Here is a 57,671-nt window from a genome sequence, read left to right on the forward strand (position 1 = left end):
TGCGGTGCTGTGTGCGGAGCATTTTATCGGAGAAGAGCCTTTTGCCGTTCTCTTAGGTGATGATATTATGGTATCTGACACGCCCGCGCTCTCGCAGCTCATAGACGTCTATAACCAACACGGCACAGAAACGATCGGCGTACAGCCCGTCGATCCCGCCGATGTCAGCAAATATGGTATTATACAGACGGGGCGGCACAACGGTCATGTGTACCAGGTTGAGGATCTGATTGAAAAGCCGGCTGTTGAAAAGGCGCCCTCTCACATCGCCGTGATGGGCCGTTACATATTAACCCCTGCCATTTTTAAAGCGCTGAAGACGATCGGAAGAGGCGCAGGCAACGAAATCCAATTGACAGACGCGCTGCGCGAAGTGTGCCGCACCCAAAGTATCTACGCGCGGGAGCTTGAAGGAAGACGGTTTGATATAGGCGACAAGCTCGGCTGTTTTAAGGCTGGCACGGAGATCGGGCTGCTGCGGAAGGAAATGAGACCGAAACTCTTAGCTTATTTAGAAGAGGTGTTAAAAAGAGAATCTGAAGAAAACGTGCGTTAAAAAATAATTTGTAACCATTTTGCTTGTCAATCAGTCATATAATTGGGTAAAAAGATAAAGAGGTTGTGAACAGTGTGGGCAATTTTATTAGTGAAATATTATCCTGGCTGACAAGTATGGGCTATTTCGGGATTGCGCTCGGATTAATGATCGAAATCATTCCGAGTGAAATCGTTTTGGCCTATGGAGGCTATATGGTGTCAGAAGGCACGATCAGTTTTATCGGCGCCGTTATCGCCGGAGTGATCGGGGGAACGATCGCGCAGTGCTTTATTTACTGGATCGCCCGTTATGGGGGGCGGCCGTTTTTGGACAAGTACGGCAAGTACTTACTGCTGAAAAAGCATCATATTGATGTTGCCGAAAACTGGTTTCGCCGTTACGGCGCGGGCGTAGTATTCTCGGCCCGGTTTATCCCGGTCGTCAGACACGCGATTTCCATACCGGCCGGCCTCGCGAAAATGCCGCTTTCCAAGTTTGTCACCTTGACGACGCTTGCGATTATTCCGTGGTCTGTCATTTTCGTTTATCTCGGGTATCAGCTCGGCGGACAGTGGAAAGATGTAGACAGCTATGCCGGAATGTACACGACTCCGATCATTATATTGGCTCTTGTATTTATTGTTGTTTATTTTGTCGTGAAAAAGATGAGATCAAGACTATGAAAAAAAGACTGCATAGAAGAACGGCCGCGGGCCGGATCTATGCGGTCTTTTTTATTTATACCGGGTATACGGGGTGTTTCCGGTGTGTGAATGTCAGTTGTTTAGACATGTAAGCAGTGAGGCGTTTATTGAGTTCGTCCCGCAAGGAATCAGCGGGAACGATGCCGTCAATCACCATTTCAGAGGCAAGACGGTAAAGATTAATGTCTTCCTTGTATTCATCTCGCTTTTCCTGAATAAAAGCCGGCCTTTCTTCTGGAGCAAGTTCGCTGATTTTGTTTGCGTAGACCGCATTCACCGCTGCTTCAGGCCCCATTACGGCAATTTGCGCAGTCGGAAGCGCTAAGCAGCAGTCCGGTTCAAAAGCCGGGCCCGCCATCGCATATAATCCCGCACCGTAGGCTTTTCTGACAATAACGGAAAGCTTCGGAACAGTCGCTTCCGCCATTGCGGAGATCATTTTTGCGCCATGCCTGATAATGCCCGCCTGCTCAACCTTCGTTCCGATCATAAATCCGGGGATGTCTGCCAAAAACAGAAGCGGAATATGAAATGCATCGCACAAAGCGATGAATTTTGCGGCTTTATCCGCCGAATCGAGAAATAAAACCCCGCCTTTGACACGCGGCTGGTTGGCGATAATGCCGACCGGCTGTCCGTGAATCCGCGCAAGTCCCGTTATTAATTCCTGCGCAAATAACGGTTTAATCTCAAAAAAAGAGTCTTCATCGATGACACGTTCAATTAAATCCAGCATGTTGAACGGTGCGTTTTGATGTGCCGGGATGACATCTGAGAGCGGTTTTTCAAAATCTTTCGGGTTCTTGGATTCGCTGACAGGCGCTTTTTCCGTATAATTTGCCGGAAAGTAGCTGAGATATGTCCGCGCCATCGTGATTGCTTCCTGTTCCGTCCGGGCGAGGAGATCACCGCAGCCTGATACGGAACAATGCATACGGGCGCCGCCCATTTCTTCAAGCGAAACTTTCTCACCGATTACCATTTCCGCCATGCGCGGTGAGCCTAAGTACATGGATGCATTGCCTTCAACCATAATGACAATGTCGCAAAAGGCAGGAATGTAAGCGCCGCCCGCAGCGGAAGGGCCGAACAATAAACAGATTTGCGGTATGCGTCCCGACAGCTTTACTTGATTATAAAAAATGCGGCCGGCTCCCCTTCTGCCCGGGAACATGTCGACCTGATCGGTAATTCTTGCACCTGCTGAATCGACTAAGTACAGAAGCGGACACTGCAGCTTTTCAGCCGTTTCCTGAATGCGGATGATTTTTTCCACCGTCTTCGCGCCCCATGAGCCCGCCTTTACGGTTGAGTCGTTTGCCATCACACAAACGGTTCTGCCGCTGATGGTTCCGATCCCGGTGACAACCCCGTCGGCCGGCAGTCCGTCTGACATGCATTCGGCGAAAAAAGCGTCTTCAACGGATATGCCGTCATCGAATAGAAGCTTCAGCCTGTCTCTTACAAAAAGTTTTCCCTTTTTTTCGTTGCTTGCGTGATATTTAGCCGCTCCTCCCTTTTCAATCGTTTTGCTGCGTGTCTGCCGTTCTTTTTCGTAATCCATCCGAGTCCCTCCAAGTTTTATTTTCCTTTGTATTCAGGGGGTCTTTTTTCTTTAAAGGCGCGCAGCCCCTCTTCTCTGTCAAGTGTCGGTATGACTTGTTCATATGCTTTTCGTTCGATTTCGAGCCCTGTATTGAGATCAGTCTCCAGCCCTTTGTTTATCGCGAATTTTGCTTGTCTGACGGCGATCGGCCCATTGGCGGCGATGCGGCCGGCCAGTGCTTTTGCTTTTTCCAAAAGTTCTTCGGTTTCACATACATGCTCGACCAGCTTTATGTCTTTTCCCTCTTGGGCCGTGAGCCTCCGGCCGGTATAGATCAACTCTTTTGCCGCACCGGGTCCGATAAGCCTAGGCAGTCTCTGTGTTCCGCCCGCCCCGGGTATGATCGCAAGGCCTGTTTCAGGGAGGCCGAGGCCCGCCCGGCTGACAGCGATTCTGATATCGCAAGCGAGGGCGAGTTCAAGTCCGCCGCCGACTGCCGTTCCATTCAGCGCTGCAATGGCCGGCTGCGGGAGTGCTTCAATTGAGGCGGCGGTTTCACCGATACGCCTGACGCTTTGTTTGACTTGTTCATGATTCATCCCCGCTCTTTCTTTTAAATCAGCACCAGCGCAGAATGTGTTTCCGAAGCCGGTGAGAATGACACAGCGAATGGATGGCGAATTTTTGATGTCTGTAATCACACGCTGTAAATCATCAATCATTTCTGATGACAGTGAGTTGGCCGCATGCGGGCGGTTCAGCGTGATCAGGCCGATTGTTTCTTGACAGACGGAAAACAATACGCAATCTCCCATGGCTTCTCCTCTCTCTCATTTCGTTCTGAAGACCTGCAGGTTTCTGCTTGGCAGGTCTTTGCCGATTTTATCCCCGATCCAGCCGGCGGCTTCAAGTAGTTTATTCATGTCCGTCCCAGTATCAATTCCCATTTGTTCAAGCATATAAATGACGTCTTCTGTGGCGGCGTTTCCTGCTGATCCCGGAGCATACGGACAGCCGCCAAGCCCGCCTGAGGAGGTATCAAAGGATGTAATCCCCATATCAAGAGCGGGAATGATATTTGCAAGAGCCGTGCCTCTTGTATCATGGAAATGGAGTGCGATTTTTGAGGCGGGAACTCTCGGCAAAAGAGCTTCAAGCACGGCTATGACCTGCAAGGGGTTCGCCGCGCCGATTGTGTCGCCGAGTGATAATTCATCAACGCCCATTTCAAGAAGCGTGTCTGTGAGCCGGATGACTTGTTCGATCGGTACGTTTTGTTCATACGGGCATCCGAATACGGTGGAAAGATAAGCTCTCGTTGCCATTTTTTCAGATTTTGCTTCAGAAATGACCTGCCTGAGCTCTTGAACGGTCCGGTCAATCGGTTTGTTGACGTTTTTTTGGTTATGGGTTTCGCTTGCTGATAAAAACACACAGGCTTGATCAATTCTGCCTTCTGCCGCATGCTCCAGCCCGGTGAGGTTTGGAACGAGAGCCGCGTATACTGTATGTTCTGTTCTGGCAATTCCCTTTGCAACGTCCAGACTGTCACGCAGCGCCGGAATCCACCTCGGATTCACGAATGAAGTCACTTCGATATAGGAAAGTCCTGTTTTTGACAGCATATTGATCCACTCAATCTTATCTTCTGTATCCACCCACGCGGACTCATTCTGCAGGCCGTCACGAGGCCCTACTTCATTGATGCGGACATGCTTCGGACAGTTCATTCTGCACCTCCCGTTTTATTGGAGCTCAATCAGGACCTCTCCTTCATCGGTGAAATCACCTTCTGCTTTTCTCACTTCTTTCACCGTTCCGGATACATCAGCAATAATCGGAATTTCCATTTTCATTGATTCCAAGACAGCTACTTCCTGTCCTTCTTCGATGACATCGCCCGGTTTCACATGAATTTTCCACAGATTTCCCGCCATCTGAATTTTTATCTCACTCATTTGGACGCCTCCCCGTTCATGGTTTGTAAAAATCCGGTTGTCGCTTCACCCTTTTCAAACGCTTCTGAATGGGCAATCTTTGACAGCAGGGGAATATTGGTTTTAATCCCTTCTACATGGTATTCGCGAAGAGCGGTTTTCAGTTGTTCAATGGCTTGTTTTCTCGTATTCGCCGTGACGATCATTTTGGCAATCATCGGATCGTAAAACGGAGAAATGGTGCTTCCCTTTTCAACGGCGCATTCGTGTCTCACTGACGGATGCCGTAATACGGAGAAAGACGAGATGGTGCCGGGTGACGGATAAAAAGTGACCGGATCTTCCGCATAAATCCGCACTTCGATCGCATGCCCGTGATGTGTGATGTCTTTCTGTGAAAAAGTCAGCGGCTGACCCGCGGCAATTTTCAGCTGTTCTTCCACAAGATCCAATCCTGTAATTTCTTCTGTCACCGGATGCTCTACCTGCAGTCTTGTATTCATTTCTAAGAAATAGATTTGTTTCTTTTGGTCGACGAGAAACTCTATGGTGCCCGCATTTTGGTAGCCGATCGATTTAGCGGCTTTAACGGCGGTTTCGCCGAGTCTTTGTCTTAATTCATCATCAACAAACGGGGACGGCGCTTCTTCTATCACTTTTTGATGGCGCCTTTGCACTGAACAGTCACGTTCAAACAGATGAACGGTATTGCCGAAAGAATCTGCGAGAATCTGAATTTCAATATGACGGGCGTTTTCAATGACTTTTTCCATATACATCGCGCCGTCTCCGAAAAAGGATGCGGCCCGCTTTTGATTGCCTTCAAACGCTTTGGCCAGCTCTTCTTCTGAATGTACGATCTGCATGCCGATTCCGCCGCCTCCAGCGGACGCTTTCAGCATGACCGGAAAGCCGATGGCGCGGGCCTCGGCTAAAGCCGAGTGTACATCGGGCAACGGTTCTGAAACACCGGGAACGATCGGGACCTTTGCTTTTTGCATCGTTTTTCGGGCTTCTATCTTGCTGCCCATCTTGGCGATGATGTCACCGGGCGGGCCGATAAACGTGATTTGTGCCTTCCGGCAGCGTTCGGCGAACGAACTGTTTTCTGACAGCAGTCCGTAGCCGGGGTGAATGGCGTCTGCTCCGGCGGCTTTAGCGGCTTCTATGATTCTGTCGATATGTAAATAGCTTTCATTTACTCTCGATTTACCGATCGGATAGGCCTCATCTGCCGCTTTTACATGGAGCGCATTCTGATCGGCTTCTGAATAGACAGCTGCCGAGGGAATGCCGAGACGTTTGCAGGTGCGGATAATTCGTAAGGCGATTTCTCCTCTGTTGGCAATCAGGATTTTTGTAAACAAATGTGAAGCACTCCTTTTTCATTAAGTTAACTTGAGCTCTTCAATCGTTTTTTCCCGCAGCTTGAATTTCTGAATTTTTCCTGAGGCTGTCATGGGATATTCATCTGTGAATAACACATACCGGGGGACTTTGTAGCGGGCGATATGTTCTATGCAAAAGGTTCTGATGTCTTCTGTTGAAGCGGTTTGTCCGTCTTTGAGCCTTATCCACGCCGCGGCTTCTTCTCCGTATTTCGGATCAGGCACGCCGACAACTTGAACGTCTGCTACTGCGGGATGCCGATATAACATTTCTTCAATCTCCCGGGGATAGATATTTTCGCCGCCTCTTATCAGCATGTCTTTCAGACGGCCCGTGATTTTGCAGTACCCGTCTTCATCCATGACCGCCAAATCACCCGTATGCAGCCAGCCGTCTTTGTCTATCGCTTCTTCGGTCGCTTCTTGATTTTTATAATAGCCTTTCATGACATGATATCCGCGGGTGCAGAGCTCTCCCTGTTCGCCCCGGGCGGCCTCCTCGGATGTTCCGGGCCGAACGATTTTGATTTCGATATGAGGAAGCGCCCGCCCGGCTGTTTCCACTCTTCTTTCAAACGGATCATCCGTTCTTGTCTGCGTAATGACAGGTGATGCTTCGGTCTGTCCGTAGGCAATGGTAATGCCGGTCATCCCCATTTTGCCGATCACTTCTTTCATGACTTCCGCCGGACATGGCGAGCCGGCCATAATTCCGGTTCGGACGTGAGAAAGATCATATTCAGAAAAACGGCTGTCATTTAGGAGGGCGATAAACATCGTCGGCACACCGTGCAGAGCCGTACAGGCTTCTTGCTCCACCGTTTTCAGAACGGCCGGCGGAGAAAACTGTTCAATCGGGATCATCGCTGCACCCGCGGAAACACATGCCAGCACGCCGAGCACACACCCGAAGCAGTGGAAAAACGGCACGGGAATACATAAACGGTCACTTGGGGTAAGCTTCATGCACTCTGCGATATTGGCCGCGTTATTTACGATATTAAAATGTGAGAGCATGACGCCTTTCGGAAATCCGGTCGTACCCGATGTATATTGCATATGAATGCAATCATCCTTATCCAGGCTGTCCATCCTTCCGTCAAGCGCTGCATCCGTTACAGACTCGGCATCCTTCAGCAAAGAATCCCACCGGTGCATGCCGGGCGGTCTTTGATCCCCGATATATAACACCGTCCGTAAAAAGGGATACCGTTTCGAACGCAGCCTGCCGCGCTCACAAGTTTTCAGCTCCGGAATCAGCTTATTCACCATCTCAACATAAGATGTCTGCCTGTAGGAATCCATGATAATCAGGGACGTGACGTCTGAATGTGTCAGCAGGTAATCGAGCTCTGCGATTTGAAAATTCGTATTGATAGTGACCAGGACAGCGCCGATTTTCGCCGTTGCAAATTGCGCCGCGAGCCATTCCGGTATGTTGGATGCCCATATGGCCACATGATCTCCTTTTTCAACTCCCAGCTTCATCAGCCCTTTTGCGGTTTGCCGGCATAACCGGTCAAACTCGGCATACGTATAACGAAGGCCGCGCTCAGGGTAAACAACCGCTTCATGATCCGGAAAAAGCTCCGCGGTCCGCTCAAGCAGCTTTCCCGCTGTTAAATGGATAAGTTCAGCCATATGACCTGCTTCCTTCCATTCTTGTTTTGGTAAACGTTTTCATTTCACTTCAATAGCTGTCTTGCAATGACCATTCTTTGAATTTCTGACGTTCCTTCGCCAATCTCCATCAGCTTTGCGTCACGAAGCATGCGTTCGACACCGCACTCCTTCATATAGCCGGAACCGCCGTGAATTTGGATGGCCTGAAGGCATGTTCTGACGGCCATTTCTGAAGCATAGAGCTTGGCGAATGCCGCTTCTTTCGTAAATGGCAGGTTTTGATCCTTCAGCCAGGCCGCTTTAAGCACCATTTGTCTGGCAAGGTCAATTTCCATCGCCATGTCAGCGAGCTTAAATTGGATGGCTTGAAATGACGATATCGGGCTTCCGAACTGCTTGCGTTCCTTCGCATATGACAGCGACGCCTCCAACGCTCCTTGAGCGATACCGACAGCCAGCGCCGCAATCGAAATCCGTCCGCCATCTAATGTATATAAAAATTGCTTGAAACCTTTTTCAGGATCACCGAGCAGGTTGTCGGCAGGCACCCTGACATCTTCCAGCACAAGTTCGGCAGTATCAGATCCTCTCACACCCATCTTGTCGTACGGACTTGTGATCGTAAAACCCGGTGTGTCTGTCGGGACGATAAGAGCTGAAATGATCGGTTTTCCGGCGGAGTTCTTTCCCGTAACGGCGGTGACAATGACCGTGCGGGCATAATTGGCGTTAGTGATCCAGCATTTCTCTCCGTTTATCACATAGTCAGCACCCATTTTCTCGGCTTTTGTCTGTGTTCCGCCGGCATCTGAACCGGCATTCGGCTCCGTCAATCCGAATGATCCGAGCGCTTTTCCGGAAGCTAGCGGAGTAAGGTGTTCTTGTTTTTGCTGTTCAGTACCGAAATAGTACAATGGGCTTGCACCGAGTGACACGGCTGCCGCGTAGCTCAGCCCCGTGCTTCCGCAGGCTTTTCCGATTTCTTCAACTGCCGCTGCATAGGAAATGGTATCACCGCCCGCTCCTCCGTATTCTTCCGGAAACGGAATTCCGAGAAGGCCGAGTTCGCCCATTTTTTTAAATGTGTCTATCGGAAAGACGGCTGATTGATCAACCTCATGGGCTTTCGGGGCAATTTCATTTTTGGCGAAATCTCTGACCATTTCGCGCACCATCTGCTGTTCTTTTGTCAGTTGAAAATTCATTAACCTTCCTCCTTCTGCTGCTTTCTACATTTTATTAATGGGGGTCTTTATTCATTCCATCCAAATAAAGTCTGAACATTCGGACTCATCCGCCGCAAAAAACTGACAGCGCGGCAACTGTCAGTTTGTTTAGACATGCTATTTAACCGTCCGTTTTGCGGAAGGACGGCTTTCATGGTGAAGCCTGTCAACGGAAGTAACGATATAGGTGCAGGCGCCTTTCGCCTGGATATCAGTATCTGAAAATGTCTGCGTCCGTGGTGCTGTTTTTCTGACTGTATCAACTAAATAAGGCTGCTTTCCCTTTTCTGCGCGGTAAATGGCGTAATAAGCCGTTTTTTTACCGTTGGATTTTGCATCTTCGATAAAGAGTGTATTGCCTGAAGCGTTCTTCTCCGCCCGTTTGACAGCCGGTTTTTTTAAAGCGGAATGTCCGAGCCAAGGCATCTCGGGTATTAATGCTGGCCGGCTGTACATGTCATTGATCAAGCGGTTTTTCACATCGAGCGGATTACGGTTCAGATCCTTTAAACTGAAATGCATGCTGCCTTTAATCCAAGCTGATTCCCTGTTAAGAGCAATCTGTCTTCCGTATTCCTCCGGATCGGCCCAAGGCGGATCAGCGTTGTTGTTGATTTTATAAGCTGCCTGCCCGATATATAAATGCACGGGACGATTTTTCACTTCATTGCCCCACCAATCCGCTAAGACGTCATATGCCGCCGCTTTAAAGCCGATACTCCAGTAAATCTGCGGTGCGATGTAATCAATATATCCTTTTTGGATCCATTCTCTCGTATCAGCGTATAAGTCATCGTAGTTCCGCACTCCGGCGGCCGTTTTGGAGCCTGTCGGGTCATCTGCGGCATTTCTCCATACGCCGAATGGGCTGATTCCGAATTTGACATAAGATTTTTCTCGTTTAATGGCCTGATTGATCTCTTTTACAAGCTGGTTGACGTTATCCCTGCGCCAGTCATCAACTGATGCAAAGTGAGCTTTTCCGTACCGTTCGTATGCCGCCTGATCGGGAAATTCCTTTCCGGCGATTTTATAAGGGTAAAAATAGTCATCCATATGAACCGCATCAATGTCATATCGGCTGACCACCTCTTTGATCCCATCCGTTATAAATTGCCGTACTTCGGGAATGCCCGGATTATAATACAGCTGATTTCCGTATGCGGCGACCCAGTCCGGATGAGAACGGGCGGGATGATCATCTGAAAGCGCATTCAAATTTGTGTGATTCATCGTGATCCGGTAAGGGTTGAACCAAGCGTGGAATTCAAGATTCCGTTTATGTGTCTCTTCAACTAAAAAAGCAAGCGGATCGTAGCCCGGATTTTTGCCTTGCGTTCCTGTCAAATACTCTGACCATGGACCGTAATCTGATGGATAAAAAGCATCAGCCGTCGGTTTAATTTGAACGATCACGGCGTTCATCCCCATTGCCTGAACGTCATCCAGCAGCTTGCTGTATTCTTTTTTTTGCTCATCGGGTGACAGCCCTTTTTTAGAGGGCCAGTCGATATTGGTGACAGACGCGATCCATACGGCTCTCATTTCCCTCTTCGCCTGAGTGCCGCCAGCTTTTGCTGGTGCTGAGACTGTAAAGATGCCTGCTGTCAGTAAAACGGCCAAAAACCATATGATGCTGGAACGGCAGCCTTTCATTTTTTTCCCCCTTTCAGCTTTACGGTATTCCGAAGCATTCCGGGCGGTGAATCAAAAAGCCTGCTTTATTCTTCTCAGCCTAAAAAAAAGAAAAAAGTCCTAAAGCGGTTGAAACGCTTCAGGACTTTTTATGTTTCATGGCGGCGAGCACGTCAATGACCTTCGTTCCGACGCCGACACAGGTTTCAAGAATGGCCTGCGCTCCGGCAATGGACAAAATGAAAATAACCGGATGTGCATAGCGGGGCCAGACCAAATAGCAGATGCCGATCAATATGGCGCACCAGACACCCGCACACCAATAACATTGCAGCATATAACCGAATGCGGAGGAAGGGACTTTTTTTTGGACGGCGCGCCCGTTTTGGTCGATGGTTTTTTCTTGCTTTAAAAAGGGTTTTCTTATGAATTCGGTAATCTTATCAAATACAATTAAATGGGTCAGCCGATAGCTGGCAAGGATGATCATTACATATGTAAGCCAAGATAGGTTCGTCATGACAAAGCCTCCAAAAACCTGGTTTGATTCCCCTATCTTGCCCTCTGTCATCCTGAACCATTCTGCCGGATGCTACATATTCCGTTCCAAGCGTCTGCCGCTGTTTGCAACGATGTCCAGTATGACCTCGGCATTTTTGGGTGCAAACTCGGGTTCAAACATATCTTTATGGGCTCCCTCGCCCTGATATTCCTGATAGAGTCCCGTTGTGGCGCCTTCCCATTTCTTCGGCTCAGGCTCAGCATTGTGCTCTTCCTTTATGCCGGCCTCAATAAAATGGAGGTTTGCCGCAATTTGGCCGTCATTTATCAGTTCCGCCCAGTACGTTTGATAGCGCTCTGTTTTTCTGATGACCGCTTCCCTGACGGCTTCCGGGACATTTTCGGCTGTTGCGTTTGTTGGCTGCGGCGGCAGCGCGTCAAGCTTTCTGTACGCGTCTGCGATAATGACGTCGCTGATTTCTAAGCCGCGCTTTTCCATTGCTTTTGCCGCCTCGAATGCCGTATTGCCGCCCGCTGAATATCCGAAGAGGATATAAGGCCCTTCCGGCTGGATTTCCAGCATTTTATCAATGTATTGTTCCATTCTGCTGTCTTCTTCAATAAAGTTAAAGCCGTACACAGCAGCCCGTCCATTTAATGCCGCCGCCAGATCTTTGAAGAAAATACCGAAACCTGAGATTGGCGGAAAACAGAAAAGGTTGCGGCCTTTCGGCTGATTCAATCTGCTGATATGCTGTTCGGCGGCTTCTGACAGTTTGCTGGAATACAGCTTTTCAGCCAATTGTTCAATTGTCGGATATTCAAATATCATTTCAATCGGGACATCCATCTGCTGTCTGGTCTTCAGCTGGTGAATGACTTGCAATGCTTTCAAAGAGTGCCCGCCAAGCTCAAAAAAGTCATCCTGTATGCCCAGCTCCCCGCAGCCGAGTATCGGCGACCAAATGTCGATCAGCTCACGCTCTACCCAGTTTCGCGGGGGAACGGCTTTTGATGACGTCTTTTTCCGTTCTGGCGCAGGGAGTCTGCGGCGGTCCACTTTGCCGTTTGCGGTAAGCGGCATACGGTCAAGCTTTACCACATACTGCGGAATCATATAGTCGGGAAGCGGCCTTGCCAATAGGGAGCGAATGGTTCTTTCTTCAACATGCGCGCCTGTATAATACGCACAAAGGATGGCTTCTTGTCCTTCGTCTGACACGATGACTGCCGCTTCCCTGATTCCCTCAATTTCAGTCAGCCGCGCTTCAATTTCGGCCGGCTCGATACGCTTTCCGCGAATCTTGAATTGACGGTCGATACGGCTGATGTATCCGATGCTTCCATCCGGCAGCCAATAAGCCAAGTCGCCTGTTTTGTAAATCTTTTCTTCAGGATGAATCGGGTGGCTGACAAATGCTTCACTTGTTAAGTCAGGCCTGTTTAAGTAGCCTTTGGCAACCCCGTCACCGCCGACACAAAGCTCACCGGGCACGCCGATCGGCGCAAGTCCGCCATTTTTCTCAATGATATACGCGGTTGAATTAGTGATCGGTTTTCCGATTGGGATCGGCTGAGAAAAATCATGCCTGATTTCATAAAAGGTGGAAAATGTCGTATTTTCCGTCGGTCCGTATATGTTATAAAGGCTGAGATTCGGACAGCGGTGTCTGACCTTATTGATGAGCGCCGGGGACAAAGCTTCTCCGCCGACATATAAGGTGTGCAATCCGGAAAACATCTTCGGATCCGCCTGGGCAAACTGGTTAAAGAGCGCCGTCGTCAAAAACAGAATCGTAATACGATTGGAACAAAGATAATGGCCGAACCTCTCAGGCGCAAGCATTGTTGTGCGGTCAACTACATGAAGGCACGCTCCGTTCAAAAGCGCTCCGAAGATTTCAAACGTCACTGCGTCAAAACCGATGGACCCTGTCAGAATGAGACGGTCCGTCGTGCCGGCCGACGTGTAATTGCTGTTTGACACGAGCGATACGACGTTGCGGTTGGAAATCATCACGCCCTTCGGTTTTCCTGTGGAACCGGATGTATACATAATATAGGCAAGATCATCAGGTGACGTAACGGTATTCAGTTTTCCCGCGTCAGCGGTTTGTTTCTCAGCGGCAGCCGGGATAGAGATGATGTGAGAAAAGTCAATATCAGTCTCAATCCCTGTTTGTACCGTTAACAGCTGTGCCCCGCTCTCAGTGAGCATATCGTCGATCCTGTCGGAAGGCAGATCTGCATCGAGCGGAAGGTACGTCCCTCCCGCTTTCAAAACAGCGAGAACAGCGATGATAAATTCCGGTGAGCGTTCGGCTAAAATCCCGGCAATTCCCTTTTGCGCCAAACCGTTTTCCAGCAGGGTGCGGGCGAATGCAGTTGACCGTTCATCAAGCTCCCGGTACGTCAACGTCAGCCCGCCGGCGTGAAGCGCCTGATGATCCGGGGTTTTCTCCGCCTGACGGCTGAATAGGCTGATGATGCTTTCGTCTCTTTCATAAGTTGTTTTCGTGTTATTAAATTCGCCGATGATTCTTGATTTTTCCTTTTGTCCGAGCATCGGAAGCCGGTCAGCAGGAACATCGGGATGAAAAGCGGCGCCGCGCAGCGCTTCTTCCAAGTGGCCTTTTACGCTCTCTATCCATACTTCGTCATAAACGTTCGCATTGTAGCTGAATTTGATGAGCAGCTCATCGCCGGGCGCTATAATGAGGTTAAAGTCGTAGCCCGATTGTTCCGACACGTTGACATTCCCGATTCTAAACGGCGCATCCGATTCCTTTTCCGCGTCTTTCATCTGCTGCTGAATCGGATAATTTTCAAACACGATAATATGGTCGATTAAATCCTGTTTCAGCTCAGTCTGAGATTGGATGTCGGCAAGCGGATGATAACTGAACGCCTCTGAATCAAGCATTTCTTTCTGGCAGCGGCCCAGCAGTTCTCTAAAGCTTTCATCACCCGTTTTAATGCGTACCGGGACAGTATTGATAAACAGTCCGATCATGCTTTCCACCCCGTCAATGACAGAAGGACGCCCTGATACGACGGCTCCGAACACGGCATCGTCCGTCCGGTTGTAGCGCTGCAGCATCAGGCCCCATACGGTCTGCATAAGAACTGCAAGTGTTGTTCCTTCTTCTTTGGCGGTCGTTTTCAGCTTGTCCGTCAGGCTTTGATCTAAAGAAAACAGCAGCTCTTTCTTGTGATAGCCTTTTTCCTGGGGCCGGGCCGATATTTTCGGCAGTCCTGATGGGGTCTCAAAGCCCGCTAAATATCCTTTCCAATACTCAGAAGCTGCGTCGTTGTCCTGATCGGTCAGCCATGTAATATAAGTGCTGTACGGCTTAGCGGGCTCCAAGGTGACGGGTGAGCCTGATTCAATCGCCCGGTATATATGCATAAATTCCTGAAGGACGATGCCGAGGCACCAGCCGTCCATGAGGATGTGATGATGGCTCCAGACGCATACATATTCTTCGTCAGCTGTTTTAAACAAAGAAACACGCATCAGCATATCCTTTTGCAAATCAAAGCCCTTTAAGCGGTCACGTTCCTTAAATCGCTGTATATAGCTGTTTTGTCCCGCTTCATCCAAATGTGTAAGATCTTCGCGGTGCAGCCGGAATTCCCGCTCACGAAGCACGACTTGGCGGGGGCCGTTCAGCTGAGCGACATGAGGTAAAAATACCGTTCTGAAAATATCGTGGCGGCTGATGACAGACTGTACGCTTTGCTCAAACAATTCCGGACGAAGCCGGCCTTTTATGGTGAAGACGGATTGCTCGATATATGCAGCCCCCTCCTTTTGCAGAAAGGAATGAAAAAGCATTCCTTCCTGCATTCGGCTGAGGGGATAAATATTTTGGATATTTTTCGTTTTGTCCATGTGTTCCTCCCGCTCGGTTTAGTGGAAGCTGAGTAAGTCGGCAATATCCTGCAATGCTTCCTCGGTCAGCTCCCGATCATCAAAGTCACTGACGGTTTTCTCCGTATCGGTTTTACTGAGGCAATGTTCCGACAGTTTCAGGAGAAAATACCGGCAGCTTTCGGACAGCCGTTCGATCGTATCCTGCCGGAAGCGTCCCGTTTCATAGGAAATGCTGACGGTCATCCGGCCTTTTGCCGCAATCGCGCTGATTTCAAGTGACTGCTCCCGTTTCCATGTATCCGTCACATCATCTCCGCTGCCCAAAGGAGAAAATTGAAACGCGTCAGGCTGTTCCGTTTCTGCCGGATTCCCGCCGGGCGCATCGAATTGTCCGAGATAGTTAAAGCTGATCTCCGGTGCTTTCCCGAAAGTCATCCCGGCAAGCTTCGGCGGTGTCAAATATTTAAGGACGCCGTATCCGTTCCCTTTATCCGGAATGCGCCGCAATGTGTCTTTGACGGTTTTCAATGTGCGAATTTCATATTCTTCAAGAGGTTCATAAGCTCCCGCCCGAAAAAGCACCGGATAAATGGAAGTGAACCACCCCACCGTTCTGCTGATGTCCGCACCGCCCTGCTCCGATTGGCGTCCGTGTCCTTCAAGGGCGATTTTCAAAGCGTGCCGCGGCGACCATTTCTGAACAGCGAGCACGGCGGAAGCCAAAAGCACATCTTGCGTATCCGTATTGTAGGCGCTGTGCACATCTTTCAACAGCGCATTTGTTTCACTTTCTGTCAATGTGAAAGATACCGTGTTCCGTTTTTCCGCAGGAGTTTGAGATCGTTCTGCCTGCTCGCAAGGGAGACTTTCTGTTTCATAGTGTTCTATCTCCCGCCAATACTCCGCCTGCTGAAGCAGCTGTCGACTTTCAGCATAATCCTTCAGCTGCTCCGTATATGATTTGAATGACATGGTTTTCGGCGGAAGATTGATTTCTTTTCCGGAGACGGCTTGCTCATAGGCAGAAGCCAAGTCTTCCAATAAAATCCGCCATGACATCCCGTCGACGGCGAGATGATGGACGGTAAGAAACAAGTAATCTTCTGCTTCAGAGCGGAACAGCCCCGCCTGTACAAGCGGCCCGTTCTCCAAATCCATGTTTCTCTGAAGCTCTGCGACGCGGCGTTTTATAAAACGTTCCTTTTCATCCTCATCGCCTGCTGCTTCCAAAATAGTCAGGCTGTAGAGCTGCTCATCTGGGAGGCCAGCCGGTCTGTTGAAGAGGAAAAGGCCTTTCTCTCCGTCTTTTTTGCACACAAGACGCAAGGCATCATGATGAACGGTAATGGCTTTTAACGTCTTCCTCAAAGCCTCTTCATCAATTGCATTTGTTCTCGTCAGCATAACGGACTGGTTAAAATGGTTTGCTTCCTTCATGTCCTGTGCGAAGAACCATTTTTGAACAGGTGACCACTTCACCTCTCCTTCTGCGGGAGCTTGGCTGACCGGCTGTCGCTCTGTTCTGACATAAGGCGCCAGTTCTTTAATTGTCGGCCGGCTGAAAATATCTTTTACAGCGATCTGTTTTCCTGTCTGGTGTAATCGGGCCGAGACTTGCAGGGCTTTGATGGAATCGCCGCCAAGCTCAAAAAATGATTGATCCGCTGCAATGTTTTCAGTTCCGAGCACGTCGCTCCAAATCGCGGCCAATTCCTTTTCAATGGCGCTGGAAGGTTCTGTAAACACCCCTCCCGTTTGCATTTTTTTCCGCGGCTCAGGAAGCGCGCGGCGGTCAAGCTTCCCGTTCGGTGTGACCGGCAGGGCCTCAAGTGTTTCAAAGAGCGCCGGCACCATGTAAGCGGGCATTTCATTTCTGAGCGCCTGCTTCACCGTTTCGCTTTCTGTTCCTTCTTCTGTCACGATATAAGCGCATAATTCCGTTTGGCCTGCTGATGCGGGCAGAGCAGTGACGGCGGCTTCTTTGACACCTTTTATGCCTGTTAAGGCGGCCTCAATTTCTTGCAGCTCCACCCGGTAGCCTCTGATTTTGACTTGCTCGTCCATTCGGCCGATATATTGCAGCGTGCCGTCCGGCAGCCATTTTGCCAGATCGCCCGTGCGGTACATGCGCCGGCTCTTCCGGAACGGGTCTTGGACAAAGGCTTGAGCCGTTTGCTGAGGAAGATTGCGGTACCCTCTTGCAAGGCCGGAACCTGAGATGCAAAGTTCCCCTGTTACACCGATCGGCTGCAGATGGTCCCCGTTTAAAATATAAACGTGTGAATGATCAATCGGCCGGCCGATCGTAATCTCCTCATTTTGTTCTATATGTCTTGCCGCTGCAGTGGCGACGCTGTTTTCCGTCGGACCGTACTCGTTGGCAAGTTCCGTGTGAGGACAAACCGATAAACTACGGCTGATAATATTTTGATCGACCGCTTCTCCCGCTAATGTGACAATCCGGAGAGACTCGGCATCTCCCGGCTCCAGTACGTCAAGCAGTGTACGGTACAGCACGGGAACAATAATCATGTGAGTAATGCGACAATAAGCGAGATAGTGTTTAATGGCCAGAATATCTTTCGCTTCGTCTTCAGCTAAAACCGCCACTTTCGCGCCGGAAATCAGCGGTGTGAACATACTGGTTACAAATCCGTCAAAGGAAAATGAAAAGAGCTGAAGAACCGTATCTTTCTCATTCAGATTATAAAATCCGCTCCGCCATTGAAGGGTCTGGCTGACGGATCGATGTTCGACCATAACCCCTTTCGGCCTGCCTGTCGTCCCTGACGTATAGATGATGTAAGCCAAATCCTCCGGCGCCGACAGTGACTGAACCGGTGAAGCGTCCTGTTCCTGTATATCTTCCAATGCGAGTACTTCACCTTTAAAACGATCAGGCACTTGATCTATCGCGCCCCGTACGGTAAGAAGAATCGCTGCGCCGCTGTCTGAGGTGATATATTGCTTACGTTCCTCCGGATATTCAGGATCTATCGGGACGTAGGCGCCTCCGGCTTTCCAAACTCCGAAGACTGCCGCTATTTGTTCCGGCGATCTTGGTATCACAATGCCGACGGCTGCATCAGGTCCGATCTGCCGTTTTTGCAGAGCTCTGGCGATTTTATTCGACCATTCATCTAAATCTTTATATGTGACCAATGTTTCCCCGCTGATAAGGGCCGCAGCATCAGGTGTTTTTTGTGCCTGGGTCATGAACAGTTCATGAACTGTTTTTTCCGGCAGCTGTTTATCCGTCATGCCGTTAAAATCCGCAAGAATCCGGTTTCGTTCCGGTGCTGTCAGCATATTGATCTCCCGTAAGGAGGATTCCGGTTCACGGACAATGTGTTCAAGCATCGTTAAAAAGTGGGAAGCCCAGCGTTCCATCGTTTCTTTTCGGAATAAAGCCGCGGCATATTCAAACAGAAAATGAATCTGTCCCCCCGCCTTCAGAAGCCTGCAAAGTGAAATCAAATTTGGAAACCGGACGGGACATGTCCGCAGGCTGAATATGCAAACCGTCCAGAAGCAATTCCTCATGCTCCATATTTTGTACGACAAGCATAGCATCAAACAGTGGATTGCGGCTCATGTCCCGCTGCACGCCGAGCCGTTCCACAAGCTCTTCAAACGGATAGTCCTGATGCTCATACGCCTCAAGTGCGGCCTGACGGACTTCCGCCAAATAATCGGTAAACCGTTTGTCCCCCTTCGGCTCCGTTCTGATGGCGAGTGTATTGACGAACATTCCCAGAATCGGTTCAAGGTCTTTGTGCGGGCGCCCGGCAATCGGCGAGCCGACGATGATATCTTCCTGTCCGCTCAACCGCGCGAGCAGCGTATTGTACGCGGCGAGAAGCACCATATACAAAGTGGAGCCGTGATCGCGGGCGATGCGGTGAAGGCCGGATGCCGTTTCAGCGTCAAGCGTGCACGAGACGTTCCCGCCCGCAAAGCTTCTGACAGCCGGACGAGGCTTGTCAGCCGGAAGCTCAAGCACCGGAAGCTCACCTTCCAGCCGCTTCAGCCAATACGCTTCCTGCTTCTGATATCCTTCCTTCTCCTGAAACGACCGCTGCCAGACGGCATAGTCTTTATATTGAAGGCGCATCGGCGCAAGCGAGCGGCCTGCATACAGCTCGCCGAATTCTTTAATCAAGGTGTTGACGGACACACCGTCGGAAATAATGTGATGCATATCCGTTAATAAAAGATGGCGTTCGTCCGATTCTTTCACGAGAGCCGCGTGGAAGAGCGGCGCTTCATTCAGACAAAACGGCCGGACAAATGCGTCTGCTGACTTAGCCTCATCCAGCTGAAACGGCACGCTGTCATGGATGCGCTGCACCGGTTCGCCGTCAGGCCCCGTTTCAAAGGACGTTCTGAGCGACTCGTGCCGCTCCACAAGCTGCCGGAACGTCTCCTCCAGCCGGCCGCGGTCAAGCGGGCCCGTCAGTTCCAGCACTGCCGGCATATTGTAGCCGATACCGCCGTCTTCAAGCTGCTGGAGCACATACATCCGTTTCTGCGCTGAAGACACCGGATAAGTGTCCTGTGTTTTCGCCGGCTGAATCGCTTCATACGGGCTCTCTTCGAGGTCCTGAATGACCTTAGCGAGCTCTTCCACCGTCGGCCGGGCGAAGATGTCCTGTAACGGCACCTGAACGCCGAACTCCTTGGCGATGCGGGAGACGAGAGCCGTCGCTTTTAACGAATGGCCGCCCCGCTCAAAAAAGTGATCCCGGATGCCGACGGGGCCGTTTTTCAGCACTTCTTCCCAAAGGGCGCAAAGCTTCATTTCCGTAACGTTCCGCGGGGCGGTGTACGCCTGTCTGCCTGCCGCTCCGTCAGGAGCCGGCAGCGCGCGGCGGTCAAGCTTTCCGCTCGGTGTGACCGGCCACTCGCTCATCTCTATAAGCTGAGCCGGCATCATGTAGGCCGGAAGGCGTGTCGCAAGCTCCGTCCGCACGTCATCGCTTTCCCGTCCTTCGATATAGGCGTAAAGCGCGGTCTCGCCGTGTTCGGTCCGGGCAGTGACCGCCGCCTCACGAATGCCGTCAATGCGCCGGATCGCCGCTTCGATTTCTCCCGGTTCAATCCGGTAGCCGCGGACTTTCACCTGTCCGTCTGACCGGCCGAGCCATTCGACTAGCCCGTCTTCTGTCCAGCGTGCGATATCGCCCGTCTGATACATGCGCTCTCCCGGATAAAACGGATCATCGAGAAAACGCTCTGCCGTCAGTTCAGGCCGGTTCAAATAGCCCCGGGCCACCCCTGCCCCCGCGATGTAAAGCTCTCCGATACATCCCGGCGGGAGAAGCCGTTTCTTTTGATTTAAAACATACAGCCGCATGTTATGTCCTGGAATGCCGATCGGAACATTGTGAAATTCACTTCCTCGGCGTAAATCAAAGTACGAGGCTTCCACAGTCGCTTCTGTCGGTCCGTAGGAATTTGTCAATTCCGTTTTCGGCAGAAGGTCATAAAAACGGGAAACCAGGTGCGGGCCCAATTGTTCGCCGCCGGCAAAAACCCTTTTTAAGCTGGTCTTTTTGACGGACTGTTTTCTGGAATTTATATATTCCAAGAAAGCATGAAGCATAGAAGGCACAAAATGGGCCGCCGTTAAGCGGTTATTCTCCAGTGCGTTCAGTATTATTTCAGGGTCTTTCTCGCCGCCTTGCGGAAGAAGGAAAACAGAAGCTCCCGCGATCGGCCACCAAAACAGCTCCCAAATCGAAGCATCGAAAGAGTATGATGTTTTATGCAAAATGATGTCAGAATCACTTAATCCATAACGCGTTTGCAGCGAGTATAAAAAGTTTACGGCTGACTGATGTTCAACCTGCACGCCTTTTGGGCGTCCGGTAGAACCGGATGTGTAGATAATATAAGCCAATGAATCGGGTTTTACGGGAACATTCGGGTTGGCCGCGGCTTCCGGGTTTCCTGTTTGCCCGCTTTTCAGCGATATGATCTCTCCATCAAAAAGATCTGCGGCCGAAAGTTCCGGTTCTGCAAGTAAAAACCTTACGCCGCTGTCTTTCAGTAAAAAGCGAATCCGCTCTTTCGGGTAATCCGGATCAATCGGCAGATATGCACCGCCTGCTTTTAAGATGGCGTAAATGCCGATCAGCATGTCAGGAGAACGCCGGCCCATGATGGCGGTTTTATCCTCCAGCCTTATCCCCCGCTTTATCAGCTGGTGCGCAAGCTCATTTGCCCTTTCGTTCAGCTCTTGATACGTAATCGAAATGTCGTCAGTTAAAATTGCCGGACGGTCCGGCGTTTTCTCCGCCCGCTGTTCCAGCAGAGCATGAAGAGGCTGCTCAAGCGGAAACGCTGTTTTCTGCAAGGGGCTGAAATCGTGAAGCAGGGACATTTCTTCTTTTTCTGATAAGACGGAAATATCGTCTAATTCCAATCCCGGATCAGCAGCGGCGTTTTCGGCAAGTGTCGCAAAAAATCCCGCCCATTTTTGAATCGTTTTTCTCTCAAACAAATCGGTACTGTATTCAAACTGGCAGTACAATTCACCAGCATTTTCCGAGATGTACAGTGACATATCAAATTTAGAAATCGGCAGGCTGATGTCTGCCGGCTGCAGTTCAAGCCCGTCTGCCCTAAGCTTTTGCTGTTCCATGTTCTGCAGCGCAAATGTTGTATCGAACAGCGGATTTCGGGACATATCCCGCGGCACACCGAGCTTATCGACGAGTTCCTCCAACGGATAATCCTGATGTTCGTAGGCCTCAAGCGCTGTTTGACGAATCTCCTGTAAATAATCTTTAAATGTCTTGCTTCCTGCGGGGCGCGTCCTGACTGCAAGCGTATTGACAAACATGCCCAGAACGCTATCAAGATCGGCATGAGGCCTTCCCGCAATCGGAGACCCGACAATCATATCTTCCTGTCCGCTTAAACGGGCTAACAGAACGGTGTACACACCGAGCAGTGTCATATAAAGTGTGCATTTGTTTTCTTTCGCCAGCTTTTTCAACTGTGCCGTATGTTTTTCGCTGATGACAAATGACACCCGGTCACCGGAAAAGCTCCGCACCGGCGGACGCGGCTTATCAGCCGGCAATTCAAGTACGGGAAGCACCCCGGCAAGACGGTTCAGCCAGTACTCCTCTTGTTTTTTGTATGCGGCGCCGGCCATGAATGATTGCTGCCAAACGGCATAATCTTTGTATTGAATCCGTAACGGAGGCAGACTTCTCCCAGCATACAGTTCACTGAATTCACGTATCAAAAGGTTGACGGATACGCCGTCTGAAATAATATGATGCATGTCAGCTAAAAGCAGGTGCCGGTCTTTTTCAATTTGGACAAATCCGGCCCGGAAAAGAGGCGCTTTGCCGAGGTCAAACGGCCGGATAAACGCTTCAGCTGATTGTTCTTGTGTAAATGTAAAGGGCACCTCGTCATGAATCCTCTGCACCGGCCGGCCGTCTTTTTCTTCAAAGGACGTTCTTAGCGGTTCATGCCGCCGGATCAGTTCCTTGAACACGGCTTCTATCCTGTTTGGGTCAAACGGCCCCTTCACATCTAAAACGGCTGGAATGTTATAGCTGACTCCTCCATTTTCAAGCTGGTGAAGGACGTACATCCGTTTTTGGGCGGATGAGACAGGATAGGTTTCTTTCGTTTCTGTTTTTTCTATAGATGCGAACGGATTCTCTTCTGCTTCGCTGATGATATTGGCGAGTTCTTCTACGGTCGGATGGCTGAAGACATCGCTCAGCGGAATTTGCACGCTGCACTCTTTGGCTATTTTTGCCACGAGCGCCGTCGCCTTTAATGAATGGCCGCCAAGCTCGAAAAAGTGATCGTGAACACCGATCGGGCCGCTCTGAAGCACTTCTTCCCATATCCGGGTCAGTTTCAGCTCCGTCACATTCCGGGGAGCCGTGTATTGACGGCCTGCGGCGTACCCCGAAGCTTCCGGAAGGGCACGCTGGTCGACTTTTCCGTTTGCAGTGAGCGGAATCGCGTCAACAAAAGCCCATTTAACCGGAATCATATAATCAGGCAGCTCTTTCGCCAAATCGCTCCGCAGCTGAGAAGGATCAGTTGCTTGTGAGACGCTGCAGTAGGCGCATAATTCATTTTCGCCCGACTCATTCGTTTGAATCAGCACGGCAGCTTCTTTCACGGCATGATGATTTGCCAGAACGGTTTCAATTTCTTTCGGTTCAATCCGATACCCTCTGATCTTCACTTGATCATCTGTCCGGCCGATGTATTCAATTTGGCCGTCCGCACGCAGTCTTGCCAAATCTCCGGTCCGGTACATGACGGCACCCTTTCTGAACGGATCCGGCAAAAATTTCTCTTCGGTCAGCGCCGGATTGTTCACATAGCCTCTTCCTGTATTCGCTCCGGAAATATACAATTCTCCAGCAATTCCGAGAGGCTGAAGCTGTCTGTTTTTGCTGAAAATATACATCTTGTTATGATGGATCGGTTTCCCGATCGGCGGATGTTCAGGTATGTCATCTCCCGGAGAAATCGTATACGTTGAAACCACATGGGTTTCTGACGGCCCGTAATGATTATGCAAATGCATACCGTGTAAACGGAGCGTCTGCCTGAACAACCGCGAGACGGTCAGCTGCTCTCCGGCCGTAATGACATGCTTCACACAGCGGGGAAAAGACTGTGCATAATCGTCTTCATTGAAAAGCATTTTGACAAAGGCAGTCGGGAAAAATACCACTTCCGCTTTATGCTGATCGATAAACGAATACAGCTGAGAAACATCTCGTTTGATTGATTCCGGCACGATACAAAGAGTGCCGCCGCTCAAGAGTACTGAAAATAACTCCTGGTAGCAGACGTCAAATGCCACAGATGCGTACTGCAGCACATTTGTGCAAAAATCAATGTCTGTGTTCGTCAATTGGTCAGAAAGCAGGTTGGCCATATTTTTATGTTCGAGCAGCACACCCTTCGGTTTCCCTGTCGTTCCGGATGTATAAATCATATAAAGCAGATCGTCCGCTGTATTAATGGATTGCACATTGCTTCCGTCCGCTTCTGTCCCGGCTTCTTCTATGTATGTAACTTGCAGCGTTTGTTCCGAGGGAACTGTCTGATGCCGCTCTGTTACAACATGGACGCAGCCGCTGTTTTCAATGATATAGCGGATACGCTCCTTTGGACTGCCGGGATCTATCGGGACAAAGGCGCCGCCCGCTTTTAAAATACCGAGAACGGCCGCCGCTAAAGAAGAGGAACGGCCGAGCATGACGCCTACCGGCTCCCCCCGCTTTAACCCGCGTTTTTGCAGAAGGCGGGCCAGCTTATTAGCCGATTCGTTCAGCTCTTTGTACGTCACTGACTCGCCTTCATACTTGATCGCGATTTGATCCGGCGTTTGTGCGGCCTGCCGTTCAAACATCGCATGAATTGTGTCATATTCAGGCTTTTCGGTTTCTTCAGAAATTGGAGCAAGCAGCTGCTCTTTTTCCTCAGGAGTTATGATTACAAGGTTATCCGGCGTGATATCAGGTTTGTCGAGAATCTGGGAAACAATATGTGTCAAATGACCTTTGATATTTTCGATAAATTGGCGGTCATACACGCTTGAATCGTATCTCATTTTCAAATGAATCTCGTCACCCGGCGCCACCATAAGATAAAAACTGTAATTGGTTTCGTCTTCCATGCTGAAATCATGGATGTGGAAAAGATCTTTCGTATCCCCCTCGCTGTTCAGCACGTCAAGCTCCTGTTCAACCGGATAATTCTCAAAGACGAGAATATGGTCAATTAAGCCTTGTTTTACTTGTGAATTCGCTTGTATGTCATAAAGCGGATGGTAGCTGTACGCCTGCCCTTTCAAAACGTCCTTTTGCACGTTTTTGATCAGTTTTTGAAACGGGATGTCCGCTCCGCTGATCCGGACAGGGACGGTGTTAATGAACAGGCCGATCATTCGCTCGATGCCTTCAATTTCAGACGGCCTTCCTGAGATGACAGAACCAAAAACCGCATCCTCTGTCTGATTGTACGCCTGGAGCAAAATGCCCCAGAGCGTGTGGAAAATGGTGCTCAGTGTGACCTCTTCTTTCACGGCCAGCTCTTTCAGCTTGGCTGTGTCTCCTTTTGAAAAGGAAAACGTCACTTCCTCCTGTCTGCTGCCGCCGGCTTTTTTCTGTTTCGGCAGAACAGTCTGCTGCTCAAAGCCTTCAAGGTATCGCTCCCAGTACGAAGCGGCTTTTTCTTTATCTTGCTCCATCAGCCACTTGATATAGGTCCTGTACGGCACAGCGGGCTCAAGCGTTAACGGTGTTTGGCGGAGCCGCGAGGCGTATATCTGGAAGAACTCTTTCAGCACGATTCCGAGACACCAGCCATCCATAATGATGTGATGGAAACTCCATATGCATGTGTATTCACGTTCTCCGGTTTGCAGCAGCGTCACCCGCATCAGCATGTCCTTTTGCAGATGAAATCCTTTCTCACGGTCTCTTCGTTTGGCTTCTTCGATATATTTTGTTTGATCAGCCTTATTTAAATTGGTGAGGTTTTCTTCAATGATGCTGACGTTCCGCTCTTTTAATACGACCTGCTGCGGAACGGACACGTTCTGGCTGATAAAGATCGTTCTGAAAATATCATGTCTTTCGAAAAGAACATGGACGCTCTCTTCAAACACGCGGGTATCAACCTTCCCCGTGATTGAAAAGGAGGCCTGTTCGGCGTAAGCCTGTGATTCCTTTTGCAGGAGGGAATGAAAAAGCATTCCTTCCTGCATATAAGACAGCGGATAAATATCCTGAATTGCATTCTTTTTTGTCATGTTATGATCTCCCCGTCGCCTTTTTCTACAGTTCCTCGACAAAACTCGCTATGCTGTCCAAATCATCAGATGTTAACGTTTTGCTGCTAAAATCACTAACGGTTTTTTCTGATTCTTCTTTGCCGGTGCAGTGCGCCATAATATCACGCAAATATTGTTGTAAGGTTTGCAGCAGCTGTTCCATCGTTTCTTTGCGAAAGCGGCTCGGCGGATAGCTCAAACTGAAGTGAAGCTTGTGCTGTGCAGCCATCGCGCTCATTTCCACCGCTTGTTCCCGCTGCCATGTCGGCGTAATGTCGTGCCCGCTCGCAAGACCGGATAAACTGAACGTATGCTGATCTTCTGTATCATTGAATTGCCCTAAATAGTTAAAGCTGATTTCAGGCGCTTGTCCGAACCGAATTGTTTTTTGCTCAGGCGGTGTCATATATTTTAAAATGCCGTAGCCTATTCCTTTATCCGGTATTCTTCCGAGTGTGTCTTTTACTGTTTTTACCGCCGTCCCAAGTTCTGAACCGGCTGTATTCAAGTCAATGAGCACCGGATACATGGAAGTAAACCAGCCTACGGTGCGGCTGATGTCAAGCTCCGGCATGATATGCTCCCTTCCGTGCCCTTCCATCGCGATGCGGAGTCTGCCTCCTGTCCAGTCCCGTAAAGCCAAGGATGCCGCAGTCAGAAGAATATCCTGCGTATCGGTATGGTAGGCCCGGTTGACCTGCTGCAGCAAAACGGACGTTTCTTCTTCTGAAAGTGTAAAGCTTACCGTTTGCCGAATGCTGTCGGCTCCCGTCTGATGGAGCGGTTTTTCATAAGGAAGTGAGGCGGCGGTTTCTTCTTCAGTAAAACGCCAATAGTCTTCTTCACGCATCAGCTTGCTGCTTTTTGCGTATTCTGAAAGCCTTTCTGCGTACTGCTTAAAGGAATCAGTCTTTGGCGGAAGCTGAACCGGCTGACCTTTTACGGCTTGAGTATAAGCGGCTGATAAATCCTCCAGCAAAATACGCCATGACACTCCGTCAACCGCCAAGTGATGGATAGTAATGAATAAATAATCCCCAGACCGGGTTTTGAACCAGCCTGCTTTTAATAGCGGCCCTTTTTCAATATCCATCCGCTGTTGGAGCTCAGCCACTTCAGTTTCTATTTCTCTTTCCCATGAATCCGTTTCAGACAGATCCCATGTATCCAAGCTGTACAGTTCATCCTTTTGGATGCCGTGATTGATTTGTCTGAGACTTCCGTTTTCTGCACTGACGGTGATCCGGAGTGCATCATGATGAATGACGAGATGCTGCAAAGCTTCTTTGAGCGGCTGTTTACGCAAAGCGTCCGAGCTGAACATCATGACGGACTGATTGAAATGATTTCTGTTTTCCATCCGCTGTGATAAAAACCAGTGCTGAACGGGGGTCCAAGGAATATCTCCTTCAACCGGCCGCTGATCGATGACTCTTTCCGCTTTCCGGATAAGAGGCGCGAGTTCCTTAATGGTCGGATGGCGGAACAAGTCACTTGCCGCCATTTTCCACCCATAGCGTCCGAGCCGTGCGGAAACTTGCAGCGCTTTGATTGAATCGCCGCCCAATTCAAAAAATGAGTCTTCAACTCCGACTTGCTTTGCGCCGAGCACTTCCTGCCAGATCGCGGAAAGCTGTTCTTCAAGCTCATTGCGGGGAGCTGTGTATGCGGTTTGAAGCGCGAGCTCCGGTTCGGGCAGATTTTTCCGATCCAATTTACCGTTCGGCGTAAGCGGCAGCCTCTCAAGCTCCATCATATAGGACGGAACCATGTAATTCGGCAGGCGCTGAGAAAGTAAAGAACGCACTGTTTCTATGTTCATGTCCGCCTGCAGGCTCATGTATGCGATCAGTTCTTTATTGCCGGACTGTCCGGTTCTGACCGACACTGCGGCTTCTTTCACGCCGTCCAAGCTCCTCAGAGCGGCTTCGATTTCTCCCAGCTCCACCCGATAACCGCGGATTTTCACTTGATCATCTATCCGTCCGGCATACTCGATCGTTCCGTCCGGCAGCCAGCGGGCTAAATCTCCGGTGCGGTACATTCGTTCTCCGGGAACAAATGGATTAGGGACAAATTTTTCTTCCGTCAGCTCAGGACGTCCGAAATATCCTCTCGCCACACCGTCCCCGCCCGTGCATAATTCGCCGATGACACCGATCGGCTGCGGTGTTCCCCTGCCGTTTATGATATACGCGGTTGAATTTCCGACAGGGCGCCCGATCGGGATCGAATGATCGTATGATTGTTCAATCAAAAAGCATGTCGAGAACGTTGTGTTTTCCGTCGGTCCGTATCCATTCCATACTGCAAGATGCGGCAGTGCTCCCCGAACCCGGTTGACATGGCTTGGGGACAGTGCTTCTCCGCCGATAATCAATCGTGATAATCCCGAAAACACATGTTCATTTTGTTCAGATAAATGGTTAAACAGAGACGATGTAAGCCAAAGTGTCGTTATACCGTTTTGCTGTATAAATGTTTCCAAAACATCAGAATCGAGATAGGTTTCCTGGTCACTTACATATAAAGAAGCGCCGTTTAAAAGCGGGCCGAATATCTCAAATGTCGTGACGTCAAATCCTAATGATGAAGTAAACAACAGTCTGTCTTTCGGCGTGAAATCAATATAATTGCTATTTTTCACAAGGCGGATCACGCTTCGCTGTTCAACCATGACGCCTTTTGGCGCACCCGTTGACCCGGACGTATAAATCATGTAGGCCAATGATTCGGGTCCGCCGAGCGGTTCGGGATTAACTGCACTCAATCCAGCCTGTGTTTGAATATCCTCTATGAATAAACGTTTTCCTGAAAGCGGCAGACCGTCAACTTTATCAGATTGAAGGAGAATATCAGCTTTGCAGTCTTTAAGCATCCATTCAGCCCGTTCCCGCGGCACATCGTCAGCGATAGGCAAGTAGGCGCCCCCCGCTTTTAATATTCCGAGAATGCCGGAAACAAGCTCTGTTGTGCGGCCGGTTAATATTGCGACCACACTTTCCGGACCGGCGCCATTTGATCGAAGCGCCGCAGCAATTCTGTTAGCCCGTTCGTTCAGCTCTCTGTATGTCAAGATTTGCCCGCGATATACAACTGCCTGAGCATCAGGGGTTTCTTCCGCCTGCCGCTCAAATAAACGGCTGATGGTTTCGTGTTTGGGATAATCGCTTTTCGTCTGATTAAATTGATAAATGACGCGATTTGTTTCAGCATCATCCAGCACGTGAATGTCACCAAGCGGTATTGTTTGGTCTTCAATCACTTTCGTAAGAATACGGGTAAAATAAGAAAGCCATTTTTCGATTGTCTGTTTTTGATAGATATCTGCATTGAATTCAAAATCAAAGCTGATGGTGCCGTCAGACCCTTCTGCCGCATAAAGCGTGGCATCAAATTTTGCTGTTTTATGGCCGGTATCCGCAGCTTGAGTCAAATGCAGCTCATTTAAAACCAAGGATTCACGTTCCATATTCTGGAGCACAAACATCACGTCAAACAGCGGATTGCGGCTCATGTCCCGCTGCACGCCGAGCCGTTCCACAAGCTCTTCAAACGGATAGTCCTGATGTTCATAAGCCTCAAGTGCAGCCTGGCGGACTTCCGCCAAGTAATCGGTAAACCGTTTGTCTTCTTTCGGCTCCGTTCTGATGGCGAGTGTATTGACGAACATCCCGAGAATCGGTTCAAGGTCTTTGTGCGGGCGCCCGGCAATCGGCGACCCGACGATAATGTCTTCCTGTCCGCTCAACCGCGCGAGCAGCGTATTGTACGCGGCGAGAAGCACCATATACAAAGTTGAGCCGTGATCGCGGGCGATGCGGTGAAGGCCGGATGCCGTTTCAGCGTCAAGCGTGCACGATACGTTCCCGCCCGCAAAGGTTCTGACAGCCGGACGAGGCTTGTCAGCCGGAAGCTCAAGCACCGGAAGCTCACCTTCAAGCCGCTTCAGCCAGTAGGCTTCCTGCTTCTGATATCCTTCCTTCTGCTGAAACACCCTCTGCCAGACGGCATAGTCTTTATATTGAAGACGCATCGGCGCAAGCGAGCGGCCGGCATACAGCTCGCCGAATTCTTTAATCAAGGTGTTGACGGACACACCATCGGAAATAATGTGATGCATATCCGTTAATAAAAGATGGCGTTCGTCCGATTCTTTCACGAGGGCCGCGCGGAAGAGCGGCGCTTCCTCCAGACAAAACGGCCGGACGAATGCGTCAGCTGACTCGGCTTCATCCAGCTGAAACGGCACGCTGTCATGGATGCGCTGCACCGGTTCGCCGTCATGCCCCGTTTCAAAGGACGTTCTGAGCGACTCGTGCCGCTCCACAAGCTGCCGGAACGTCTCCTCCAGCCGGCCGCGGTCAAGCGGGCCCGTCAGTTCCAGCACAGCCGGCATATTGTAGCCGACACCGCCGTCTTCAAGCTGCTGGAGCACATACATCCGTTTCTGCGCTGAAGACACCGGATAAGTGTCCTGTGTTTTCGCCGGCTGAATCGCTTCATACGGGCTCTCTTCGAGGTCCTGAATGACCTTAGCGAGCTCTTCCACCGTCGGCCGGGCGAAGATGTCCTGTAACGGCACCTGAACGCCGAACTCTTTGGCGATGCGGGAGACGAGAGCCGTCGCTTTTAACGAATGGCCGCCCCGCTCAAAAAAGTGATCCCGGATGCCGACAGGGCCGTTTTTCAGCACTTCTTCCCAAAGGGCGCAAAGCTTCATTTCCGTGACGTTTCGCGGTGCGGTGTACGCCTGTCTTCCTGCCGCTCCGTCAGGAGCCGGCAGCGCGCGGCGGTCAAGCTTTCCGCTCGGTGTGACCGGCCACTCGCTCATTTCTATAAACTGAGCCGGCACCATGTAGGCCGGAAGGCGTGTCGCAAGTTCTGCCCGCACGTCATCGCTTCCCCGTCCTTCGATATAGGCGTAAAGCGCGGTTTCGCCGTGTTCAGTCCGGGCGGTGACCGCCGCCTCACGAATGCCGTCAATGCGCCGGAGCGCCGCTTCGATCTCTCCCGGTTCAATCCGGTAACCGCGGACTTTCACCTGTCCGTCTGACCGGCCGAGCCATTCGACTAGCCCGTCTTCTGTCCAGCGTGCGATATCGCCAGTCTGATACATGCGCTCTCCCGGATAAAACGGATCATCGAGAAAACGTTCCGCCGTCAGTTCAGGACGGTTCAAATAGCCCCGGGCCACCCCTGCCCCCGCGATGTACAGCTCTCCGGCAACGCCCGCAGGCTGAACGGTTCCCCCGCCGTCTAACACATAAAGACGGGCACCCGGAACGGGTTTTCCGATCGGAAGCCTTGTCCGTCCGCTGTCCCGTTTTCGGTCACAGACGTAAAACGCCGCATCAACCGTTGCTTCTGTCGGCCCGTAGCCGTGAATGAGCACGGTCTCCGGCAGAAGATCGGCAAACCGGGCAGCCGTAAGCGGTGAAAGAGCTTCCCCGCCGGCAAACACGCGTGTCAAGGTTTTGCCGAGGCGGATTCTTGTTTCCTCAGGCTCTGTTTCCAGCGCGTCTAAAAAGCTGTTGACCATCGCCGGAATAAAATGTGCGGTCGTCACCTTTTCCGAGGCAAACGCTTCAATCATCCGCGCGGGATCTTTCTCCCATCCGGCCGGAAGCAGATACACGGAGGCGCCTGACATCGTCCACCAAAACAATTGCCAGATGGAAGCGTCGAAAGAAAAAGATGATTTCAGCACGATCATATCCTCTTCCGTTAACGGAAACTGCCCTTGCATCCCGGATAAAAAGGCGGCGGCCTGACGGTGTTCAACAGCCACCCCCTTCGGTGTTCCCGTCGAACCGGACGTGTAAATGATATAAGCGAGCGAATCGGCATCCGCTTCTTCAGAGACAGCCCCTGTCTCCGTCTCACCTGTAAGGGCAGAAAGAGACACTTCTAGCGTCTCGCCGGAAAAACCGGGAACGGATAATCCTGACTGTTGAAGCAGGAGACAGGCGCCGCTGTCGTCGAGCATATAGCGCAGCCTGTCCTCCGGATATTCGGGATCAAGCGGCACGTAGGCGCCGCCTGCTTTTAACACGGCAAGCACTGAAATCACCATCTCCGGCGAGCGTTCAGCGAGCACACCGACCATGCTTTCTTTGCGGACGCCTTTTTGGCGGAGCCGAACAGCGAGTCTGTCTGTGTACCGGTCAAGCTCGGCGTACGTCAGCATACCGTCTGGGAAACGAAGCGCCGGACGATGCGGCGAAAGCGCGGCGCGGCGGGTAAACAGCCCGTGAAGCGTCGGAGCCGGCGGTTCAGCCGTTTCTGTCCGGTTGAACCCATCCAGCATATTTCTGGCTTCACACGCATCCAGCAATGCGATCTCGGAGGCGCTCATTTCAGGGTCGTAAATGACTGATTTCATCATATGCCGTAAAAAGGTTTCAATCTTCTTCATAAAAACACGATCGTATATACCGGTATCAAAGTTTAAGCGGATATAAAGAGAACTTCCCGGAATCACCTTTACGCTGCATCCGTAGTTTGTGACTTCCTCCATCGTGAAATCCTCTACCGCAAAATCAAATGAACCGGCCTGACTCACATTTTCAATTTCACGCTGGGCCGGCACATTTTCAAACACGATAATGTGGTCAAACAGCGCTTGCTTCAGAGGGCTTTGCGCCTGAATGTCATACAGCGGATAATAGCTGTACGCTTCTGCTTGCAGCGTCTCCTGCTGTAAATGCCTGACGAGCTCCAGGAAGGAAAACGAACCGCTTTTTACCCGCACGGGAACCGTATTGATAAACAGTCCTACCATTTTTTCTACGCCCGCCAGATCCGACGGCCGGCCGGAAACGACAGAACCGAAAACGGCGTCTTCACAGCGGCTGACTCGCTGCAGCAAAATGCCCCACAGTGCCTGAAACACCGTATTCAGCGTTGCTCCCGCCCTTGCCGCAATGTTCTTCAGCTCATTTGTCTGCTCTTCAGAAATAGTGAAAACAGCCTGCTCAAGCTCGCCGTTTGGTTCCGCGGATTTTTTCGGAAGAGACGACGGTTGCTCAAGATCGGCAAGTCTCGTTTTCCAAAATGACTCGGCTTCTTTACGATCTTGCTTCATGAGCCATTTAATATACTTTCCATATGGCTGAACAGGCTCGAGAGACGGGAGCCGCCCGTCTCCGAGAGATTGATAGATCATCAGAAATTCCTTCATGACAATTCCGAAGCACCAGCCGTCCATGACGATATGATGGTGGCTCCAAATACAAACATAGCGTTCGGGCGCTTTTTTCAGAATGGAGACTCTCATGAGAGGGTCTGATTGCAAATCAAAGCCTTTATCTTTGTCTTCTTTACTGAACCGGTCGGCATACATGTCTTGCGCCTTCTCATCCAAATGAGAAATATCATGAAACTGAACGCGGCTCGGCCTGTTTTTTAACACGACTTGGCGGGGCTTCGCCACATTCTTATGAATAAACGTCGTACGGAAAATATCGTATCGTTCAAAAACAGCATCTATACTTTTTTGGAATCGTTCCCGGTCAAGCCGTCCGCTGATCGTAAACACTGCTTGTTCGAAGTAGGCTCTTGAGTCATGATCCAAAAGAGAATGAAAAAGCATGCCCTCCTGCATAAAAGATAAAGGGTATATATCTTGTATTTCCGGTTGCTGCCCCATTGCGCCTCTCCTTTTCTATAGTTTGTTGACGGCTCCCATAATGTCACTCAGATCTTCCAGCGTTAACTCTTCATCACTGAAATCAGCAGCGCTCCATTCACGCTCCTCTTTGCCTGTGCAATGCGCGATGATCTGCTTGAGAAAAGTATGAAAATGCCCCGTCAAAACTTCAATCGTTTCTTTTTGGTACTGAAAACGGTTATACACCACATTCAAGCTGAGACATTCCGATGATACGGAGCCGCTGATATCAAGTGTGTACGGACGTTCCCAGTCTGGGCTGACTTCATTTCCCGCTTTTACGGGAGAAACATCGAAGCCGGTGGAACGGATCTCCCGGTCAAACTGCCCCAAATAGTTAAAACTGATTTCAGGAGAATCAGAATCAGATTCAGCCTCTTCCCAGAATTTGCTTATATATTTCAGCACCCCGTATCCCGCTCCTTTATGCGGAATGCGGCGCATCATGTCTTTTGTCCGCTTAATGTGATAACCGAGTCGCCCCCCGTCATCAGTCTGATCTTGAAAACTTGCATCAACCAATACCGGATAAATTGACGTAAACCAGCCGATGGTTCTGCTGATATCAAGATGCTCCAGGTGCTCTTCCCTTCCGTGGCCTTCCATGCTGATTTTGAATGTCTCATTTCCGGTCCATCTGTTCAGCGCAAGGCTTAACGCCGCAAGCAATAATTCACCTGTCTCCGTTGTGTATGCCCTGTTTGCCTCCGTTAACAGCTGCTCGGTCTCCTGTTTTGTCAATGTAATGGTCATCACATCTGTATCTTTAAGGAGATTGGAAGAGATGCGGGCATCTTTTGGAAGCTGTTTGACCGCCGCTTCTTCTCTTTCAGACCAGTAAGCTGCTTCCTGCAGAAGCCGGCGGCTTTTTGCATAATCAGAAATCTGCTTTGCATAAGTCTGATAGGAATCAGTTTTCGCCGGAAGAACGGCTTCTTTTCCAACAAGCGCCTGCCTGTAGCACGCGGTGAGATCTTCAAATAAAATCCGCCATGACACTCCGTCAATGACAAGGTGATGAATGGAAAGCAGCAGATGATCGCCATCTGCGGCGTGAAATAAACCGACAGCTACGAGCGGACCGGTCTCCAGCCGAATAGAAGTTTGAATACGGGCGGCCGCCTGTTCAATTGCGGCGTGCTCCTCTTGTAATGACCCTGTCCCTCTCACGTCAAGCGTCTCAAACGTAAAGAGTTCTTCTTCAGAAAGGTTCTCAGCTCTGTTATATTGCATCACCGATCCATTTTGCGTGCCGCATATCATCCGTAATGCGTCATGATGAACCGCCAGATGCGCCAGCGCTTTTCTCATGGCAGATTCATTGATTCTGTCCGCACTGCGAAGCATAACGGTCTGATTAAAATGATCATGCGGCAATGATTGTGACAAGAACCAGTGCTGGATCGGCGTCAACGGCACTTCGCCGGTGACGGGAGCCTGATCAATTACGCGGCGGACTTTCCGGAGCCGCATCGACACCTCTCCCAGTGTCTGATGCTCAAACAGCTCACGGACGGTCGTTTCGTAGCCCTGCTGCTTCAGCCTCGCACATACTTGCAGCGCTTTAATCGAATCTCCGCCGAGATGGAAGAAATGAGCATTGGGGCCAAGGCCTTCAACACCTAAGAGTTCCTCCCAAATGTCAGCCATCATTTCTTCAGTTTCATTCCTCAGGCTGATATCATCTCCGGGATTTTCGTTTAATTCAGGCTGCGGGAGCGCCTTCTCATCCAGCTTCCCATTCGCCGTCAGAGGCAGTTCATTAAGCTCTGTCAAGCGGGCGGGAATCATATATTCCGGCAGGAAAGCTCTGAGAGAGGCCTGAACCTCTGCTTCTTTTAACTTTTCGTTTCCGTGTAAGACGGCATAGGCATAGATGGAGTGCTGACCGTGCTGATCAGCACGTGTGATCACGGCGGCCTCTTTCACGAAAGAAAGCTTTTGCAGCGCTGATTTAATTTCTCCCAATTCAATTCTGTGGCCTCTGACTTTTACTTGCGCATCTTTCCGCCCGACATACTCCAGCTCGCCATTTGAGAGCCTTTTGGCGATATCGCCCGTCCGGTAGAGCCGCATGCCGGAAACATGCGGATTCGTGATGAAACGGGAGGCAGTTAAATCATCTCTATTTACGTATCCCCTCGCGACGCCTTCTCCGCCGATATAAAGCTCACCGGGAATTCCGATCGGCTGCGGATTCATATAGGCGTCCATGACAAAAGCATGAAGGGTTTCCAGCGGTCTGCCGATATTGCTTTTATTTCTCTCGATATCTTCCATATTCAGTTTTTTGTATGTGACGTGAACCGTGGTTTCCGTAATGCCGTACATGTTCACAAGCTCCGTCTCCGGGTACTTCTCTTTCCAGCTTTTCAGCATGCCGGGCTGAAGCGCTTCTCCGCCGAAAATGACATATCGAAGCTTCAGCTTGTCCGTATGCCCGGCTTCTTCATGAATGAGTCCGGAAAAAGCCGTCGGCGTTTGGTTCAGCACCGTTACGCCTTCACTTAGCAGCAGCTGCCGGTACAAATGCGGATCACGGGCTGTTTCTTTCGGCACGATGACTACTTTTCCGCCGTATAAAAGCGCACCGAATATTTCCCAAACAGAAAAATCAAAGCAATAGGAATGAAACAGCGTCCAGACGTCTGCTGGCCCAAAATCAAACGGCAGCCCTTTATGTGTGATAAGGCTGATGACATTACGGTGTTCCGTCATAACGCCTTTCGGTTTCCCTGTTGTGCCCGATGTGTAAATCACGTAAGCCGGCTGTTCAGGTGTTATCGTTTCTTTCGGACTGTCTGCTGAGACAGATTCAGGCTTATCAATGTATAAAACCGGCAGACCGTCCATTCCGGAAATCCCGAGACCCGATTGCGTCAACAGAACACGCGCTCCGCTGTCAGTCAGCATAAATGAAATCCGCTCGTCCGGATATTCAGGATCAATCGGCAGATACGCCCCTCCCGCTTTTAAAATACCGAGAATCCCAACCAGCATATCCGGAGATCGTTCAGTCATCATCCCGACAATCTGTCCGGAGCGGAGCCCGTTTTCTGAGAGCATATCGGCGATTTGAGCCGCCTTCTCATTGAGCTCGTGGTAGGTGAGACGCTCATCGGCCATGACGGCTGCGATTTGATCCGGCGTTTTTTCCGCCTGTTTTTCAAATAAACTGACGATCGTTTCATGCCGCGGATACTCAGCCGTTTGATTATCAGCTTTCAAAAGCATCTGCCGCTCGTTTGTGTCCAGCAAATGAATGTCAGACAGCTTCCGATCGTAATCCGACGCGATTTGTCCTAAAAGCTCTTTAAAATGACCGGCCCACCGTTCGATCGTTTCTTTTTCAAACAATGCGGTACTGTATTCAAAATGAAAATCCAGGGCGCCATCCGACCGTTCCTCAGCATGTAGCGTCAAGTCGAATTTTGAAATGTCATGCTTCACTGCATGTGCAGAAACGTTTAAGCCCGGAAGATTCACTTTGAAATCATCACTGTTTTGCAGAACGAGCATGGCATCAAACAGCGGATTGCGATTAACTTCCCGGTGTGTATCAAGCTTTTGGGCGATTTCTTCAAATGGGAATTCCTGATGTTCGGCTGCGCCGAGGGCGAGCATTTTCACCTCTTCTAAATAAGCGCGGAATGTCTTATCACTTTCCGGCCTGCTTCTCATGGCCACGGTGTTAACAAACATGCCGATAACCCCTTCAAGCTCCGCGCGGCTTCTGCCTGCCGCAGGTGAACCGACGACAACATCTTCCTGTCCGCTCAATTTAGACAGGAACAGGGAATAGCCGGCCAAAAGAATCATATACAGCGTGGAACCCGTCTCATCCATGAGCCGGCGCAAATTCTCCGCCGCTTCCTTTTGAAGACGCGTTCGAACCGCGGATCCGCTGAAATCAGGAAGCTGAGGGCGCTTTTTATCCAGCGGCAGATCAAGAACGGGAATGTTTTCCCCGAGCGCATCCAGCCAATACCGCTCATGTTTTTTGAACTCTTCAGCGGCAGACCGGTCATGCTGCCAGACGGAAAAATCTTTGTACTGCAGTTTTAACGGCCGCAATTCCTTCCCTCTGTACAAATCCGTCAATTCCTGAATCAGAACGCTCATTGACACACCGTCTGCGATAAGATGATGCATATCAAGCAGCAGAAAATGGCGGTCTTCATTGACTTTGGCTAAAGTCACCCTCAAAAGAGGCGCTTTTTCCACGTCAAACGGCTTAACGAAAGTTTCCATCGTCTCGTGAAGAAGTGACTCGGACGGCATGTGAAGATCTGTGAGTTCGAGATCCACATGTGAATGTATGTGCTGCATCGGCTCCCCGTTTCGTAACACAAATGATGTGCGTAACGCTTCATGCCTTTGCAGCAGCGCTGAAAAGGCTTCTTGCAGACGGTTCCGATTGAGCCTGCCGCTCAGTTCCAGACAAGCGGGCATATGATAGCCTGTGCTGTCCGCCGCAAGCTGGTGAAGGGCATAGAGCCTTTTTTGAGCAAAAGATAACGGGTACAAGTCCTTCGTCTTTGCAGGCGTGATTTCCGCATATTCTCCTCTTTTCTTCTGTTCAAGGAAGCGGGCCATGCTCTCAATGGTCGGATGTTCAAAGACATGGCGGACGGCAAGTTCAATTTGCAGCCGTTTATGTATATTTGAAACAAGTGATGCGGCTTTCAGCGACTGTCCGCCGATTTGGAAGAAATCATCTCTCATACTGATGCGGTCCCGTTTCAGCACATCTTGCCAAATAGACAGCATCTCAGTCTCAAGCATCGTGCGGGGCGCTTGATAATCACCGGTTCTCTCAGCTTCTTCCGGTTCAGGAAGTGCGGCTCTATCAAGTTTTCCGCTCGCAGACAGCGGCATTTCTGTCAGTTTGGTAAAGCTTCCCGGTATCATATAAGCAGGTAATGTCCCCGCCAATTCAGCGTGCGGATCAAATGTCACACCTGCGTTTTGCAGTACGACATAAGCTGCAAGCTCCTGATCTCCGTCCGCCGTTTTGCGCACGGTAACTGCCGCCTCTTTTACCCCGGACAGACTTCTGAGTGCCGTTTCGATTTCTCCTAATTCGATTCTGTAGCCTCTGACTTTCACCTGATCATCAAAACGCCCCATATATTCAATCGTTCCGTCCGGTAAAAACCGGGCTGCATCCCCCGTTCTGTACAGCCGTTCACCTTCACGAAACGGATGAGGGGCAAAGGCTTTGTCCGTCAGCTCTTTTTTCTGAAAATATCCGTGTGCAAGACCTTTTCCTGAAATACACAGTTCACCGACGGCTCCGACCGGCTGCAGCTGGACACCGTGCATGATATAGACGGATGTATTGGAGATCGGGCGTCCGATCGTAATCCGGCTGCTTTTTTGCAGATTGCGCAGGATCGTCGCTGCCACACTGTCCTCCGTCGGGCCGTATTCATTCAGCAGCTCGGCATTCGGGCATACATTCCGGCTCGCTTCCACGATATCAGGGGTTGCCGCTTCCCCGGCAAATGTTATCGCCCGAAGCGTCTGCGCATCTTTTTTTGTCAGAGAATCAAGCAGGACGCGATACAGAGACGGAACGATCAGAAGATGGCTTACCCCGTGGCGGGCGATTTTCTGTTTTATTGAAAGAACGTCTTTTGCATCATCTTCATCAGTCAACAGTACACAAGCGCCGGACAGCAGCGGAGTGAAAAGACTTGTCAAAGAGCCGTCAAATACGTATGAAAAAAGATGAAGCGCTATGTCGCCTTCTGACATGCCGTATTCTTCACGCCGCCATTGCAATGTATTGCTGATCGCTTTGTGTTGTACAAGCACGCCTTTCGGACGGCCTGTCGTTCCCGAGGTGTAAATGACATACGCCCAATTTCCGCTGCCGGACACCGGCGAAAGCGGCCCGGTCTGCCGGGAAACCGTTTCCTCCAAGATGACGACGCTACCCTTAAAATGCGGCGGAATGAGGGGGAGCAGGTCTTTTTCAGTCACGAGCAGTGAAGCTTCACTGTCTCTCAGCAAAAATGAGATCCGTTCAGGCGGATATTCCGCATCAATCGGCATATAAGCGCTGCCCGATTTCCAAATTCCGAGCAGAGCGGCGACCGTATTCATCGATCGGCGCAGCATAACAGCGGTAATCTGATCGGGACGGGCGCCTTTTTCCCTTAACACATGCGCAATCTGATTCGCCCGCTGATTTAATTTCTTATAGCTCCAGCTTATCCCGTTATATCTCAACGCTTCCTGGTCGGGCGTTTTGGCAGCCTGTTCTTCAAAAAGCCCGTGAACGGTTGTCTCAGGATACGGACGGTTTGTGTCGTTAAACGAATGAATCAAGGTCTCTTCCTCCGGCGGCACGACACTGATGCTTGATAAGAGCCTGTCCGGATCCTCCGTTACACAGGAGATGACCTCAAGAATATGCCCTTTGATCCGTTTCATGTCCTCCCGATCATAAATGTCAGCATTGTAGCTGAATTTCACATAAAACTCTTCCCCCGGAACGATGACGACGTTGAGATCATAGTTCGTTTCTTCCGCCATCGAAAAGTTTTCAAGAGAGAGCGCATGGCTTTCAGTCTGCTGCCAGCCGTTTACCGCAGCCTGCATCTGAACCGGATAATTTTCAAAGACAAGGATATGGTTCAAGAGATCTTTTTGCAGACCGCTCTCGTTTTGAATGTCATAAAGCGGATAATAGCTATGCTCTTCCGCTGCGAGTGAATCTTTTTGCACTGCTTTAACAAGCGATGTAAAAGTCATATCCTCTGCTGCGCGCACCCTCACCGGAACGGTATTGATAAACAGCCCGGCCATGGATTCAATGCCGCTGATAGCTGACGGCCTGCCGGAAACAACCGAACCGAAGACCGCATCTTCAGTCCCGTTGTAACGATGGAGAAGCAGGCCCCAAATGCCCGTAAATATAGTATTCAGCGTGACCCCGATGCCCCGGGCGATGTCTGTCAGTTTTTGTGCGATTTCAGGCTCAAGGGAAAATTGAAAATGCTCAGATGTATAACCGTTTTGCGCCGGCTTATTCTTCGTTTGCGGAACAGAAACGGTTTCTCCGTAATCTTTCAAATAGCCGGACCAGAACGCTGACGTTTCTTCTTTATTCCGGCCCCGGAGCCATTTGATATAAGTGCTGTAAGGATTCGGACTGCCGAGGTTTACAGGCCGCCCGTTCCGGATCGAATAATACATGCTGAAAAAATCTTTCAGCACAATGCCCAGGCTCCAGCCGTCCATCATAATGTGATGGTGAGTCCAAACGCATGTGTGGCGGTTTTTTCCCGTATGAAAAAGAGCAAGGCGCATTAAGGGGCCTTTTTGCAGATCAAACCCCTTATGCCGGTCGTTTTCCTTGAATTCGTCAATGATGCTTTGCTGCTGTTCTTCCGAATAATCTGAAATGTCTTCAGTCCGTACGGCAGTGTCACGGCGCGAAAGGACTACCTGCTGCGGCCCTTCAAGGTCAGGTACTTCTTTTATGAAAATTGTTCTGAAAATATCATAGCGGCTGACAAGCATATCAAGGCTTTTTTGAAATGTATCAACGCATAAATCTCCGCTGACCGTAAATGAAATCTGCTCGACATATGCGTTTGATCCGGAGTCTAAAAGCGAATGAAACAGCATGCCTTCCTGCATATATGATAAAGGATAAATATCTTGGATTTCTGTCGCTTGTGTCACGAATGCCACACACCTTTTTATGAAATTAAAGTCCTTTTACGAGATCTTCAATGCTTGATAGTGCTTGAGCGGTCAATTCCTTATGGCTGTAATCAGTCAATGTTTTTTCCCGCTCTTTCTTGCCAGAACAGTGGGCGATGATGTCCTCAAGATGAGTTTGGAAACGATTCATGAAAGACTCGACTGCCCCCGGTGCAAATACGCCGGTATAAACGGCTTTTACCTCCAGACGTCCGTCCGCCGTCATCGCGTTAATATCCAGGTCAAACTCGCGGATGCGCCCGGCCGCTATATCATGCTGCGGCTTGAATGGCGACATCTTCAGTCCTCCCTCAAGACCGTCAAACGCACCGAGATAGTTAAAGCTTATTTCTGGGTCTTTATAAAGAATGTTTCGCGAATATCTCAGCAGCCCGTAGCCGGTTCCGTAATGAGGAACCCGTCTCATCATGTCTTTTACCGTCTTTATACGGTGAGCGGTTTTTTCGCCTGAGCCGTCCGGCACTCTCATATCTAAGAGCACCGGATAAACAGATGTAAACCAGCCTGCCGTTCTCGAAATATCAATGTCAGGCATATGACCCTGGCGTCCGTGTCCTTCAGTGCTGATAAGCATCTGTTCAGAACCCGTCCACTCATGAAGCGCCATTCCAAGCGCCGTTAAAAGCAATTCATGAACATCCGTGCCGTATGCCTGCTGTGTTTCTAAAAGCAGCTGTTTTGTGAGCCCGCTGCTTAATCTCCACGATGCCGTGCGCGCGTTTTCCTGCATCCGTCCGGCATTTCCATCATTTATTTTCGGCAGCGGCGCTGTTTCAAAAGACATCACACTGTCCCAGTACGCGGCTTCTTCAAGCAGCGCTTTGCTTTTGGATATGTCAAAAAGTTGTTCGGCATATGTGATATAAGAATCGCTTTTCGGCGGCAGTTTGATTTGTCGGCCTTCTAATGCCTGCTGATAAGCTGTCTGCAGATCTTCAAGCAATATTCTCCACGACACGCCGTCCGTGATAAGGTGATGAATCGTGATCAGCAGATGGTCGGCTTCTTTCAGCCGGAACACTCCGAGATGAAACAGAGGACCTTGATCAAGGCGCATGGCCTGCTGTATTTCTTTTTCCTCGGCGGCTATCCGTTTTTCCGGCTGTGTTTCTTCTGAAAGATCTATGACGTTAAGCGTAAAGATTTCTTCATGCTGCTCTGTGATTCCGCGGTTATATTGAACAACTTCCCCATGCTCATTTTCAGTGAATGTCATTCGCAGCGCATCGTGATGTTCTGTCAGCGAGCGAACCGCCTGAGACAAAGCATTTATCTGGAATCTTTCTTCACTGCACAGCATGACTGATTGGTTATAATGAAGATCAAAAGCACCCGGTTCCTCAAAAAATCTCTTCTGGATCGGTGTCAGCGGAGCGCTTCCTTCTATCAGCCCCTGATCAGCCATTGCAACAGCCGGCGTGAGGTGCTTCGCGAGTTCTGCAATCGTCGGGAACTGAAACAAATCGCGGATCGACATGTTCCAGCCTTCTCCGGCGAGTCGGGCTGACACTTGAAGCGCCTTAATGGAATCTCCCCCAAGCTCAAAGAAAGAGTGATGAATTCCCGCTTTCTGAATATGAAGCACATCTTCCCAAATCCGGCATAACATCGCCTGTTTTTCATCGCCGGGCGCGACAAATGCCTGTGATGAATGTATCTCTTCTGCCGGCAGAGCCGATTTATCAAGTTTGCCGTTCAGTGTCAGGGGCATGCTGTCTAAACCGATAATATGAGACGGCATCATATAAGCAGGAAGCTCCTGCATGAGAAACTCGCGAAGTGATGAGATATCAGCTGTTTTAGGTACGATGTACGCCGCTAATCTGCCCTGTCCTTCGGCATCCTTCATCACAGTAACAGCCGCTTCTTTGACTTGATCGTGTTTCAAAAGCACACTTTCAATTTCTCCCGTCTCAATTCTGTATCCTCTGATTTTTACCTGCTTATCAATCCGCCCTTGAAAACGAAGAGTGCCATCCGGCAGCCAGCAGGCTTGATCTCCGGTTCTGTAAAGTATTTCTCCCGTTTGAAACGGGTCGCTGAATGCGCCCTTTGTCAGCTCCGGCTGTCCCCAATATCCTTTGGCGACGCCGGCGCCTCCGATATACAGCTCTCCGAAAACGCCGATTGGCTGAACCTGTTTGTCTTTGTTTAAGACGTACATTTGCACATTCGGAAGCGGAACACCGATCGGCACATCATCTTCCCGCGGCTTTTCGCTCATTTTGGCTTCATAATACGAAGAATCAATTGTCGCTTCTGTTACACCGTAGCTGTTTATGATCCGCATGTTTTCTCCGAAACGCTTATGAAGCGTATAAAAATCCTTCGCTTTGATCATATCTGAGCCCAGCACTAGTACTTTTACACTTTGCAGCGCTAGTTTCCGGCGGTATATATATTCCATAAACGGAACAATCAGCGCGGGTGTCGACTCCATAAATGTGATACGGTGCTGATCAATGAGCTGATAAAGCTGTTTCGGCTCAAGCCGGACGTCATCCGGACAAATAACAAGCGTTCCCCCATTTAGCAAGGCGCGGGCAAGATCTCCTGAAAAAACATCAAATGAGAAACTCGCCATCTGCAGCACCTTGACCGGTATACGGTCAAGCTCATAAATGCTGCGCCATGCAAGTGCTGCATGGGTAAAGCTGCGATTTCTGACTTCGACTCCTTTCGGCGTTCCCGTCGTTCCCGAAGTATATATGATATAAGCAGTATCATCCGGAGACACTGATGAATGAATATTCTCCGCACAAATATCGTATTGATCTTCATGATCAAGCTGAATGAGCAACAAATTGTGATCCGCAAGCTGTGAAGCAAGCTCTTTGTATTCAGACTGCACCAACAAGACGGATGCCGCGCTGTCCTTTAATAAATAGCGAATCCGTTCCTTAGGATAATGTGAATCAATAGGGATATACGCCCCTCCCGATTTCATGACGGCAAGAACACTGACGATCGCTTCAATCGAACGATTTGCCAATATAGCTGCTCTTTTTCCCGGACCGAATCCATTTTTGTGTAATGTTCGTGCAAGCCGATTTGCCCGCTCGTTAAGCTGCGAATAGCTGATCTGTTGTGTTCCTTCAATGATGGCCGTCTGATGAGGCGTTTCTGCTGCTTTCGCTTCAAATAGCTGATGGAACAGTATGTTTTTTTCCGAGAACTCGGTTTGTGTATTATTAAATTCAGTCAGTATCTTTTGCTTTTCCTCTTCTGTCAACATATCAGCTTTTGAGAGTGTGACTTCCGGTTCGGCGGCAACATGGCGCAAGAGATTCAATAAGTGGCCCATCCAGCGTTCAATCGTTTCTTTCATAAAAAGCTCGGTGCTGAATTCCATTTCAAAGCGGATGTTTCCATCGGATTCAGCAGCTGATAAGGTCAGGTCAAAACTTGATACATCATGTTCGGTATGCTCTGATCGTGACGCCTTCAGCCCGGCCAGATTTATCTCCTCTCGCTCCATATTCTGAAGAATAAACATCGCATCAAACAGCGGATTGCGGCTCATGTCCCGCTGTACGCCGAGCCGTTCCACAAGCTCTTCAAACGGGTAGTCCTGATGCTCATACGCCTCAAGTGCGGCCTGGCGGACTTCCGCTAAGTAATCGGTAAACCGTTTGTCTCCTTTCGGCTCCGTTCTGATGGCGAGTGTATTGACGAACATCCCGAGAATCGGTTCAAGGTCTTTATGCGGACGCCCGGCAATCGGCGAGCCGACGATAATGTCTTCCTGTCCGCTCAATCGCGCGAGCAGCGTATTGTACGCGGCGAGAAGCACCATATACAAAGTGGAGCCGTGATCGCGGGCGATGCGGTGAAGACCGGATGCCGTTTCAGCGTCAAGCGTGCACGAGACGTTCCCGCCCGCAAAGCTGCGAACGGCCGGACGAGGCTTGTCAGCCGGAAGCTCAAGCACCGGAAGCTCACCTTCAAGCCGCTTCAGCCAGTAGGCTTCCTGCTTCTGGTATCCTTCCTTCTGCTGAAACGCCCTCTGCCAGACGGCATAGTCTTTATATTGAAGACGCATCGGCGCAAGCGAGCGGCCGGCATACAGCTCGCCGAATTCTTTTATCAAGGTGTTGACGGACACACCGTCGGAAATAATGTGATGCATATCCGTTAATAAAAGATGGCGTTCGTCCGATTCTTTCACGAGGGCCGCGCGGAAGAGCGGCGCTTTCTCCAGACAAAACGGCCGGACAAATGCGTCTGCTGACTCGGCCTCATCCAGCTGAAACGGCACGCTGTCATGGATGCGCTGCACCGGTTCACCGTCAGGCCCCGTTTCAAAGGACGTTCTGAGCGACTCGTGCCGCTCCACAAGCTGCCGGAACGTCTCCTCCAGCCGGCCGCGGTCAAGCGGGCCCGTCAGTTCCAGCACTGCCGGCATATTGTAGCCGATACCGCCGTCTTCAAGCTGCTGGAGCACATACATCCGTTTCTGCGCTGAAGACACCGGATAAGTGTCTTGTGTTTTCGCCGGCTGAATCGCTTCATACGGGCTCTCTTCGAGGTCCTGAATGACCGAAGCGAGCTCTTCCACCGTCGGCCGGGCGAAGATGTCCTGTAACGGCACCTGAACGCCGAACTCCTTGGCGATGCGGGAGACGAGAGCCGTCGCTTTTAACGAATGGCCGCCCCGCTCAAAAAAGTGGTCCCGGATGCCGACGGGGCCGTTTTTCAGCACCTCTTCCCAAAGGGCGCAAAGCTTCATTTCCGTGACGTTACGCGGTGCGGTGTACGCCTGTCTGCCTGCCGCTCCGTCAGGAGCCGGCAGCGCGCGGCGGTCAAGCTTTCCGCTCGGTGTGACCGGCCACTCGCTCATCTCTATAAACTGAGCCGGCATCATGTAGGCCGGAAGGCGTGTCGCAAGCTCCGCCCGCACGTCATCGCTTTCCCGTCCTTCGATATAGGCGTAAAGCGCGGTTTCGCCGTGTTCGGTCCGGGCAGTGACCGCCGCCTCGCGAATGCCGTCGATGCGACGGATCGCCGTTTCGATTTCCCCCGGTTCAATCCGGTAGCCGCGAACTTTCACCTGTCCGTCTGAACGGCCAAGCCATTCGACAAGCCCGTCTTCTGTCCAGCGTGCGATATCGCCCGTCTGATACATGCGCTCTCCCGAATAAAACGGATCATCGAGAAAACGCTCCGCCGTCAGTTCAGGCCGGTTCCAATAGCCCCGGGCCACCCCTGTCCCCGCAATGTACAGCTCTCCGGCAACGCCCGCAGGCTGAACGGTTCCCCCGCCGTCTAACACATAAAGACGGGCACCCGGAACGGGTTTTCCGATCGGAAGCCTTGTCCGTCCGCTGTCCCGTTTTCGGTCACAGACGTAAAACGCCGCATCAACCGTCGCTTCTGTCGGCCCGTAGCCGTGAATGAGCACGGTCTCCGGCAGAAGATCGGCAAACCGGGAAGCCGTAAGCGGTGAAAGAGCTTCCCCGCCGGCAAACACACGTGTCAAGGTTTTGCCGAGGCGGATTCTTGTTTCCTCAGGCTCTGTTTCCAGCGCGTCTAAAAAGCTGTTGACCATCGCCGGAATAAAATGCGCGGTCGTCACCTTTTCCGAGGCAAACGCTTCAATCATCCGCGCGGGATCTTTCTCCCATCCGGACGGAAGCAGATACACGGAGGCGCCTGACATCGTCCACCAAAACAATTGCCAGATGGAAGCGTCGAAGGAAAAGGATGATTTCAGCACGATCATATCCTCTTCTGTTAACGGAAACTGCCCTTGCATCCCGGATAAAAAGGCGGCGGCCTGACGGTGTTCAACAGCCACCCCCTTCGGTGTTCCCGTCGAACCGGACGTGTAAATGATATAAGCGAGCGAATCGGCATCCGCTTCTTCAGAGACAGCCCCTGTCTCCGTCTCACCTGTAAGGGCAGAAAGAGACACTTCTAGCGTCTCGCCGGAAAAACCGGGAACGGATAATCCTGACTGTTGAAGCAGGAGACAGGCGCCGCTGTCGTCGAGCATATAGCGCAGCCTGTCCTCCGGGTATTCCGGATCAAGCGGCACGTAGGCGCCGCCTGCTTTTAACACGGCAAGCACTGAAATCACCATCTCCGGCGAGCGTTCAGCGAGCACACCGACCATGCTTTCTTTGCGGACGCCTTTTTGGCGGAGCCGAACAGCGAGCCTGTCTGTGTACCGGTCAAGCTCGGCGTACGTCAGCATACCGTCCGGAAAACGAAGCGCCGGACGATGCGGCGAAAGCGCGGCGCGGCGGGTAAACAGCCCGTGAAGCGTCGGGGCCGGCGGTTCAGCCGTTTCTGTACGGTTAAACGCAGTTAACACCCGTTTCTTTTCTTTTTCATCCGCCATATCAATATGCCGAATCAGCCGGTTTGGATTTCTAACGGCATTTTCAACGATCGTCAGCAAATGAGTTTGAATCCGTTTAATCGATGTTTCAGTAAATAAAGCGGATTGATAATCAAAATTCAGCTCAATCAATCCCGTATCTGTCCGCTCCTTAATTAAAATGGACAGCTCATTTGCCGTATGCCCGCTGAAAAACATCGCCGTTTCATAATCGAAGCCCTCCGCCTGATGCCACGCGAGAGGCTGGTATTGCATCGAAATCCCGATGATATTTTGCAGATCGTGATGAACCTGCCTTAATTCATTGACAAAAAGATTGTAAGGATATTTCTGGTGCCGCATAACAGACAGCTGCTGTTTTCCTACACTGCGGACAAAAGACAGGAACTCCGCATCCGGATCTGCCGTCATTCTGATCGGCAGCGTGCTGACAAACATGCCGAGCATATCCTTTTCGAGCTTGGAACCCCGGTTTCCGTAATAAGTACCGATGGCAATATCCTTTTTAGCCGTCAGACGGCTGATGCATATGTATAACGAAGCCATAAACAGAGAGATGATGCTGACATTATGATCTTTGCAAAAACGCCGGATTGATTGTTCTAAGGAGTGGGAAAGAGTGATTGTATCTCTGGAAGCTGCAGTGCTTTGTCTAAGATGAGAGGTTCGTTCCGCAAGTGAAAGGTGTGCAGGAACAGTTCGGTACGTTTCAGTCCAAAATGAACGATCTTTTTGAAAACGGGAAGATTGTAAATATTGCTGTTCTTTTTCCATGTAGCTGAGATAGGAAGGGCTTTGGTGTTCGGCCAAATCCTCGCTTCGCATGATTTTTTGGTAGATTTCAATGAGCTGATTGCCAAGCAGATTGAGCGAGATACCGTCCATGATAATATGGTGAAATTTTGAATAAAGCCAAACTTCTTCGTCTGACATGACAAGCAGAGTAAATTGATACAGCGGTGAATGAAACAGCTTGAACGGAACACGCGTCTGTTTGTCAATCCATGCATCCCGCTCTGATTGATCAATATGAGTAAAATCAACGGTCTCTAAAGAAATCGGCCGATGCCCGGCCAGATACAGCTGGGGTTCTGAGCCGTCCCCTTCCGTCAGTTGAAACCTGAGCGAATCATTTTGCAAGATAGAGAAATCTAAAGCACGGCGCAATACGTCAAAGTCGATATTTCCCCTGAATTTGACGCACGCCGCGAGATTGCAGATACTTGTGCCCGGCTCGAGCAGCTCTGTAAACCAGACTCTTCTTTGGGCGTGAGTTAAAGAATAAACAGTGTTCTTCAATGGAATCCCTCCATTTCAATTTAAGAGGATAAGAAAGTAAAATAATTACAATTAAAATTCGACAGCATATGACTAAATCATCCATATAGCATTATTTTAAAACATATTTTAGAAATCACAATAAAAAATTAAATTTTCTCTAACAATTTTTAGAATATAGTATATTATACTTACTTAGATTCTTCATTTCTATAATTTTTATACCATGTAAAACGGTATGTATGCACATCACAAACTGGTTCTTAAATACTATAATAAGGAATAAAATGTATAATAAGTCGCGTCTTTAAAAAGATTTTGCCTCCCGGAAAGAAGTTTTTATAATAAAAATGAAAAATCGGTGACACATAAGAAAATAAAGTGTCAAAAAGGCGAAATATTGAAGATATTATTTTTTAAAGAGATTGTTTCATAATAGCAATATAATATTCGTTTTCCATCAAAAAAAGCCGGATCCTATAAGGATCGGCTTTTTTATTGATTTGCCAGCACAACTGCGATTTTGTCTTCAATGTCTTTTCCGTCATCTTCGTCAAGCAATCCGTTTTGAAGCACGGAAAAGATAAGCGTATCCCCTGTTTTTGTTTCCGCATAACCGGCGATTGAACTGACTGATGTTAGTGACCCTGTTTTCGCTTTAATTTTGCCTTCTGCAGGAGTATTCTTCAGCCGGTTCCGAAGGGTGCCTCCCGTCATTCTGTCACTTGCACCGGCGACAGGGAGCGAACGAAGGAAAGCCGGGTACCATTTTTCTTTCTGAACGGCATACAAAAGCTCTCCGATTTGGCCGGCGGATACGCCGTTAATATGAGAAACGCCGGAACCGTCTCTGGCAATCAATTCATCCGGATTCAGCCCGAACGATTTGAGCTCCGATTTCATCACGTCCAAACCCTTTTCCCAACTGCCCTCGCCTTTTTTCACTTTCCCCATTTCCTTGATCAGAATTTCGGCGTGGCCGTTGTTGCTCAGTTTCATAAACGGAATCAATAATTTTGAAAGAGGCATGGATGTCCGTGATGTGACTAGCTTAGTGTGATGCGGCACGCGCCCGGTTTTGACCTTCCCTTTTACTGTGATCCCCTGTTTAGTAAGCGCTTGTTTCCATAAATCTAATGCATAGGACGACGGATCCCACACTGCCGCCCATTCTCTTGCCTTTGCCGCGCCCGCCGGCATGGTTCCCTTTATCGTAATCACATTGCCCCCATGCTCCCGTTCAACCGTCAAATCTTTCTTTTCATCAGAAGCGGCGGTTTTCACTTCATTTTTCACACGTACGACGTCCGTATGGGGAGAAATCGTAATACGCGCCTTTTTACCGGGCTGTTTCGCCGGGCTGATTTCCGCAATCACCGTTCCGGTATCATAATCCTCATTCGGTGAAGCGGTAAGAGCTGATACTTGCGCGCCATAATATTGGCCTTCATCGCTCCACGGAAGATCAACTGAATACCTGATATCGTCATACCGTGAATCATCCCCGACCAGATCTCCTTGAATGACACGGATGCCTCTGGCTTTGACTTGTTTAGCCATCTTCTCAAAATCAGAAGCCAATAGGGTCGGATCGCCACTTCCTTTGAGATAAAGGTTTCCGCGCAGCTGTTTTCCTTTCACGGCGCCGTCTGCCCGTACTTCTGTTTTAAAGGTGTAATCTTCTCCAAGAACGGAAAGCGCCGCAGATGCCGTCAGCAGCTTCATCAGTGATGCAGGCCTCAGTCTCATATCTTCCCGGCTGCCAAACAGCACCTCCCCTGTTTTTGCCGATCGGACACTGACGCCTGCCGCGGCGCCCTTTAAGGCAGGTTCTTCATTCAGAATGTGTTCCAGCTCTTTTTGCAACGCATTTTTTTGTTCGGCCGCTTGGGCGGAATCATCAATATAAGGAACGGCGGCTATGACCAAAAGGAGAAACACCGCGGCCAAGCGTTTGACATATGTTTTCAATGTTATCCCCGCCTCTTTCTTATTCTTCGTCATGCAAAATGGTGATCCGGGATGACGCGGCCGCTTCTTCGCCCGGTTTCAGTATCTGAAGCCCCGTCAGTGATGCAGGCTGATTCAGATTAAATGCATCTGTAACGGAGGTATAAGGCTCAAGACTGACAAACCCTTGCTTTCCGTCACCGTTATATACCACCCAATGCTTGAAAGACGTGTCTGCCTGATACAAAACGGATAGCTGCTCATCAGGATGATAAATAACAGCTTCGTTATTGCCGCCATTCCGTCCGGAAGAAAGAAAAACATCGTCAAACTGCTTATTTTTCAAAGACATTCCGTTACGGAACGCTTCTTTATCAGGCACATCCAATAAACGGCCCGTCGGCACGAAACGTTCATTTAATTCCCACATGCGGTCAGCCGTCAGAAAAAGACGTGATCGCTCTTCATTGAAAACAAAAGTTGAATGATAGCCCAGTCCCCAAGGAAAAGCCTCCGTTCCTTTGTTGATAATCAGCGCCCGCTGCGTAAACACATTGTTTTTTAATGTATAAGTCATCCGGACAATGACATCGTGCGGAAATTGTTTATGGACACGAGGAATTTCTGTAAGATCAATTTCTGTTTCGACTGTCAGTTCATCCGCCTCTTCTTTCGCCGCTGCCAACTTCCAATGCTGGTTGTGAAGAAAGCCGTGAATATGATTATGTTTATCCTCTTCGTTTATGTCAAATTGATACGTGCGGCCGTCAAAACGAAACGTCCCGTCCGTAATCCTGTTCGGCGGGAATAAAACGGGAATACCGTACAGCATCGGTTTTTCGCGAAATTGTTCCGCGGTTTCCGCTTCTCTCAGAATCTGCATACCGGTTCTTTTATCCCGGATCGCAATGACATGTGAGCCCCATTCCGGCACAATGATGCATTCAGCCTGTTCAGTTTCCGCTTTTACGGCCGAAGCCCCTAAATAAGTCGTATGTTCAATCGTCATAAGCACCTGCCCTTTCCTTGTTTTCTAGCATGTATAGGAATTCCATTTTCTAAACTCATTTTCCTTCCCTGAAAAAAACATCGCCCGTATGAACTGAGCGATGTGCGGTAAAACCTTATTGAATCAGCCGGGTAATCTGTTTTTTCTTCCATACAAACCGGTAATACCCGTACTGCAGCAGCAGGCTGATGACAAAAGCCGCCGGATAACCGACCCAAATGCCGAGAATGCCGAGTTTCGTGTAATGAGATAGTATAAAGGCGATAGGCACCTCGATTCCCCAAATCGCAAAAATGCTGATAACAGTCGGCCATAATACTGTACCGCTCGCCCGCATTGTCGCTGAAACGATCTGAGCGTGACCGAAAATCAGATAGCTCCAAAGTGTAATCATAATAAGATTGCGGGCAATATGAAGCGTATCCTGATCGGTTAAAAACAAAGCCAGTATCTGCCGGGAGAAGGTGTAAATCAGCACAATCAAAACCCCGCCGATCAAATAATTCAGGCCGATGCCGACTTTGATGACCTGCTTCAGCCGGCCGAATTGATTGGCTCCTATGGATTGGGCGGCAAAAATTGAAACGGCGATACCGAGGCTTACCGCCGGCATCTGCACATAACTCGCCACTTGGTTGACAACCCCGTAAGCAGCCGTCGCATTTGATCCGTAATGATTCACAAAAGAGATGACCGCGATTTCAGAAAGCGATACGAGAATCATATTGATGCTCGACGGAATACCGAGCCGCAGTAAAAGCGCGAGCAGCTTTTTGTCCATTTTAAGAGAGCGGAACGCAGTCCGATCAAATGCAAGCGGATGCTTCTTTTTCCGCAAATAAACCATCAGCACGATAAATGTCACGATGTTTGAAATGACCGTTGCATACGCTGATCCGTAAATGCCGAACTTCGGAAGCCCGAAAAGTCCGAGAATCAATAAAGGCAAAAGCCCGATGTTAATGACCGTACTGACGATTAACGTATAAAACGGGGTCTTTGAATCTCCCGTTCCGCGTAAAAATGTTGTATAAGCAAAATATAAAAACATCAGCGGCATCGCGCAAAACAGAATGCGCGCATATCGGACACTGACATCTATTACGTTTTCCGGTGTTCCCATCAGCCGCAAAATATCAAGCGTAAACACACTGCCGACAACTGCCAGAACAATACCGAGCATAAAGGTAAACGTCAGCGTAGTGCCGACAATCGCTTTCATTCTCTCTTCGTTTTTCGCGCCGTAAGCCTGCCCGATCAGAATGGAACTTCCTGAACCGATTCCGATTGTAAAGGAAATCAGCAGGAAAAACAGCGGAAAAAAAGACGATACAGCGGCAAGCGCATCGACTCCGAGCCACCTTCCGACAAACACCATTCCGACCAACTGGCCGACAGATTGCAATACGTTGCTTAATAGCAGCGGGACTAAAAATAATGACATAGACCGCCAGACAGACTGGCCAGGGCCTTCCGCTGTCTCCAGATTATCTTGTACCTCCATATGTAGGACTCCTTTTTTGATTTTCTTCCATTTTATTATTCAGCAGACAGCTTGTAAAAACCTTTTGTTCAATGAAACTCTTTATCTTTTTCTTCCGTCTTACATGGAAATAAATCATAAAAATAAAAAGTGCGGAAAATATTTCTGAAAAGGTATTGTAATCTTACCGTAATTATTGTAACATTTGTAACATAAGAGAAAGAGATTCGTTGAAGGAGAGATTAAATCATGAAAAAATGGCTATTATTCCTTACTACTATTACATTGATTCTATCACTGGGCACTGCGGCGACTGCCAAAAATACGCCTAATGACCTTACACAAAAACAAGCACTTCAGCTGGCTCTGTCAGCAAGAGAACATTTTTGGAACACCATGAGCGGAGGAACGCTTAAGTCTAAAGCAAACTGCACATCCGAGCAGTTCGAATATCAAAATCTTCAATATGTATTCATGTGCAAAGAACTCGGAACAAAAGCGAAAGCCGTAAAATATCTGACACCCGCTTTTACAAAGCAGGCGATTGATAAAGGGCTTAAAGAGTACCACTTCACTGTAAAAGACGGCAAATTGGCTGTTCCGGTCGGCGACGGAGATAACCTCCTGAATTGGAAAAAAGCAAAAATGACCCTTCTTTCTAAAAAAGGAAGCGTCCAAACGTACCGCTTCACTGTACCGACTCTTGACGGTTCTCCGTCAGCAAAACGCGACGTTACATTCGTAAAAGAAAACAACGTTTGGAAAGTCAATCAATTTGATGCTGTTATATAAAGAAAAGCCCGCTTTTAGCGGGCTTTTTTGAATGATGCAATGGCGTGGAAAGGCTATTCATGTCACGAAATATTTAGAGCATATGAGGGATTAATTATTATTTGAGTGTAATTTAAAAACTACGTGAAGAAGATACCCAAAACACCCTTGATTTATTTGAAAAAAAGCCTGACGTGAAAACACCTGTATAGAAATCTGCAAAAAATGTGCAAATAAAAATAAAATCGCATCGTTTTTCAGCGGGTTCTCACAAAAATAAAAAGCTTGCAAAAACGACAAAAACCCTTGTTACACAAGGGTTTTTCTGTTCTACCGACATTATTAATCTGCACCTATCTTATGCCGAAAACGCTCTAGGAGAGATTCGAACTCCCGACCTGCAGTTTAGGAAACTGCTGCACTATCCGCTGTGCTACTAGAGCCTGCTTATATAGTAACGCTGGCGGCCGTTTTTTTCAAGCCTACAGCCCGCCGAACACTTTATAAGCCGCTCTCGTCGTATCCTCATCTATTCCGATATAACGCATCGTAATAGACGGAGAAGAATGATTTAATATCCGCTGGAGTTCGGCAATATCTTTCGTCCTTTGATAAAAATGATACCCGAACGTCTTTCTCAGCGTATGCGTCCCGATCTCCTCCAATCCGCACGCAGCAGCTGCTTCTTTTAATATTCTGTATGCCTGAATCCGCGAAATAGGCTTATTCGTCCGTTTCGATTTAAACAAATAGTCATTCTCTTTCATATCTTTTGTATATGCGTATATGTCGGCCTTTAGAGATTCCAATATCAGAATTTTTCTTTTCTTTCTCGTTTTGCTCTCGGTCGCCCATACATGATCTTTGTTTCTGACATCCTTCACGCGAAGCGGCAGAACATCAGAAATCCGCAGTGCACTGTTCATGCCGAAAATAAATAAAAAATAATCACGTTCACTTTTCTTCATTAAATACTGTTTGACTTCCTGGATCTTCTCCAAACTTCGGATCGGCTGTACGATATGCATCAAAAAACCCCTTATAATTGGTAAAGTAACATATTGAGCATTATGTTACTATTATAGCTGAAACCCATTGAATGATAAAGGATAAAGCCTCTTATGTAACATAATATACATAGTGTTACATAAGGAGAATAAGATACCCGTTTTCAAAAAGATCCCCAAAAACATCGTTTATATCCCCGTGACGGGATTTTGAGGAATCGGAGTCTCTTAGTATTCAAAAAAGAAAACAGCGCCCTTAAAACGAAATCTGAGCATCCGATTTTTTTGTGAACTGCTGATGAAATGCAAAAAAAAGACACAATATGAAATTGTGTCCTAATCTTCGTCTTTTACATCAATGTCTTCAGGGAGCGGTTCATTTAAAAACTCTTGTATCATTTCTTTATATTTCTCCAGCTGTTCAAGATGGGTTTGAAATTGTTCTTTGTTGATTAAATATTGCTGCCCGTCATGGACCGCTCTTATTTTATTCGTCAAAATAAGATTGTGTACATATTCTTCAGGAAGACTGGTAAACTCCGCTGTCTCTTTAATGGTTAAATACATGGCTCACGTTCCTTTCATATGTCATGTGAGTGAATTCTGTTTTGTTTATTGTAGCTTATTTTTTGCCTTAATGCTTGTTTCACAGCTTTTTCTGTCCGGTTTCCCATTTATCCCATTTCCGACTGATTACATTCACACAGAAACCCCGGCTTTTTGCACACCGGACTATTCCGTTTGTCACTTGTGAAAACAGCACATTTTACTTACTCTATAATTGTAAGCGGAAAACAAAGGAGGCAGACTATGAAAAAGAAAAAGTTTATGAATCTCTGTTTTATCGTTCTGCTCAGTACTTTGCTCGCAGCCGGAAGCATCCCTTATCACGCTCAGGCTAAGAAACACCCGTTTTCCTATGATGACTACAAACAGGTAGATGTCGGCAAAGACGGCATGGTCGCCACCGCCCATCCTCTCGCTTCACAAATCGGTGCCGACGTGCTGAAAAAAGGCGGCAATGCAATTGACGCCGCGGTGGCCATTCAATTTGCATTAAACGTAACCGAACCGATGATGTCGGGTATCGGCGGCGGCGGATTTATGATGGTTTATGATGCGAAAACGAAAGACACCACCATTATCGACAGCCGGGAACGCGCACCGGAAGGCGCAACCCCGGATATGTTCCTGGACGAAAACGGCAAAGCCATTCCTTTCTCTGAGCGGGTTACAAAAGGGACTGCAGTCGGTGTTCCGGGAACATTAAAAGGACTTGAAAAAGCGCTCGACAAATGGGGCACCCGCTCCATGAAACAACTCATCACCCCTTCCATTAAACTTGCCTCAAAAGGCTTTCCGATTGATTCGGTTTTAGCTGACGCCATCTCAGATTATAAAGACAAATTATCACACACTGCTGCAAAAGACGTGTTTCTTCCAAACGGAGAACCTCTGAAAGAAGGAGACACACTGGTCCAAAAAGACTTAGCCAAAACATTTACAGCTATTAAGTACAAAGGCACAAAAGCGTTCTATGACGGAGCATTCTCCAAAAAGCTCGCGGAAACAGTGCAGGAATTCGGCGGCTCAATGACAGAAAAAGATATTAAAAACTTCAATGTAACGATTGATGAACCGATCTGGGGAGATTACCAGGGCTATCATATCGCAACTGCTCCTCCTCCAAGCTCCGGCGGTGTTTTCCTGTTGCAAATGCTGAACCTTCTGGATGATTTTAAGCTTTCCCAATATGATATCCGTTCTTGGCAAAAATATCAGCTTCTCGCAGAAACAATGCATTTGGCTTATGCTGACCGCGCCGCATTTGCCGGGGATCCAGAATTCGTCAACGTCCCTCTCAAAGGTCTCTTGAATCCAGATTATATCAATGCCCGCAGACAGCTGATAGATATTAATAAAGTGAATAAAAAACCGAAAGCCGGTGATCCTTGGGCTTATCAGGAAGGCGCTGCAAACTATAAACAAGTCGAACAGCCGACTGATAAACAAGAGGGTCAAACGACTCACTTCACGGTAACCGATCGCTTCGGCAATGTTGTATCTTATACAACAACGATTGAACAGCTGTTCGGTTCCGGCATTATGGTTCCCGGATATGGCGTTGTTTTGAACAACGAATTAACAGACTTCGACGCGGTGCCGGGCGGCGCAAATGAAGTGCAGCCGAATAAACGTCCGCTAAGCAGCATGACTCCAACCATTTTATTTAAAAATAACGAACCCGTCCTGACTGTCGGCTCCCCCGGCGGAGCAACGATTATTTCTTCCGTTTTGCAAACGATCCTGAACAAAGTCGAGTACGGTATGGATCTGAAAGCGGCGGTCGAAGAACCGAGAATTTACACAAACAGTATGACGTCCTATCGTTATGAAAAAGGAGTGCCGGAAGAAGCCCGCGCAAAACTGAACGAAATGGGGCATAAATTCGGCAGCAGTCCGGTTGATATCGGAAACGTGCAAAGCATCCTGATTGATCGTGAAAACGGCACCTTCACCGGCGTTGCCGACTCCAGCCGAAATGGAGCTGCAATCGGCGTAAACTTGAAGAAATGTGAAAAATAACAAGACAAAAAGCCTCATTTCTC

Annotated in this window: 22 protein-coding genes, 1 tRNA gene and 1 pseudogene (1 of these 24 cut by a window edge); 4 read left to right on the plus strand and 20 right to left on the minus strand. The window is 49.3% G+C overall.

Annotated elements, in window-relative coordinates:
- Positions 1–556 carry the 3' portion of a UTP--glucose-1-phosphate uridylyltransferase GalU gene (galU, locus tag AADZ70_RS05175; protein ID WP_099744131.1) on the plus strand. 338 nt of this gene lie to the left of the window's left edge, so only the last 556 of its 894 coding nucleotides appear in the window; its start codon lies off the left edge, out of view; it ends in the stop codon at positions 554–556.
- A gap of 74 nt (positions 557–630) precedes the next feature.
- Entirely contained in the window at positions 631–1,221 is a 591-nt protein-coding gene (locus AADZ70_RS05180; protein ID WP_016935933.1) for a DedA family protein, read from the plus strand.
- Between the two features lie 55 nt (positions 1,222–1,276).
- Here the strand turns inward: AADZ70_RS05180 and AADZ70_RS05185 are convergent, their stop codons facing one another.
- The 17 genes and pseudogenes from AADZ70_RS05185 to AADZ70_RS05265 all read right to left on the minus strand — a co-directional run bounded on the left by AADZ70_RS05185 (position 1,277) and on the right by AADZ70_RS05265 (position 53,305).
- Positions 1,277–2,806, minus strand: coding sequence for an acyl-CoA carboxylase subunit beta (locus AADZ70_RS05185; RefSeq protein WP_095240635.1), 1,530 nt, complete (start codon positions 2,804–2,806; stop codon positions 1,277–1,279).
- A 17-nt stretch (positions 2,807–2,823) separates the two neighbouring features.
- Entirely contained in the window at positions 2,824–3,603 is a 780-nt protein-coding gene (locus AADZ70_RS05190) for an enoyl-CoA hydratase (RefSeq protein ID WP_342007826.1), read from the minus strand.
- A gap of 15 nt (positions 3,604–3,618) precedes the next feature.
- Complete coding sequence (locus AADZ70_RS05195) at positions 3,619–4,518, minus strand: hydroxymethylglutaryl-CoA lyase (RefSeq protein ID WP_342007827.1); 900 nt, start codon at positions 4,516–4,518, stop codon at positions 3,619–3,621.
- Positions 4,519–4,533: 15 nt separating this feature from the next.
- Positions 4,534–4,746, minus strand: coding sequence for an acetyl-CoA carboxylase biotin carboxyl carrier protein subunit (locus AADZ70_RS05200; RefSeq protein ID WP_316100026.1), 213 nt, complete (start codon positions 4,744–4,746; stop codon positions 4,534–4,536).
- Complete coding sequence (locus AADZ70_RS05205) at positions 4,743–6,092, minus strand: acetyl-CoA carboxylase biotin carboxylase subunit (protein WP_342007828.1); 1,350 nt, start codon at positions 6,090–6,092, stop codon at positions 4,743–4,745. The genes AADZ70_RS05200 and AADZ70_RS05205 overlap by 4 nt, the downstream gene beginning before the upstream one ends.
- A 21-nt stretch (positions 6,093–6,113) precedes the next feature.
- Positions 6,114–7,754 (minus strand): AMP-binding protein, encoded by a 1,641-nt coding sequence (locus AADZ70_RS05210; protein WP_342007829.1) that lies wholly within the window; start codon positions 7,752–7,754, stop codon positions 6,114–6,116.
- A gap of 44 nt (positions 7,755–7,798) precedes the next feature.
- Positions 7,799–8,941, minus strand: coding sequence for an acyl-CoA dehydrogenase family protein (locus tag AADZ70_RS05215; protein WP_016935926.1), 1,143 nt, complete (start codon positions 8,939–8,941; stop codon positions 7,799–7,801).
- Positions 8,942–9,079: 138 nt separating this feature from the next.
- Entirely contained in the window at positions 9,080–10,618 is a 1,539-nt protein-coding gene (locus AADZ70_RS05220; protein ID WP_064778999.1) for a family 10 glycosylhydrolase, read from the minus strand.
- Between the two features lie 118 nt (positions 10,619–10,736).
- Entirely contained in the window at positions 10,737–11,117 is a 381-nt protein-coding gene (locus tag AADZ70_RS05225; RefSeq protein ID WP_045927036.1) for a DUF1360 domain-containing protein, read from the minus strand.
- Positions 11,118–11,189: 72 nt separating this feature from the next.
- On the minus strand, positions 11,190–14,993 hold the full coding sequence (locus AADZ70_RS05230) for an amino acid adenylation domain-containing protein (protein ID WP_342007830.1): 3,804 nt from the start codon (positions 14,991–14,993) through the stop codon (positions 11,190–11,192).
- An 18-nt stretch (positions 14,994–15,011) separates the two neighbouring features.
- Positions 15,012–25,788, minus strand: a pseudogene (locus tag AADZ70_RS05235) (amino acid adenylation domain-containing protein).
- A 25-nt stretch (positions 25,789–25,813) separates the two neighbouring features.
- Positions 25,814–33,460 (minus strand): amino acid adenylation domain-containing protein, encoded by a 7,647-nt coding sequence (locus AADZ70_RS05240; RefSeq protein ID WP_342007831.1) that lies wholly within the window; start codon positions 33,458–33,460, stop codon positions 25,814–25,816.
- A 15-nt stretch (positions 33,461–33,475) separates the two neighbouring features.
- A complete protein-coding gene (locus tag AADZ70_RS05245) occupies positions 33,476–41,179 on the minus strand; it encodes an amino acid adenylation domain-containing protein (RefSeq protein ID WP_342007832.1) in 7,704 nt (2,567 codons plus the stop codon).
- A 25-nt stretch (positions 41,180–41,204) separates the two neighbouring features.
- Positions 41,205–48,863 (minus strand): amino acid adenylation domain-containing protein, encoded by a 7,659-nt coding sequence (locus AADZ70_RS05250; RefSeq protein WP_342007833.1) that lies wholly within the window; start codon positions 48,861–48,863, stop codon positions 41,205–41,207.
- Between the two features lie 474 nt (positions 48,864–49,337).
- Complete coding sequence (gene dacB, locus AADZ70_RS05255; protein ID WP_342007834.1) at positions 49,338–50,813, minus strand: D-alanyl-D-alanine carboxypeptidase/D-alanyl-D-alanine-endopeptidase; 1,476 nt, start codon at positions 50,811–50,813, stop codon at positions 49,338–49,340.
- 19 nt (positions 50,814–50,832) lie between these two features.
- Positions 50,833–51,801, minus strand: a complete 969-nt coding sequence (locus AADZ70_RS05260) for an aldose 1-epimerase (protein ID WP_064778112.1) — start codon at positions 51,799–51,801, stop codon at positions 50,833–50,835.
- 115 nt (positions 51,802–51,916) lie between these two features.
- On the minus strand, positions 51,917–53,305 hold the full coding sequence (locus AADZ70_RS05265) for an MATE family efflux transporter (RefSeq protein WP_045926207.1): 1,389 nt from the start codon (positions 53,303–53,305) through the stop codon (positions 51,917–51,919).
- A 228-nt stretch (positions 53,306–53,533) separates the two neighbouring features.
- Between AADZ70_RS05265 and AADZ70_RS05270 the strand changes: the two genes are divergently transcribed.
- Positions 53,534–54,076 carry an IseA DL-endopeptidase inhibitor family protein gene (locus tag AADZ70_RS05270; RefSeq protein WP_045926206.1) on the plus strand — a complete coding sequence of 181 codons (543 nt, stop codon included), beginning with the start codon at positions 53,534–53,536 and terminating at the stop codon, positions 54,074–54,076.
- Positions 54,077–54,425: 349 nt separating this feature from the next.
- On the opposite strand, the gene AADZ70_RS05275 is transcribed toward AADZ70_RS05270, so the two are convergent.
- The 3 genes from AADZ70_RS05275 to AADZ70_RS05285 form a co-directional block, all read right to left on the minus strand.
- Positions 54,426–54,498 (minus strand) — tRNA-Arg (locus tag AADZ70_RS05275).
- Between the two features lie 39 nt (positions 54,499–54,537).
- Positions 54,538–55,083, minus strand: coding sequence for a site-specific integrase (locus AADZ70_RS05280; protein ID WP_045926205.1), 546 nt, complete (start codon positions 55,081–55,083; stop codon positions 54,538–54,540).
- A gap of 315 nt (positions 55,084–55,398) precedes the next feature.
- Positions 55,399–55,629: an excisionase family DNA-binding protein gene (locus tag AADZ70_RS05285; protein WP_016936555.1), complete on the minus strand. Its 231-nt coding sequence runs from the start codon at positions 55,627–55,629 to the stop codon at positions 55,399–55,401.
- Between the two features lie 243 nt (positions 55,630–55,872).
- Here AADZ70_RS05285 and ggt point away from each other — a divergent pair, with 243 nt between their 5' ends.
- Entirely contained in the window at positions 55,873–57,648 is a 1,776-nt protein-coding gene (gene ggt, locus AADZ70_RS05290; RefSeq protein ID WP_342007835.1) for a gamma-glutamyltransferase, read from the plus strand.
- Positions 57,649–57,671: the final 23 nt, after the last annotated feature.

The sequence above is a fragment of the Bacillus sp. YBsi01 genome (assembly GCF_038406745.1).
Lineage (GTDB): Bacteria > Bacillota > Bacilli > Bacillales > Bacillaceae > Bacillus > Bacillus siamensis.

Excerpts from the sequence above, each read along its gene's own strand:
- AADZ70_RS05185 (WP_095240635.1), bottom strand. The coding sequence starts at position 2,806 with ATGGATTACGAAAAAGAACGGCAGACACGCAGCAAAACGATTGAAAAG.
- AADZ70_RS05230 (WP_342007830.1), bottom strand. The coding sequence starts at position 14,993 with ATGGACAAAACGAAAAATATCCAAAATATTTATCCCCTCAGCCGAATG.
- AADZ70_RS05190 (WP_342007826.1), bottom strand. The coding sequence starts at position 3,603 with ATGGGAGATTGCGTATTGTTTTCCGTCTGTCAAGAAACAATCGGCCTG.
- AADZ70_RS05195 (WP_342007827.1), bottom strand. The coding sequence starts at position 4,518 with ATGAACTGTCCGAAGCATGTCCGCATCAATGAAGTAGGGCCTCGTGAC.
- AADZ70_RS05240 (WP_342007831.1), bottom strand. The coding sequence starts at position 33,460 with ATGGGGCAGCAACCGGAAATACAAGATATATACCCTTTATCTTTTATG.
- AADZ70_RS05215 (WP_016935926.1), bottom strand. The coding sequence starts at position 8,941 with ATGAATTTTCAACTGACAAAAGAACAGCAGATGGTGCGCGAAATGGTC.
- AADZ70_RS05285 (WP_016936555.1), bottom strand. The coding sequence starts at position 55,629 with ATGTATTTAACCATTAAAGAGACAGCGGAGTTTACCAGTCTTCCTGAA.
- AADZ70_RS05200 (WP_316100026.1), bottom strand. The coding sequence starts at position 4,746 with ATGAGTGAGATAAAAATTCAGATGGCGGGAAATCTGTGGAAAATTCAT.
- AADZ70_RS05210 (WP_342007829.1), bottom strand. The coding sequence starts at position 7,754 with ATGGCTGAACTTATCCATTTAACAGCGGGAAAGCTGCTTGAGCGGACC.
- AADZ70_RS05280 (WP_045926205.1), bottom strand. The coding sequence starts at position 55,083 with ATGCATATCGTACAGCCGATCCGAAGTTTGGAGAAGATCCAGGAAGTC.
- ggt (WP_342007835.1), top strand. The coding sequence starts at position 55,873 with ATGAAAAAGAAAAAGTTTATGAATCTCTGTTTTATCGTTCTGCTCAGT.
- AADZ70_RS05220 (WP_064778999.1), bottom strand. The coding sequence starts at position 10,618 with ATGAAAGGCTGCCGTTCCAGCATCATATGGTTTTTGGCCGTTTTACTG.
- AADZ70_RS05225 (WP_045927036.1), bottom strand. The coding sequence starts at position 11,117 with ATGACGAACCTATCTTGGCTTACATATGTAATGATCATCCTTGCCAGC.
- AADZ70_RS05260 (WP_064778112.1), bottom strand. The coding sequence starts at position 51,801 with ATGACGATTGAACATACGACTTATTTAGGGGCTTCGGCCGTAAAAGCG.
- AADZ70_RS05270 (WP_045926206.1), top strand. The coding sequence starts at position 53,534 with ATGAAAAAATGGCTATTATTCCTTACTACTATTACATTGATTCTATCA.
- AADZ70_RS05265 (WP_045926207.1), bottom strand. The coding sequence starts at position 53,305 with ATGGAGGTACAAGATAATCTGGAGACAGCGGAAGGCCCTGGCCAGTCT.